Genomic DNA, 51,327 nt, shown 5'->3' with positions numbered 1-51,327 from the left:
ACTTGCAGCGACGGACCTCGGGACGCTCTTACACCACGTCTGCGCGCGCCACCTCGCAGCAATTAGTGAAGGCGTTAATACAAGGCGAAAAATAAAAGGCGAACTTGGTATTACGGACAAGGACTGGTGTATATATAGTCAAGTGCTTAAAAAAGAAGGAAAAATAGAATGCAGCCAGCAGAAATGGTCCATTTGCAGCGGGGAATAAACTGCCAATGGGTCGAACCCGTTGCCCCCTCCGCGGCCATCTCCCGGAGCGTCGCGTCTATAATCTCCTGTAGGTCATCTTGCCTCTCGTTCGCCTCAATGGCCCTCCTAACACCGGTGTGTCGGCACCACTGGAGTAGCGGCGGCGGGGAGGCGCGGCGACCATTGTTCGGTGACCGGGATTGGTCAAAATCGTTTGACTATTAGTGGCTAGATCGCCCGGCGCTAATAGCGCATGCTAGCCTCCAGTCCTGACCATCCCGCAGTCCAACTTTCTATCCGTAGCCCCATCAGAGTCAAACTTCTCAGAGGGAGGTTATTCAGACACCGCAGGGGGGGCTATGTGCAGTTTGCCGTGCCGGACCTAGATATCTATTTGCGAGAGAATGCCGAGGAGATTCTCGAACGGTTTTAGGGCGAAGCATAATTAGGTTTTGATTTTACTTGGGGGCATTATGGTAAAAATACGAGATTCCCGTATCGAATTACTTCGCATTGTCCTTATGTGGACGGTAATGGCTCATCATTTTGTTGTTCACAACGCTGATTCTGTTTCCGTATTTTCTAGCTCGTTTACTAGGTTTTTCTACAATATCTTTTTCTATCCAATTGGAAGAACTGCGGTCGGCTGCTTTGTTGCCATAACAATCTGGTTTGTTGCGGGGAAAGCTGGATACTCCATTAAACAAGCTGTTAAACAGATAGCTTCAATCGAAGGCACGGTTCTCTTTTATAGTATTGTGCTGGGTTTTTTCTTCATGCTTCGCGGCGATATTCAAGTAAGTCCAACCAATTTGATAGATATTTTTGCACCAACTCTTACTGGTTCTAGTTGGTGGTTTGTAACCGTCTATGCTTGGCTTGTTTTTTTGCTGCCCTTTTTAATTCCGGCTTTGCATGTGTTGGACCAGAAACTACATCTTTATCTATCAATCTTTCTGGTCTTCGCCTTTGGATTCCTGCGTTATGTGCCGCTCTTTTGGATTCCCATCGACGGGCTACTAGTTGATTTTATTATAATTTGCGTTCTTGTTTGCTATATTCGCTGGTATGTAGATTTGTCAACAGTGGATGTACGGCGCCTGGTTACTTGTTGTATTGCTTCCTTTGTGGGAGTTGCAATATCGTTTTATGGTCAATTCCATTTTGATGGTTTGCTGGGCTCGACCTTTGCGAATTTGTATAACGGTTTTTTCGGATCACCGGCGTCTATTTTTTCGTTAGTTATAGCAATTTCGGTCTTTTTGATCGATTTAAAGATGCCGCATTTTTCCTCCCGTTTCGTTAACGCTGTAGCGAAACTTTGTTTCGCTACTTATCTTATTTCTGACTATGGGCCTATCCAAAGTTGGCTTTGGAGCTCGCTGTTTCCCTTTACGCGTGTCGGCGTTAGACTGGGAATATTGCAGGTGCTTCTGGTTCCAACGGCTGTTTTCGCGATTTGCTTAATGCTGGAAGGTCTCAGAAAACTCTTAGCCGGCTTCTTCATGCGACTTGTCGGTCCTTGCGATTTGTTAAATAAAGCTATGTCGTAGAACCGAGACTTTCGACATTTTCTACTGCATACGTGATTTGCCGACGATCCCTCTACACAGGTGATGGAACAATTGGGATTCTGAACCAGCGTTCTCTGGTTGTAGCGGATTGGTCGATAATCATCTAGGAAAGCGTGTCGTGGGCACGTAAAGCCTGTGGTAGGCATGGTAACGCCCACGGCTGTTGCAACTAAGACGACTATCATCGAGGTTGCTGTAATCTGGCCGGTTGAGTCGAAGGCCGACATGGTAACCGTTGCGAATTATTTGAGATCGGTGATGATGGCTAGTCTGGTATGTCTCTGGTGCTGTTGCTGTCTAGGGCGCTATTAATTGCTGTAGAGGCTTTGGTTTAAATTAATGAATCGAACCGGTTTCCACATCAATAGAATGCGCTGGCCGCATATGACGTATCGATATGGGCATGGTATTGCGTTTTTTAATTTGCGGCCACAAAGATGCCTTTTGCGAAGCGTGGGGGCTATCTTGCCCGTGCTGTGCGCCCGGGCAACTTCAGTGCCGTGACGGGCGCCTGCCAGATGGTGCGACGCGACGTATTTGAGCAGGTCGGAGGCTATAACGAGGAATTCGCCGTCGGTTTTAACGACGCTGACTTTTGCCTGCGCGTATGGGAGGCGGGCTTCTGCACCATCTTTACGCCCTATGCCGAGCTGTACCACTACGAGTTCACCTCGCGCGGCAGGGAAGAGGCCAACGAGGATAAACAGCGCCGCTGGAAACGCGAACAGGCGCTGTTCATGCAGCGCTGCCCGGAGTTCTTCTTGGATGGTGATTCCTGGCTCGGACCGAACTTATCCTCCGACAGTGAGCACTTCTCGCTTTAGAGAGGAGTGGTGCCAAGGTTCGGTATAAGGTGCTCAAGAGCTGTGGAGGCGTTGGGCTTTGCTACACTGCTGGTGTTTGATTCGTGGAGATCGCGTCTTGCTTTGCCAAAAGCAACTGGCGAGATTATTCTGACGATGAAGCCCCAGCCGCCTCTGATGCAAGCGAAACATTGGGGCATTTTGCTGTATTTCGCGGCCGTGAGCTTAGGCGAATTACGACGAATTGCCTGCTTCAGGAATTTTTCGTGTCACAGGTGCTTGCGTTGTTTGGGGCGCTGCTTATTGATTTAAAAGCTAAAGTTTAACGCTGCGTCAATGGAAGAACGAAATAAAGCCCGCTGAGTACGCCTGCTATCTTTTATAGGAGCAGTCTCCCATCTGCTTTTATAACAATTCTCTTGTATAACTGGACTTCCGATACGGAAGAGATTGTAAGATAATGCAACATTAGTATCATTATTTGTGATGGGGGATACGATATGAAAAAGGCATTGCGTGCCTCAGCAGCGTTTTCTTTAGCTGTTCTTTTGACGATTTCGCCCTTGATGAGTCCTGTAGCCGCTGCTTATGCTGTGAATAGCGTACGATCAGTGAATATTACATCAGATGCGGCGTCCGCAGACGGTGGCGTAGCTTCACGTGACGAGGGCCCTGCCGACGGAGACATGACTGTCGAGCAGTCGTTGCCGGTGGATGTTGACGAGGCGGCTGATGAGGATTTCGGTGTAGATGCTTCTTTGGTTGAACCGCAAGCCGAATCGACTGATTCTTCCTTCCAATATATATATATTGCCTACCCGAACCTTATCAGTGGGGCTGACCAAGTCGTCGCGTTTGCAACTCCTAATGACAGCGATACCATCGCCTCCGCAACGCTAAACTATGTGAGCGCCAACGGAGTTCAGGGAGCTGTTAATGCTTCCGCGCAGGCTGTAAATTCTGCCGCATTTACATTTGGCTCGAAGCTAGATCTCAATACATACTTTCTTACTTCAATAACCTATGTTCTGCAGGGCGACGATGCTGAACATGAGATTGATCTCTCTGACAGGGATTATTCTTTTGCGGTTGTTGAGAGCTCTGCTAATTCCGAGGGCACTTCCGTTTACTATGCAGACGGCGAAGGCAATGCTGTTGAGGCTCAATCCATCAAACAGGCGTTGGAGTGTGCCGATTCACCGGACGGCATTTCTACTTATGCTGCGCGCTCGGCTCGAAAAAACGTACGGGTAATTGCCCTTGATGCTGGCCATGGCGGCACTGATCCCGGTGCGCAAGGAAATGGAAAGAGTGAAGCGGATCTAACTTGGAAGATTGTTGCTGCTTGCAAGAATAAGCTTGAGGCGTATGGTTTTAAAGTCGTTCTTGCGCGCGAGCAAAGCGGTGGCTACTCCGGAAATGATTACCTTTATCGTGTCCAACGATGCGTGAGTCAAGGTGCGCAGGCCTTTGTTAGCTTCCATATTAATTCCGGTTCGCCTGTTGCCCATGGCGCTGAGGTATATGCCCCCACTGCCAATGAATATGATTACACGCAAGTTTCCGTCGAGCTCGCGAATAAAGTTATGAACAACCTCGCTTCTATGGGGCTCAGCTATCGCGGTGTATTCCAGATGGAAGTTGGAGATGAGTTCGCGGTCATCCGTTGTGCCCGCGAACAAGGTATTCCCGGCATCCTAATCGAGCATGGCTTTATTTCTAATGCGGGGGACGTGTTAAATTATTTTAGCGATGAGGGCTGTAGGCGTCTTGGCGAAGCCGATGCCGATGCGATCATTGCGCAATTTCCTAAGTCAACTTGGCTCGACTATTCTTCCGTATTCGATGCTAATTACTATTTGTCGCATTATCCCGACGTTGCCAAAGCTACGGCTGGAAATAGCGATTTAGCTCTAGACCATTTTATTAACTATGGCATGAGCGAAGGTAGGCGCGGCTCTGCCACTTTTGATGTACAGAGTTATTTTAATGAGTATCCAGATTTAAGAGCTTCCTTTGGCTTTGATTTAGTTAAGTACTATGAGCATTACGTTACGGCAGGAAAAGCAGAAGGAAGGCATGGGACCAGATGCTCAAAGATCGAGGGATACGCTACGACTATCAATGGTGTTGATTATTCATCCGTCTATGATCCCTCATTTTATCTATCGAATAACGAAGATATTCGCAACGCTTTTTCTAAACGAAGCCCCGCTGGCGTTGTAATGATTGACGATGCTGCCGTGCTGCGCCATTTCGTCAGCTGCGGCATGGCTGAGGGCCGGCGCGGGAGCGAGTCCTTCGACGTGCTGAGCTATTACAACAGATACCCCGACCTGCGTCGCGCGTTCGGTGCCAACCTCACCGCTCTTTATGGCCATTACCTCAGCAGCGGTCGCGCTGAGGGGAGGATCGCGATCGGATGTGATTCCCTCGCGGGCGCTGTCGTTTCGCAGGGCGGTACCGATTATTCCCCCGTTTACGATTTCCACTTCTATACCTCCAACAACGGTGACGTCCTGAACGCCTTTACAGCCGTCAAGGGCGGTTTGAGGTTCGTTGACGATGCTGCCGTGCTGCGCCATTTCGTCAGCTGCGGCATGGCTGAGGGCCGGCGCGGGAGCGAGTCCTTCGACGTTTACGGCTATCGAAATCGTTATACGGACCTGAGGAAGGCTTTCGGGCTGAACCTGAAGAGCTATTACATTCACTATTTAAATTGCGGCATTAAGGAGGGGCGTAATGGCGCAAGTATGACTGGATATGAAGGCCTTATTATGTCGCCCGCCTATTCAACCTATCTAGATGCTGCCAATCAGTTCACAAAGACTGTGGGTACTAAAGGATTCCCTTCAGCCGTGTATACGGATAGGGGAGCGTCGAACATTAGAGATTTCTGCAGAATTCTATATGAAGAGGCTCAGTCGGAAGGCGTCTCACCTGAGGTTTTATATGGACAGGTGATGAAAGAAACTGGGTATCTAAAGTTTGGCAATTTGGTTCAGCCTGATCAGTGTAATTTTGGAGGCCTTGGTGCCACGGGGGCTGGTAACCCAGGCTATAGCTTCGGATCTGTTCGTGAGGGACTGCGGGCGCAGGTCCAACATCTAAAGGCGTATGGTTCTACGAAGCCCTTGGTCAATCCGTGTATTGACGCTCGCTTTAAATATGTCAGTCGTGGTTGCGCTCCGAGAACCATTGATTTAAATGGTAAATGGGCTGTTCCTGGCGTTGGATATGGTGAAAGCATTGATGCAATCGCTAAAGAGGTAATTGGTTAGGCTATTTAATAAGATCTAAAACCGATTGGGTTAATTTGACTGATAATTTAAAGAAAAACATTACATGGAATACCGTTGGCTCTATTGCATACCTTGCTTGCCAGTGGTTAACGACAGTTGCTGTAGTTCGACTATCGTCGGATTTTACCTATGCTGGTGATTTATCTTTGGCAATGACAATCAGCAATCTATTTGTTCCGATCGGTTTATATAAGATTCGATCCTTTCAAGTATCCGATCTTTCATGTGAGTATTCTTCAGGGGAATACATTGGTTTTCGTTTAAGCACAATAGTGTTGGGATTTGTTTTCGTATTACCTTATGCATTCTTTACCTGTCAGCAGTCTTCCCTTCTCCCCGTGTACCTCTATTGCATATATAAGTCAATTGAAGTTATGGTTGATGTGTTCCATGGCATTGATCAAAAAGCGGGAAATATGTTTTATTGTGGCATGTCGATGCTACTGAGAGGTATTTTGTCTCTTCTGGTGTTTTGCGCCGGAATGTATATCTCACATTCTCTTGTATTGAGTATTGTTCTGATGATCGCGGTGTCTCTCCCCGTGATGATTGTTGATGCACGTTGGGCTTCTAATTTCGACACGATCGTTCCTTCTTTCAGGTTCAAGGCGATGTCTGAACTGTTTTATAAGTGTCTTCCCGCTACGGTTGGGGTTTTTTGTTGTGCTGCGGTTACATCCGTTTCGCGTCAAGAACTTGCTACCGTACTGGGTGCCTCAATGTTGGGCGTTTATTCCTCGGTGTGTTCTCCTGCGGCAATCGTTCAGGCGGGTGCTGCTAATGCCTATGCCCCTTTGCTCGGCGTTTTTGCGAGCGCTAGTGAGTCGGGGGATAATAAAACATTTAATGCTATGTTGATGAAGGTCGTTCTTGGTGCTCTAGTTTTGTCCATTGTTATTCTGTTCGCTTGTTTTATCTGCGGCGACTACTTGTTGGGACTAATTTTTGGTGACCAAATTCATCAGTACTCTTTTTTGCTATACGGTGCGGTTATTAGCTCGCTGCTTACGGCGTTTATCGGCTTCTTTTCCGACCTGACGATTGTTAAGAGAAAGATGGCTGGTAATCTTGTTGGTAATTTAGTTGCTTTAATCGTTGCCGTCCCCCTTTCTAGCTTATTGATTCGGCTATTTGGACCTAACGGAACGAGTGCCGCAATTTCGCTTGCTTATCTTGTCGGATGTGTCGCGATGCTTCCTTGCATTATTCGGAAATAGTGCATCAGAGATTCGTTAAATACTTAGATACAAAAGTGTTTGGCTGAGACTATATATCCACCCGTAATGACTTCTTCAACGCTAATTGGGGGAGTTATCAGTTTTAGCGCAGGTATAAAAGCTTTTTAATTCTAATTTATGTGCAGCAGTCGTCTTTTCGTTTAGGATAAGAAACGTATTAGTAGGTTAAGCATCGACTAAGGTTTTTAAGATTCATTCACCTTTAGTTTATTTAATTGGAGCTTGAAATGTGCGATAGCGTATTCAAGGACAAGACCCTCATGATCACGGGAGGCACCGGCTCGTTCGGCAACACCGTGCTCAAGCACTTCATGAATACCGACCTGGCCGAGATCCGCATCTTCTCCCGCGACGAGAAGAAGCAGGACGACATGCGCCACCGCCTGCAGGAGAAGTCGCCCGAGCTCGCCTCCAAGGTGCGCTTCTTCATCGGCGACGTCCGCAACGCCCAGAGCGTGCGCGATGCCATGCACGGCGTGGACTACATCTTCCACGCCGCCGCCTTGAAGCAGGTGCCCTCCTGCGAGTTCTTCCCCATGGAGGCCGTGCGCACCAACGTCATCGGCACGGACAACGTGCTCCACGCCGCCATCGACGAGGGCGTGGACCGCGTCGTGTGCCTGTCCACCGACAAGGCGGCATACCCCATCAACGCCATGGGCAAGTCCAAGGCCATGATGGAGTCCATCATCTACGCCAACGCCCGCAACGGCGCCGGCCGCACCACCATCTGCTGCACCCGCTACGGCAACGTCATGTGCTCGCGCGGCTCGGTCATCCCGCTGTTCATCGACCGCATCCGCAAGGGCGAGCCGCTCACGGTCACCGACCCCAACATGACCCGCTTCCTCATGAACCTGGACGAGGCGGTCGACCTGGTGCAGTTCGCCTTCGAGCACGCCAACCCCGGCGACCTGTTCATCCAGAAGGCGCCGGCGTCGACCATCGGCGACCTCGCCGAGGCGGTCCAGGAGGTCTTCGGCCGCGTGGGCACCCAGGTGATCGGCACCCGCCACGGCGAGAAGCTCTTCGAGACCCTCATGACCCGCGAGGAGCGCCTGCGCGCCGAGGACATGGGCGGCTACTACCGCGTGGCCTGCGACTCGCGCGACCTGAACTACGACAAGTTCGTCGTCGACGGCGAGGTGGAGACCCAGGCCGACGAGTCCTACACCTCCCACAACACCGAGAGGCTCGACGTGGAGGGCACCATCGCCAAGATCAAGACCGCCGAGTACGTGCAGCTTGCGCTCGAGGGCCGCGAGCACGAGGCGGTGCAGTAGGGTGCGCGTCCTCGTCACCGGCGCGAAGGGCTTCGTCGGGAAGAACCTCTGCTGCGCGCTGAAGAACATCCGCGACGGCAAGGACCGCCGCGAGAAATACGCGGGCCTGCTCCCGCTCGAGGTCATGGAGTACGACGTCGACTCGACGCCCGGGGAGCTGGACGGCTACTGCTCACGAGCCGACTTCGTCTTCAACCTGGCCGGCGTCAACCGCCCCAAGGACCAGTCCGAGTTCATGGAGGGCAACTTCGGGTTCGCCTCCACGCTGCTGGACGCCCTCGAGCGACACGGCAACACGTGCCCCGTCATGCTCTCCAGCTCCGCGCAGGCGAGCCTCTCGGGCCGCTTCGAGGGCTCGGCCTACGGTGAGTCGAAGCTCGCTGGGGAGGGCCTGTTCCGGGAGTACTCGAAGCGCACGGGCGCCCCGGTGCTCATCTACCGCTTCCCCAACCTCTACGGCAAGTGGTGCCGCCCGCGCTACAACTCCGCCGTCGCGACCTTCTGCGACGCCATCGCCAACGGCCGCCCCTACACCGTGAACGACCCCAATGTCGAGCTCGAGCTCCTCTACATCGACGACCTGGTGGACGAGATGCTGGGCGCCCTCCTCGGAAACGAGCATCGCTGCGGCTACGAGGGGCTGGAGCGCGTCGAGGGCGACGGGTTCTGCTACGTCCCGGAAACCGACGTGAGGACCCTGGGCGAGATCGTCTACCTGCTGGGCAGCTTCCGCGACAGCCGCGAGACGCTTTCGGTGCCGGACCTTTCCGAGGGCTCCTTCTCCAAGAAACTCTGGAGCACGTTCCTTTCCTACTACGAGCCGGGCCGCTTCGCCTACGGCCTTAAGCCCAACATGGATGAACGAGGCTCGTTCACCGAGTTCCTGCGCACGCCGGAGCGCGGCCAGGTCTCCATCAACGTCTCGAAGCCCGGCATCACCAAGGGCAACCACTGGCACATGAGCAAGTGGGAGAGGTTCCTGGTGGTCTCCGGCACCGCCTCCATCAAGCTGAGGAAGGTGGGCGAGGATGCCGGCGGCAACCCGCTCCCCGTCGACGAGTACATCGTCTCGGGTTCGGACATGCGCGCCGTGGAGATGGTCCCCGGCTACACGCACTCCATCACCAACCTGTCCGGCACCGAAGACCTCGTGACGGTCATGTGGGCCAACGAGCCCTTCGACCCCGAGGACCCCGACACTTACTACGAGGAAGTCTAGAGGTTTTGACCAGATACGCTCATATTAATAGCGTTCCAAATGGATCCACTGGGCGCATTATGATGAAGGAGCATCTTGCTCTTATTGATCAGGGACACGAATCGCTTGCTTGCTGGGGCAGAAGAAGGCCTGCGAGCAGTGTCAGTGAATACTGTTTTGGGTCACCGGCTAATTTTATACTTGACGTTGGTCTTACTCTCCTTGACGGTAAGGCGGGCTTTCATTCGGTGAGGCAAACCGACGCGTTGATTCATCGTCTTGATGAGTTCGGTCCTGACGTGGTTCACTTGCACAACCTCCATGGTTACTATTTGAATATTGATAAACTGTTTAAATGGTTGATTAGATCTGATTGTCGTGTTGTATGGACTTTGCACGACTGCTGGGCTTTTACCGGCCATTGCCCTTATTTCACCTATTCTTGCTGCAATCAATGGAAAACTGGATGTGGCGCCAAGAGGTGCCCTCAACTTATGGGATATCCTCCAACTATTAATTCTGCATCATGTAAATGGAGCTACGAGGCCAAACGTTCGATTTTCACTTCGCTGCCTTCCAATCGAATGACTATCATTACCCCTTCTAAATGGCTGGCTGGACTGGTCGCTTGTAGCTATTTATCAAAGTATCCGATTGAGGTTGTACACAATACGATTGATCTCAACGTTTTTAAGCCACGATCCAATAGTGAGGTTTTTAGCGTTAAGGAGAAATACGGCCTTGATTCGAGGAAAATTATTTTAGGGGTTGCCTCTCCATGGTCCAAGCGTAAGGGTCTTTCAGACTTTTTTGCCCTTGCGGATAAGCTTGACAAGTCCGAGTATTCTATTGTTTTGGTTGGACTGAGTGCTAAGCAGATGAGGCAACTACCTCCGGGGGTGGTTGGTATTCCGCGAACCGACTCTCAGATAGAGTTGGCCTCACTATATAGTTCTGCCTCCGTTTTATTCAATCCAACATACGAAGATAATTATCCTACGGTCAATCTTGAGGCTGAGGCTTGTGGGGTTCCGGTCGTTTGTTACGATGTCGGTGGATGCTCCGAGACCTTGCATAGGGACGATTCAAAACTTGTTGAATGTGGTGACGTGTTGTCCGCCTCATTATTGTTGGCTAAATACTAGACTCGGCTTTTAGGGAAAACTATGACTTCCAATATTTCTTTTAATAACGACGGCCGCCTAAAGCTGTTGATCATCGTGGGCACCCGCCCCGAGGTCATCCGCCTGTCCGAGGTCATCAAGAAGTGCCGCCGCCACTTCGACTGCCTGCTGGCGCACACCGGGCAGAACTACGACTACACGCTCAACGGCATCTTCTTCCGCGACTTGTCGTTGGAAGACCCCGACGTCTACCTGGACGCCGTGGGCGCCGACTTGGGCGAGACCGTGGGCAACATCATCGCCGCGAGCTATAAGCTCATGGTTGAGGTGAAGCCCGACGCGCTGCTGATCCTGGGCGACACCAACAGCTGCCTGTCGGCAATCGCGGCCAAGAGGCTCCACATCCCCATCTTCCACATGGAGGCGGGCAACCGCTGCAAGGACGAGTGCCTGCCCGAGGAGACCAACCGCCGCATCGTCGACGTGATCTCCGACGTCAACCTGGCCTACTCCGAGCACGCCCGCCGCTACCTCAAGGACACCGGCTGCGCCCCCGAGCGCACCTACGTCACGGGCTCGCCCATGGCGGAGGTTCTGCGCGCAAATCTGGATAAGATCAAGACCTCCGACATCCTCACCGAGCTCGGCCTGGAGCCCAAGCACTACATGCTGCTGTCCGCCCACCGCGAGGAGAACATCGACACCGAGGCGAACTTCGCGAGCCTGTTCACCGCCATCAACGCGCTTGCGGAGAAATACGACATGCCGATCCTGTACTCCTGCCACCCGCGCTCCCGCAAGCGCCTGGAGGCCACCGGCTTCAAGCTGGACCCGCGCGTGCGCATGCACGAGCCCATGGGCTTCCACGACTACAACTGCCTGCAGATGAACGCCTTTGCGGTGGTGTCGGACTCCGGCACCCTGCCCGAGGAGTCCAGCTTCTTCGCGAGCGTCGGCCGCCCGTTCCCGGCGGTGTGCATCCGTACCTCCACCGAGCGCCCCGAGGCGCTGGACAAGGCGTGCTTCACGCTCGCCGGCATCTCCGAGAAGGGTCTTCTGCAGGCCGTCCACACTGCCGTCGAGCTCGATGCGGAGGGGTCGCTGCCCGAGGCGCCCGTTCCCGACTACGCCGACGAGACCGTGTCCACCAAGGTTGTCAAGATCATCCAGAGCTACACCGGCGTCGTGGACAAGATGGTGTGGAGGAAGAGCATTTAATGACTAGCTCATGCGCTGGTAAAAAAATACTTGTCGTAACGCAGCATTTTTATCCGGAGACTTTTCGAGTCAACGACATCGTCGAAGGCTTTATTGAAGACGGTGCAAGCGTTGATGTCCTTTGCGGTATTCCAAATTATCCTTCAGGTGAATGGGCTGAAGGATATGGTTATTGTGGCCATCGTTGCGATGATTACCATGGTGCGTCTGTCTTTCGGTCTGGTGAAATACGCCGAAAGGGTAATACTTCGGCCCGCATTTTCCTGAACTATATTAGCTGGCCGATTACTGCATCTTTCAAGGCGTTAAGGCTCAAAAACAATTACGACGTTGTATTTTGCTATAATACAAGTCCTATTTTGATGATAATTCCAGCAAGGTTTGCTGCATTGCGAAGTAAATGTCCTCTTGTCACCTATGTCTTGGATATTTGGCCTGAAAATTTGTACACCGTTTTAAATGTCCAAAATAGCTTTCTGAGAGCTTTTGCCAAATCGTTTTGCGACAAGCAGTATGCTGCCTGTAATAAGCTGATTGCCTTGAGTGACTCTTTGGCCGACAACTTATTTCATAGGATTAAACCTTTGAATCCGGATGTTTCGATAAGTGTAATACCTCAGCACTGTGAGGAGGTTTACGAACAAAAGAGTATTTCACAGGAGCTGAGATCGCAATTTGGAAGTCAGTGCGTTTTCCTTTTTGCCGGATCAATAACTCCCGCACAGGGTCTTGACACAGTTGTTGAGGCATTCTCGTATGCAATCAATAATAGTTCTGTTGAGATGAAGCTGCTAATTCTTGGCGATGGCATGTCCAGAGCGGAATTGCAGAAGACCGTTGCAAATAAGGGACTAAGCGAGTCCATTTTGTTTATAGGGCGCGTAGATCCTGAAGTTGTGCCCACGTATTCAGATATTGCAACGGCAATGATTGCACCATTTGCTGACAATCCTGAGTTAGAGCTTACTATTCCGGCGAAAATTTCAAGTTGCATGGCGTCTTCGAAACCAATACTTGCTGTAATGCGCGGCGAAGGCGCCAATGCGGTTCGTTCTGCTAGGTGCGGATTCGTCTCCAATCCCTCAGATGCTAGCGCACTTGCTAGCAACATGGTGAAAATTGCTTCAATGAATAAAGACGCCATTGAAGCTTTGGGATCCAATGGCTTCAATTATTATCGTGAGCATTTCTCGAGATTGGTTTGTTTGGATAAAATTAAGCAAGTTCTATTTTCAATATAGGTCCGATGTGGATCGTTGGGGTTTTAATGGATGACATGTTGCGGGTGTTGGTAATCATTCCTGCCTATAATGAGCAAGCCAATATTGTTCAGACTGTTTCGTCGGTTGTTGAAGCTGGTTATGATTATGTTGTTGTAAATGATGGTTCAACCGATAAAACTCTATCTATCTGTCGTCAGCATGGATTTAATGTCCTCGACCTTCCGCAGAATTTAGGCATCGGTGGTGCCGTTCAGGCCGGTCATAAATATGCGCTCAGACATGGCTATGACATTGATGTCCAGGTTGATGGTGACGGTCAGCATGATCCTTCTTATATCGGGAATTTAATCGAGCCGATTATTGATGGTGCCGATTTAACCATCGGTTCCAGATTTGCCGTGCCCACGGAAGGCTTTCAGTCTACATTTTTAAGGAGAGTGGGTATCCGATGGCTTTCTGGTTGGTTGAGGTTATTTACCGGAAAGACGATTAAAGATCCTACTTCTGGATTTCGCGCGTGCGGAAAAAAGGCTATAGACCTGTTCTGTAGGGACTACCCAGACGATTACCCTGAGCCTGAATCTATTGCCGCAGCATTAAAAACTGGTCTTTCAGTGGTTGAGGTTCCCGTACTTATGCGCGAGAGACAGGGCGGAGTGTCATCAATTTCTGGCTTTTCTTCAATTTATTACATGATTAAAGTTTCGCTTGCAATTTCCATGGCCTGTTTTGTTTATAGAAAGGCGGCTCACTAATGAGTATGATAATTCGTGTGGGCGCTGGCGTAATTTTTAGTGGCCTTTTCTTTTATGTCGTCTCCTTAGTCGGCAAAGGAAAGCTACTTTTAAAGTACTCGTTACTATGGCTCTGCCTGTGCGTGGTGGCGCTATTAAGCGTTTGCTTTCCGGAGTTGATTTATCGAATCTCAGGCTGTATCGGGTTTATTAGTCCTTCGAATTTTGCGTTTCTCGTCGCCGTGGTACTTTTATTGATGATTTCTCTATCTCTCAGTATTGCGATCAGCAGACTCGTTACGGCTTGCAAGAACTTAACTCAACGTATTGCGATACTTGAAAATGAGAATGATGTTTTGCGGAATCAGCAGAGTTAATTAAAGACGGAGTTTAGATTAACTGTATGAACAACTATTTAGCAGCGGAAGCTCGAAACCATTGCGTTTGCGGCGGCTTGTATCGCCTTTACCATGTCGGTATTTTTGTCCTGCCGTTATCTTTTGCACTGATATATCTGTCTTTGTTTGTTAATTACATTGATGCTTTCTATGGCACGGTTGGCTTTACAATTGCCAACCCGATGCTTAATGACGATAGGGCAGTTCTATTTGTTGCTGGATTGACTATTATATTTGTCATTTCTGTAATCAAATTGGTTGAGTATAAAAGCGAGTTTTTGTATAAATATCGATGGTTAATCGGTATGACTGTAGCGTTGCTTGCCGTTGCTTTTAAAATCAGCGGTTCATCGCTTGGCATGTGGAGCATTATGCTCCCTGAAAACGCTGATACTCCGTTTTGGGGTATACCGAGGTCCCTTCGAAGTGATGAGTTCTCAGTTGGAACCCTGTTTCAATTATCTCAATCCCATAATGGCTATGCTCCAATTTCGGAAATCCTGAGAGGAGATTTAACGGATGTCCGGATGGTTTATGGCGCTGCCTGCTGGAGCGTAATCACGTTATTTAGACCAGTGCTTTGGGGTTATTTGCTATTTGGTTTTGAATTCGGCCTAGCGTTTGCCTGGTCCGCGAAACTATGTCTAATGGTTCTTGTCTCTTTTGATTGTGCCTTTCTCATTATTAAGTCAAAGCCGCTCAGCTTTCTCTTTTCATGCTTGCTTTGTTTTTCGCCATTAATTCAATGGTGGGGCACGGGCGAGGTGATTCTTTATGGCCAAGCCCTTGTCTTGTTGTTGGATAGGGCGCTCTTTACTCAAAAAAGAAATATCAGGATTATTGCGCTAGCTGCTATAGCATGGCTATGTGGTTGTTACATAATGCTCATGTACCCTGCTTGGATGGTCCCATTTTTCTTCATTTTTGCCTTGATGGGTGTATTTAGAACAACAGAGTATTGTCAAACTTTAAAATCTAACAATCAACATTCAGTTCTTGCATGGTCACTAATTGATACTTTTGTTTTAGTATCCTGCCTGTTGATTTCAGCGGGACTAATATTCCTTTCCTTCTTCCAGTCCTCCGAAGCAATGACATCTGTTATGAATACCGTTTATCCTGGTGCGCGCTTTGAAACAGGTGGAAGCGGACTTCCTGAACTTTTTTCTTATGCAATTTCACTCTTTTACGCCTTTGATTCACCACTGGTTTCAAATGAATGCGAAATTGCAACCATTCTTTGCTTCTTCCCTCTTGGAACGCTTGCATCTCTGCTCTGTTTTATTAAAAGGCGGGATTGGCAGCTATTTTTGCTTACGGCACTTCAATTGTTTTTCCTGGCCTTTGCATTTATTGGTTTTCCGTCATTTCTATCTCGAATGACCTTAATGTATAACGTCCCCGTTCTGCGACTGTTGTTTCCTATTGGTTACCTGGAACTTCTCCTATTTTTGATTTCTGTCGAAAAGGCTAAAGAATCCCAAGGGAATAATAGCTCCATTGGTTATTTGTCAATTATCTTAATAATCGGTCTTATTCTGAGTTCAGCATTCCAGATTTTCATCCTTCTTTCTGCGAAATATCTTGTTGCAAGGATGCTGTATTTGTTGATGTTTATATTGTTCTGTCTTTTTTCGTGCCTTTCGTTTCGCTCCTATATTCTTGGTAAAAAATGTACCGGTTTATTTGTTGCTTTCGCGATTTGCTTCGGCGTAATTCCAGGGCTCTGTATCAATCCAGTTCAAATCGGTGCGGCTCCAATTACAGATACGAATTTAGAGGCTCTCGTTAATCAGTTTGTCGAAGAGAGTGATTATTCAGATAAATGGGTTGTCGATGGTTCTTGGACAGTTGCCAATCTTTGCGCTGCGTATGGAGCGCCTGTAATTAACTCTACCAATGCTTATCCTGATCTGGCGCGTTGGAATTCTATCGATGAAAATAACGAGAACGAGTGCGCATACAACAGGTATGCTCATGTCATTGCTAATGTATTCGCCCCGTCTACGTCATTTAATTCCACTCAGGATGATCTCTTCACAGTGAATTTGACTGAAGATGATTTGAGGCAGCTTAATGTGAAGTACGTTATGTCTAGTAGGGATTTGACGGAGTTTTCATCTGATAAATTACAAATTAGGCAATTAGGTTCAGCAAACGGGTTTGTTCTATATGAATTGACCTATTAGGAAGAAGGGGCTGCTGGTTAAACCGGCAGCCCCTTCTTCTTTTTTACGTGTTTATGATATAAGCATCATAGCGCTTTTAAATTTGATAATACAAATTCCCGCTGATGATGTTGCTGTTTATATACGGATCGCCTTTCACGTAATATTCTGGCCATAGGTAGTTGAGCAATGAGTATTCCCTATGGAACCTCATTTTCTTTTCGTCGCTGATTTCATAGCCTCGCGATAGCGACTCATAATGATACAGCTCGGTGTCGGGTGTATATACAACAAGATAGTTGTGACTTCTCACTTTGAGGCAATAGTCAACATCATTAAAAGCAACAGCCAGCTCTTCTCTAAAGCCACCGACTTCGTCGAATACAGCTCTCTTAGTCATGAGGCATGCTGCAGTTACTGCGCTTAGATCTTGCGTGCGGTCACATAGATTGAAGTAGCCCCAATTACCTCTGGGGTAGTCTTTTCCAAGGTGGCCGGCTCCAATTCCTCCGATACCGACGCCCGCATGTTGCAAAGTATTGTCGCTGTAGAAAAGTCTTGCGCCAACAATGCCAACTTCTTTTCGTGAACAAATGCCCAGCATGTTTTCAATCCAGTTTGGGGTTAGAACTTCTGTATCGTTGTTTAACAAGAGAAGGTAATCGCCCTTTGCTTTGCTAGCGCCAAAGTTCATCAGTTTTGAAAAATTGAATTCTGCACCCCAATATTCGATGCGGATCATATCGGGATAGCATTTTTCTAATTCAGAGTAGTACTCGAATGTTTCTGGGTTCTCGCTGTTGTTTTCAATGATGACGATTTCGTAGTTATCGTACGTCGAGCGTTCAATGATCGACTTAATGCACGTATCGAGAACAGAGGGATGGTCCTTTGTCGGAATAATGATTGATACAAGTGGATGACTATCTGGAACTGCATAGGTAACTTTATAAGTGAAGGGGTCGTTTCCACGGTAAACCTTTGCGGAAACATCAAGTCTGTCCAAATGGGCCTGTACGGCTTTGACGCCAGCATCCCATGCATATAGCTTTGAGTTCGGGTCACCTGCAGTTGAGTTTTCGGTCATTCTCCAGTGGTACAGAATTTTAGCCACGTGTACCACATTTCGTGCGTTTTCTATCGCCTTAAGCGTCAGGTCATGGTCTTGGGCTCCATCGTACTGCTCGTCGCCGTACTCCAGAGAATCGAATAGTGTCTTTCTGATTGCAAGAAAATGGCAAATATAATTAACGCTTCGTAGTAAATCGATGCTTAAATCTGGCTTAAAGAATGGGTCACCATAGCTGCCATTGGCAAACAGTTTGTCTTCGTCGCAGTAAATGAGATCAGTATTGTTTTCAGCATTAATTGCATGCGCATATTCATAAAGCGCCGCGGGCTCAAGAGTATCGTCGTGGTCCAAGAAGCAAATGAAATCTCCATTCGCTTCTTTTGTTCCGGCAAGAGTATTTTTGGAAATGCCGGAATTGCTCGCTAGCTCTATCACCTTAATGCGAGCGTCATTATTCTTAGCGGTTTCGATCATATCCACAAGCGCACTGTTATCTGGGCTTGCATTGACCAGCACAAGCTCCCAGTTCGCATAGCTCTGTTTAAGAACTGATTCCACCATTTCCCTGAACAAATTATCGGGTGTGTTGAATAGGGGAACGACGATGCTAAACAAAGGCATTTTCTTGAAGGTAACCATCGATTGTTTTTCGAGCATCGCCGAGCTTGCCTTGTGTTGTTCGAGCCATTTTGGATATGCAGATGGATCAATCGAAATAGGTTGCATCTTCGATGTGGTTAAAATGCGCAGCCTTTCGAGCTCTTCGTTGTCCACAACAGCGAAGCTGTTAAAGCTCGGGTGATTGTCATCTTCGATTGTGAAGATTAGCCTATTTGTGCTATTTGGGATTCGGACCGAGTATTGAATCTCGCGCCGTTTTTTATTGGGGGCAAACCACAAGGGAATCGTAATGTCATCGGTGGTGATCGGCTCGATCTCAATTCGATTCATCGAAGTATCGAAGCAGCTGATGGCTATTTTGTTGTCGTTGCGCTGAGGAAGTTTTACTGAGCAGCGAAGAATGGCCTCATCTCCATCTTCGATAAACTCGTGAAAACGCATGCTTGCTACATCCAAGTCATGCTTATCGTCATAGTTCCTAATGGAATGGGACAAATCATTCTTAATTTTGTAGTTTAATCTTGACGCCCATTTTGCCGTGCCAAAGCTGATTTTAATGGCATCGTAGGCATATTGCGCATTCAAATCATTAATCTGAATATCGCAATCACCAGTTCCGAGGTCGGGAAGAACTATGACGTATTGATTGTTATTTGACTCGTATGGATAGATTGAGCTTGGTATTGTCGTTCCGTCGCTCTTTGCTGCTGTCACCTGAATATTTGATGCATCTGTCTCAACATTCTTTAGAAGAACGTACACCTTCCCGCTTCCGCGGCAAATGCAATCCATGTTAATTTTCATTTCAATTTACCTTTCCGTTGCACTGAAGATGTCTGTGCTATTTCACTTTGATCTAGGGTTTATTCTTACATTGAATTAGCCCAGTACGGGTAGCCTCTCTATTCTTTCTTGGTATCGGATGCGCGCTGCTGTAATTCGACGTTCATGCCATGTGGCCGTAGTCGAATTGCTTTGCTCGTCTAGCGGATGAATGTTTTCATACCCAATTGGATGCATATACTCTTTAGGATTCGCTATATACATTTGCGTTGCTTCGAGATTTCCACTGCACTTACTTCTTAAATCGGGATTTCCATTCAGAAGAGAGCCAATAGAAAAATGAGGATGCGCAACTCGATGTTCGTTAATGCCGATTGCAATGAAATGTTCCAGCGCTCCATGGGGGTCGTCTTTATATCTATCGAATAGATCCTCGTAATGATTTACATAAAAGGAATAATCAAATACAGATGAATAGTCTGCTCCGTTAAATATTGCATTCGTAGAGCAAGCGCACGTAAGTTGAGGTCTCCTTTGAGGCCACGCGCTTTGATCGATCGTGAGGGCCTCTTTATTTATTGGGTTAAAGATGCGGCATTCATAGCATCTTATGTCTTCCTTTTTAAGGAAGACATTGAATAGTCGTTCTGAGATAAAGCCAGGCATCCTTTGTTGATAGCTATCGCGACCACTTATATAGTCAATTCGCTTATCAAGTTGTTTTTCAATTTTGAAAAGCCACTTACAATATCTGTCCATCAGTTCCTTTTTACAAATAAACATATTGCATGGCGAAAAAGAGCACTCCTCACAAATTGCTTCATCAAAAGCATCCAAGTAGCCAGGGCATTTCGTCCTGATGATTTCCCTTGCCTGTAGCAGATCTGTCGAAGAGTGGATCATTCTATACTGCTCAGCAACAGTGATTAAGTTGCACCCGATTGAGCTTGTGCAGGGTTCTTTGGCTGCAACAATGCAGTCATGCTTGGTAAGAATGTTCTCAATTTCATAGTCTCTGAGCATCTGCTTCGAGTCGTTGGGGGACTCAAATGCCCTTCGATAATGCGTGAGCCCAACTATCGACTCAGGAGAATTCTTCCATATCCAATAGAGGCCGGTAAGCTCACAGTAGTGCTTGTTTTTCTGGGAAATATTATCGCCTTGATCGTCGTACAGCCATCCAGCTTGTCGATTTTTCGTTGGAATGGAGCTTGCCCCGACGAAGAGCGGCTGGTAAGGCGCCTGTGCATCAATGTCAAAGTGCTTATGGGCTGCGATGTAAATCTTCACTGTTCCTGACGCTCTTTCCGTGCCGAGGCAATTAGATGCCCTGTTCAATGGGTATCGCTCATATATTTTTAATTGATATGACCGATAGAGTTTATTATATAAGTCGTAACAAAATGAGTTATATGACACGGAGGACTACATGAAAGGCATCATCCTCGCCGGCGGGTCCGGCACCCGCCTGTACCCGCTCACGCTCGTGACCTCCAAGCAGCTGCTGCCGGTCTACGACAAGCCCATGATCTACTACCCGCTGTCCACCCTCATGCTGGCTGGCATCCGGGACATCCTGGTCATCTCCACGCCGACGGACCTGCCCAACTTCGAGCGCCTGCTCGGGGACGGCTCGCGCTACGGCGTGAACCTGTCCTACGCCGAGCAGCCCTCGCCGGACGGCCTGGCGCAGGCGTTCACCATCGGCGAGGAGTTCATCGCCGGCGAGCCGTGCGCCCTGGTGCTCGGCGACAACATCTTCTACGGCAACGGCCTGTCGCGCCACCTGACGCGCGCCGTACAGAACGCCGAGTCGGGGAGGGCCACGGTCTTCGGCTACCACGTGGACGACCCCGAGCGCTTTGGGGTCGTGGAGTTCGATGCGCAGGGGAGGGCCGTCTCCATCGAGGAGAAGCCCGAGTGCCCCAAGAGCTCCTACGCCGTCACCGGCCTGTACTTCTACCCGGGCGACGTGGCCGCCAAGGCGCACGAGGTCGAGCCCTCCGCCCGTGGCGAGCTGGAGATCACGACGCTCAACCAGATGTACCTGGAGGAGGGGACGCTGTCCGTGGTCACCCTCGGCCGCGGCTACGCGTGGCTCGACACCGGCACCATGGAGAGCCTGCACGAGGCCGCGGAGTTCGTCCGCGCCGTGGAGCACTCCCAGGACCTGCCGGTCTCGGTCCCCGAGGAGATCGCCTGGGAGAACGGCTGGATCACGACCGCCGAGCTGGAGGAGGCGGCCAAGGCCTACGGCAAGTCGGTCTACGGGCAGCACCTGAAGAAGGTCGCCGCCGGCGAGATCGTCAACAGCCCGCGCGAGTACTAGCGCAAGCTTGTTTTCTTTTAGGGGTCACCGTTTATCTGGTGGCCCCTTTCGTTATGATTACGTTGACCATAAAGACAATATGATTGGGAGTGGATGTGTTAAGCGTCTTCTTTGGCGATATGCCAGAAGCGATTTACAACACAGCGACATATTTCAAAAACTCTTACCGGTCTTCTTGGATTACGGATCCCTATGCAGTCTCGATAATTAAAGATGTTGATCGATCGGATGTTGTTTCCGAAAACGTCATCGAAAGCCCTGTGCTTGGATCCATCTCCCCACTCCAGCTTTCTGGTGGCGTGAAAACGCTGCTGCTTATGAGATTTGATCGTAAGCAAATTTATAACGCTTCTACCTGTGGTGACAACTGTGCCAAGTGGATTCTCGACATGGCGAAAGACCGCAAACTTGTTGTGAATCTCTATCATGTGATGGACTTTGGTCGCGAGGATTTTAAAATTAAAGTCGTGAATAGCGGCCGAATCGTTCACAACATGGCCGAATTGATTCACGAGTCGATTCCGTATCTGTAGGTACTGCTTATGAACGGTTCGCATCTCGTTAAGATTTCCCGCCGCAGGGGAACCAAGTACACATTTACCATCAAGCGGAACATCACTATTGTGCGTGGCGATTGCGGCACGGGTAAGACGACACTGTTTGACATGGTCGCAGACTACATGCGAACGGGCGAGCAGTCGGGCGTTTCCTTGCAATGCGATTGTCCCTGTGTCGCCCTGACCGATTATGATTGGCGAAACCAGCTTTCGTCCGTTCATGACTCGATTGTATTTGTCGATGAGGGCTTAAAAGTGATCCATTCTGATGAGTTTGCCCATCATGTGCTGTATTCCTCGAATTATTTCGTGCTGATCTCAAGGGCTGATTTCCCCAATCTTCCGTATAGCGTGGATGAGATTTACAAGATTAAGACGAGCGGAAAATACCATTCTTTCGTCCCTGTTTATCAAGATCGCGGGAATCATCGTTATGCTATTTCCCGGTCGGCGCCAAAACAGGACATTACTTACGTGAAATAACTGGGGATTCGGTTTTTCACTACGACAAAGACTGCATTCCGGAGGCGTTTTGTACAGGAGGTAATTCTGCGAAGGTTATGGCTCTTATCGCATGCCGAAATGTCCGATAGTTTTGTTGAATAGTGTCGCGGCGTCACTTCCTGCGGCATACTAAAGAAGCTATACATGCTTCAGATTGGATTTTCATGTCTGAGATTTTTGAACCCCACAACATCATCGTCACGGGCGGCTGCGGCTTCATCGGCAGCAACTTCGTGCACTACGTGGTCAACAACCACCCCGACGTGCACGTGACCGTCCTGGACAAGCTGACCTACGCCGGCAACCCCGAGAACATCGCCGGTCTGCCCTCCGACCGCGTGGAGCTCGTCGTGGGCGACATCTGCGACGCCGCTCTGCTCGATAGGGTCGTCCCGGGCCACGACGCCATCGTGCACTACGCCGCCGAGAGCCACAACGACAACTCCATCGCCGACCCCGAGCCGTTCCTCCGCACCAACGTCGAGGGCACCTTCCGCCTGCTGGAGGCCGTCCGCAAGCACGGCGTCCGCTACCACCACGTCTCCACCGACGAGGTCTACGGCGACCTGGCACTCGACGACCCGGCCAAGTTCACCGAGGAGACGCCGTACCACCCGAGCAGCCCGTACTCGAGCACCAAGGCCAGCTCCGACATGCTCGTGCGCGCATGGACCCGCACCTACGGCCTACGGACAACGATCTCCAACTGCTCCAACAACTACGGCCCCTACCAGCACGTGGAGAAGTTCATCCCCAGGCAGATCACGAACATCATCGACGGCGTCCGCCCCAAGCTCTACGGCCGCGGCGAGAACGTCCGCGACTGGATCCACACCGAGGACCACTCCTCGGCCGTCTGGGACATCCTGACCAAGGGCCGCACGGGGGAGACCTACCTCATCGGAGCGGACGGCGAGAGGGACAACATCACGGTCCTGCGCATGATCCTGGAGGCCATGGGGCGCGACCCCGAGGACTTCGACTGGGTCGCCGACCGCCCCGGCCACGACCGCCGCTACGCCATCGACAGCACGAAGCTCCAGCGCGAGCTGGGCTGGAGGCCGGCCCACACCGACTTCGCCGAGGGCCTGAAGCAGACCATCGGCTGGTACGTGGAGAACGAGTCCTGGTGGCGACCGGCCAAGGAGACCACCGAGGCCCGTTACAGGGCGCAGGGGCAGTAGGCCCGGATTCCCGGACGTTTACCTTTTCGAGCGCCCCTCGCGGTGCCGCAGGGCATGGGGATGATCCTGCGGCACCGCGAGGGGCGCCCGCAACACGATTGGAATTAACCACATGGCTGACATCGAATTAGAGAAGGACCTGAAGGTCGCGGAGACCGGCATCGAGGGCCTCAAGGTCGTCGACCTGGCCGTCCACGGCGACTCGCGCGGCTGGTTCAAGGAGAACTGGCAGCGCGCCAAGATGTGCGCGCTCGGCATCCCCGATCTCAAGGTCGTCCAGAACAACATCTCCTACAACGACAGCCGCGGCGTCACCCGCGGCATCCACGCGGAGCCCTGGGACAAGTTCATCTCCGTGGCCCGCGGCTCGGTCTTCGGCGCATGGGTCGACCTGCGCGAGGGCAGCGCCACCTACGGGAAGGTGTTCACCTGCACGCTCGACCCGTCCAGGGCCATCTACGTCCCGCGCGGCGTGGGCAACAGCTTCCAGGCGCTCGAGGACGGCACCGCCTACACCTACCTGGTGGACGCCCACTGGTCGCTGGAGCTCAAGAAGACCTACACCTTCGTGAACCTCGCCGACCCCGAGCTCGCCATCGAGTGGCCGATCCCGCTCGATGAGGCCACCGTCTCCGAGGCCGACCTCAACCACCCGATGCTCAAGGACGTCGTCCCGATGGCGCCGAAGCGCACCCTCGTCACCGGCTGCAACGGCCAGCTGGGCCATGCGGTGCGCGCGCTCGCCGAGGAGCGCGGCGTGGCGAAGGACTTCGACTTCTGCGACATCGACACCTTCGACATGTCCGACCCGGACGCCTATTCGCAGTACGACTGGTCGCTCTACGGCACGGTCATCAACTGCGGCGCCTACACGGCAGTCGACAGGGCCGAGACCCCCGAGGGCCGCGTGACCGCCTGGAAGGCCAACGCGACGGGGCCCGCCCTTCTCGCACGCACCTGCGCCGGGTACGGCATCACCCTGGTCCACGTATCCTCCGACTACGTCTTCGACGGCACCGCCGAGGTCCACACGGAGGACGAGCCGTTCTCCCCGCTGTCCGTCTACGGCCAGACCAAGGCCGCCGGCGACATCGCCGTGGCCGGGTGCCCGCACCACTACATCATGCGCTCCAGCTGGGTCATCGGCGAGGGGCACAACTTCGTGAAGACCATGAAGGCACTCTCAGACCGCGTCGCCGACCCGGACGACAAGCTCGAGCAGGTCACCGTGGTCGACGACCAGCTGGGCCGCCTGACCTTCACGCGCGACATGGCCGAGGCCATCTTCCACGTGCTGGGGACGCACGCCCCCTACGGCACCTACGACTGCACCGGATCCGGCGCGGTGAAGTCCTGGGCGGACATCGCACGCGCCGTCTTCGAGGCCGCCAACGGCAACGGCGAGAAGGTCGTGCCGGTATCGACCGCCGACTACTACGCGAGCGCCGAGGGCCCCGTCGCACCGCGCCCGGTCCACTCCGCACTCGACCTGTCCGGGCTCGAGTCGGTCGGGTTCCACATGCCCGACTGGGAGGAAGAGCTGGGGGAGTACCTCAAGATGCTCTAGCCGCTATTAACTTTTCGAGAGTAAAAGCCGCCGCTTGTTAACGGCGGCTTTTCTTATGCCTGGCGTATAGCCCCGCTGCAACAAGGGCGACGGTGGTCGCCAGACTCACTGCAAGCCCCGCAAGGGCACCCGGAGTCTTGTAGGTCATCACGATCCTATTCGCGCCTTTCTGCACGTTCAGGGACGACAGGCCCTTATCGGCGGCGGGCGTTAGTTCTGCGGCGGTTCCGTTTACCGTTACGTTCCAGCCCTCATCGTACGGAACGCTCAGCAGCAGGTTGCCGTCTTCCTTGGCGGTATACTCGCCTTCGATTCTTCCGTCCTCAAAAACTGTCGGAACAAATTCGCTCGTCTTAAGCTCGTTAATAATCTGCTCGAAAACGTCCAGATCGAGGGCGTAAAAGACCGGCTCATTGTCTTGGGGCATGTCTGTATAGCCCTCCGCGACTCCGATTGACACCGTATGCTGGCTCGGGGCGTCCGATGCATCCGCAATCTGGCGGATATTATTGTCGAATCTCCAGGCCTCGTTTTCGATCGTTCGCTGGTCGATGGTAAGGGTGACGGGCCAATAACTGCCGGCAGTCGTATCTTTGTTGATGTAGAGATACCCGATGGAGCTTGCCGGTACAGTAACGCTCCATTGCTTTAAGCTATCGCTATTCTCCGTGCTCGTGGCCTCGATCTTGGTATAGAGCTTGACCTCGCGGCCTAGGATTTTGCTGTAGAGGTCGTTCTGCTTTTCGAAGGGGTTCTCGTTTTTCAGCGTGCTGTTTTGGATATCGCTTGAGGCTGCAACGCCAATGCTGAGCGCATAGGGGTTCTCGTACACCGCGCTTGTGGAGTCGACCTGATTCGTCTTGGTCGAAACGTATCCCGCAGGCGCGTTCTCGGGAATGGCATACTTGACTCCCAGTAGGGCATCGACGGCAAGAATGGGCTCGGCATAACGGGTCGAGAATTCGCCGACGCTGCTGTAACCAAGGGAGTTGAGCAATGTAATTGCCTGCGGGTTATTGGCGGACGAATAAGAAGATAGCTGGTTATACCCTAGTGCCAGGCCTTCGTTTAGAGCGGCACTATCGGCTCGTGTGGTTGTACGATCGATGCGGTAGAACGGAGCTGAATCCCGTTCTGTAGTGGTAGCGATCGTGTTGGTTGCGGTGGCTACATAGGCCCTGTTGGTATTTTCGGAATAGCCCGCGTAGAGCTGGTTCCATACTACATGAGCGTTGGCAAACAGTTCAATAGCGGTGAGCGCCAGGAGTGGCAAGATGACGGCGGGGCGATAGGCTTGGCGCAATTTAGGTTGATCCTTGAGGATCTGCAGGGTATAGCCCGCAGCCCACAGCGCAAAGAAGCTCAGCAAAAAAGCCGTGCGCGAGTAGAAGCCGTTGGGAACGCGCATGCCGCACCAGATGTACTCGAGCGGGCTCAAAACGGAGCTTGCAACCAGGATTATCGTGACGACGAGTGTTGCGATGCGCGTCTTGATTGAAACCGTGCGGTTAACCAGCAGGCTCACCGCAAGCAGCATCATGATGATGCCGCAATAGAACTGAGGTGTGCTTTCGTTGCTTACCCACATGCAGGGAAGAAAGCCCCTGATGAGCGACTTGAGGTTGGTTTTAAGTAGGGGGCCGAGTGCTAGAACGGGACCGCCCTTGGACATGGCAAGGATGGTCGGCAAAAAGGTCCAAGCGGACAGAAGCAGTCCGAGCGCGATAGCCCCGGCGAATCGCAGGGCCCGATCGAGCATGAGCTTCCAGCTAAATCCTTCTTCTGCAACATAATCGACAAATTCAACCAGTACGAAGATGCAGAGGAACAGGATGCTAATGTAGGCCGTATACCAGCAGAACATGACATTGAGCGCCGTTGCGATGACGAGGCGGATCATGCGCTGCTTGCGGATGAGCTCGTGGCATCCGTAGGCGCAGATGGGCAGCAGGATCAGGCAATCGATCCAGAGCGGGTTGCGCAGGTTGCTGATGGTCCAGCTACAAAACGTGAACGAGAGGGAAAGCAGGAATGCTGCGGGCTTGGGTAGGTCAAAGCGCTTTTGCACATACCAAGCGCCGCTGATGTGGATGCAGCCCAGTTTGAGCGCGGAGATAACAAGCACGAAGAGCGTCAGCTTGTCTGCGGGAAACAGCACGCAGAGCAGGTTGAAGGGGCTGCCGAGGTAGTAGCTATAGAGCCCCCATGTGTTCATGCCGAGTCCCTGTGAGAAGGAATAGCGAAGGTTTGCCTCGCCTAAAAGGACGCGGCGAAACCACGCGAAGAAGTCGATGTATTGGTATTTGAGATCGTTGGTGAGAAACGAGTTGTCGCCAAAGGGATAGACATGTCCCGCCGCTGCAAGTGCGACAAAGAGTGCGACGGAAAATGCGAAGCAGGCGGCGTAGAACGCCACATTCTTGAGCGTGCTGTTATTGGGCCGTGTCATCAGATTCCTCGTTGGATTCTCGAATGATATAGATGGGACGTCGCTTGGTTTCCAAGTAGGCTTTTGCCAAGTATTCACCTATGATTCCCAGGCACAGAAGCTGCATGCCGCCAAACAGCGTTATGAGGCAGGCGAGCGACGGCCATCCGCCGACGGGGTCGCCCCAGACAAGCGTCTTTACTAGGATGACGACGAATCCCAGAATAGCGATGAGGCAGAAGACGATACCCGTGAGGGCGGCGAGGGATAGTGGCGCCGTGGAAAACGCGACGATGCCGTCGATGGAATAGAGGAGCAGCGACCAAAAGCTCCATTTGGTCTCACCGGCCACGCGGTTGACGTTTACGTAGGGGAGCCATTTGGTCTTGAAGCCGACCCAGCCGTAGATGCCCTTGGAGAATCGATTGTATTCGCCCATGGAGATGATGGCGTTGACCATAGGTCGCTTCATGAGCCTAAAATCGCGTGCTCCGTCGACGATATCGGCCTTGGAAATGCGGTTGATGATCTTGTAGAACATACGGGCGCAGAACGACCTGATGGGAGGCTCGCCTTCGCGGGTGGTCCTGCGTGTGGCGACGTTATCGTAGTCTTCGGTTTGCAAGATCTCGTACATCTGCGGCAGGAGCGAGGGCGGGTCCTGCATGTCGGCATCCATGGTGGCGACATAGTCGCCCTTTGCGTGCTGGAGTCCGGCGAGTAGTGCCGCCTCCTTGCCAAAGTTGCGCGAGAAAGAGTGCCAGCGGATGGCGTATGGATGCGCCGCCGCAGCTTCTGCCTTCATGACGGCGAGCGTTTTGTCTGCCGAGCCATCGTCGATGAGGACGGCTTCAAAGGAGATGCCGGGGTCTTGCCGGGTCATGATGCGAACGACGCCATCGAGCTCTTTGAGAAAGATCGGAAGTGATTCCTGCTCGTTGTAACACGGCACGACGATGGAGATGAGCGGCATGTGACTTACCTCTCGTTTTTATTTGCGCTGGAGGGAATGCTGCAGCCATATGTGTTATACACGTTGACCTCCCACTGTTTACGCTCAACCTTTGCAACGGAATCAAGGATAAGCCCCGTCGCGAGACTCAGGCCACAAAGGAACATGAAAGATGCGGCGAGCATTGCGGTGGGGAAGCGGGGGACGAGACCGGTCTGGAAATATTCGACGACGATGGGGATGCCCAGGGCGAGGCCGATAATCGCAAACAGAAGCGCGACCAGGCTGAAGAATTTGAGCGGACGGTAGTCCTTGAACAGCGTGCCGATCATCGCAACGACTTTAATGCCGTCGCTCACGGTATTGAGCTTGGACTCGGAGCCTTCCGGACGGTCGCGGTACTCGATGGGCACATCTTTGATGCGCCAGCGGTGGTCGACGGCGTGGATCGAGAGCTCGGTTTCAATCTGGAAACCCTCGGAAAGCACAGGGAAGGTTTTAACGAACGGGCGGCTCATGGCGCGGTAGCCGGTCATGACGTCATCGAAGCTGTAGCCATAGATCCACTTGATCATGGCGCGAACTAGGTTGTTGCCAAAGCCGTGGAAAGCACGCTTGTTTTCCTCGGCGTAGGTGCCGTTGGAAAGGCGGTCGCCTACGGTCATGTCGGCCGCGCCGTTAAGGATGGGCTCGCAGAGGGCTTTGGCCGCCTCGGCGGGATAGGTGTCGTCGCCGTCGACCATCAGGTAGCAATCGGCGTCGATGTCGCGAAACATCTGGCGGCACACGTTGCCCTTTCCCTGGCGGGGCTCAAAGCGGACCGTGGCGCCGTGCTCGGTAGCGATGCGTGAGGTATCGTCCGACGAGTTGTTGTCATAGACATAGACCGTCGCTTGCGGAAGCTCGCGGTGAAAGTCGTCGATGACTTTTCCGATGGTGACTGCCTCGTTGTAACAGGGGATAATAACGGCAATCGTTTGCTCGGCCATGAAGGTTCCTTTGGTCGCGTACAATCGAATCGTTTGTTTCGTGGTTAGGATGGGCGCATTGATTCGAGAGTTCAGGTTATTAGATGTGACACGTGCTGTTTTGCTGTTTGCAGCAAGCATCACTACGGTGACGTATTGTAGTGGTTCCTTCGACCTGTTTCCATCTGTCTTGGCATGTGTTGCGATAATCGCATCATTGGTTAATTTCAATAAGTTTGCGTGCAGGGATTTTGCATTTCCGTCTGTTGTTGGTAGAGCTTGCTGCTTAGTGATTTCCCTTGTATTTTCGTTTGTTCTTGTGCTGGGAGCGCATATTCGCGTGACAGAACCGGTGATTGCCGGCGGGATTTACGAGAACTATATTGAGCCGTATTCCGCGATTGATTTTGTTGCTTTTTGGGTGATGTCGGCGCTGGTCTTTTGGGTCTTGTCGGTGCTTGTTCAGCTGTCTTGTAGTTGCCGCTGCTGTGTTTTCTGCGAAGACTCGCCACGGGCGAATGATGGTGACTCGTCCATTCGATTCCTATCTGTTGCGGTCCGTGCTCTAGTGATATTTCTTTTATATCTGCCGTTCTTCCTGAGGTATTTTCCAGGCCTGTTTTTTGGGGATACCTTCTCGTCGTTTGCTCAGATTATGGGGTGGAACCCTTTGAGCAACCATCATCCGGTTGCATTCACCATGATGATGGCTGCTTGTATCAAAATTGCAGGCCTCATGGGGATGAGCCCTTCGGTGGGCGTTGCCTTGCTAACGGTGCTTCAGATGGCCTGTGTTGCCAGCACGTTTGGCTATCTTTCAATTTGGGTGACTTCTCGTTTGGGGGTCTCCTCTCGCTGGTCTTGGCTGCTCGTAGTCTATTTTGGCTTGTCACGGTATTGCGCTCTATATTCTGTGGCGCTTTGGAAAGACCCGTTGTTTTCCTGCTGTCTTGTCTTGATGGTGACCATGCTTGCCGATGCCGTCACGGGAAAGGATTCCCGGTCGAGCGCGTTGCGTTTGCTCGTTTTTGGTGCCCTGGCGTTGGGCGTTATGCTTCTACGGAATAACGGTTTGTATATTTGCGTCGCGCTATTCGTGGTACTTGCGATAGTTGTTGCTTTGGACCGGCTCGGCTGCGTTGCCCCGATGAAGTCTGCCTCTCGTTTGGCCGTATCTCTTGGATTTGCGCTTGTCACATGCTTGGTTATTACGGGGCCCGTGTACTCGGCTATGGGCGTTGTTCCATCGGAGGATGTTGAGTCAGTGGGTATTCCGCTTGCTCAGATGGCTCGCGTTGCCGCGCTCGATGGCGATATGTCCGAGTCCGACCGTTCTTATATGAACGAGCTGCTTCCGCTTGATCGTTACAAAGAGGTGTATCTTCCCAGCTGTATCGATCCGCTTAAATGGAATGAAGACTTTAATGCGGAGCGTTTAAAGGATGAATTTTGGACCCATTGGGCCTCGATGCTTTCGCGTAGCCCTTCGATATACTTTGAGGCTTGGGAACTGCAGACGTTTGGTTTTTGGGCCCCAAATGTAAAGGGCGCTGACGGTCTGCCTGAAAACTTTCTCATGGGCGTTCCGTATAACCTTGTGGCCGACGCAAAGGCTTCTACGGGAGTAACATTTCGCAACTTGCTTGCACCCCTCGGCGATGGTGTCGATGTGGCGATTGGATTGAGCGCTTGGTCTATTTCTGGCGCCGTTGTCTTTTGGTTGCTTATGTTTTCGGCAGTTCTTTTGGTATCGCGTGGGCGTTCGCGTTTCGCATTGCCGCTTTTGCCTTTTTTGCTGTTGTACGGAACGCTCTTTATTGCGAGTCCTATTTGGTATTGGCCTCGTTATATCGTGGCTGCTCAATTTGGTCTTCCTGCCGTGCTTGTGGTTGTCGCTCGCGGCATGCTGTCTGGTGAAAGACGTTCCGAAAATGATGTTGTGGGATAGTTTTCCAGTTTCGCAACGCCGCCTTATGGCGTTGAGGGCGGGTTTATACTGTTCGCTTGTCAACGATTACGAGTAAAGGAGTTGCATCCGTGTCGGATCAGACAAAGCAACAAGAAACTCGCAGTCTGCCTGCGACGTTTGCTAAGAACGAATTTGAGAAGGATGCGTTTATCCTTCGTCAGCTGGTTACCAAGGATTTTAAGATCAAGTATCGCCGTAGCGTTCTGGGTGTCGCATGGTCGGTGCTCAATCCGTTGCTGATGATGATCGTCATGGCCATCGTGTTCTCGACGATTTTTGGCCAAGGCCGCAATGGCTCAATGACGCCCGAGATGTACCCGCTGTACTTGATCGTGGGTAACATTACCTTTGCCGTCATGTCCGAGTCTACGAACCAGGCCCTGACGTCTATCGTGGGCGCTGCCCCTCTGCTCAAGAAGGTTAAGGTGCACCGCTGGGTCTTCCCGGTGCAAAAGGTGCTCTTCTCGCTGGTCAACTTTGCCTTCTCGCTGGTCGCCGTCGCCATCGTCATGCTGTGGTTCCGCGTTATGCCTTCTTGGCACCTCATTCTGCTGCCGGTTTGCCTGCTGCTGCTTATGTGCTTCTGCATGGGCCTGGGCATGATGCTCTCTGCTCTTACGGTCTTTTTCCGCGACGTTATGCATCTATGGAGCGTCGTCATTACGGCGTGGACTTACATTACGCCCATCTTCTGGACGACTGACTATATTGCGCAAATGCCGCATCTCGTGCGTATCTTGATGTATGCGAACCCCATGTTCAACTACCTGCAGTTTATGCGCGATATCTTTCTGTTTCAGACTACGCCCTCGCTCATGACGTTTGGTATGTGCGTTGCCTGGGCGGTTCTTGCGCTTATTATTGGCTACACCGTGTTCCATAAGTCCGAGCGCAAATTTATCCTCTACATCTAAGGAGTGCTGTGATGACTGAATCTGTTGTTGATTACAGCGAGCAGCCTCTGGCTGTCGAGGTCGACGACGTCACCATGATCTTTAACATGGCGTCTGAGTCGCTGACCAACCTCAAGGAGTACTTCATCAAGCTCGCCAAGCACGAGTTGTTCTTTGAGGAGTTTAGGGCGCTTAAGCATATTTCGTTTGATATTCATCGTGGCGAGGTCGTGGGTCTGGTTGGCACCAATGGCTCCGGCAAGTCTACGATGCTCAAGATTATCGCTGGCGTGCTTGAGCCAAGCGAGGGCAGCGTTAAGGTGCACGGTAACATCGCGCCGCTGATTGAGCTTGGTGCCGGCTTTGATCCCGAGCTGACCGCCCGCGAGAACATCTATCTGAACGGCGCCCTGCTCGGCTATACCAAGGAGTTCATCGACGCCAACTTTGACGGCATTATCGAGTTCGCTGAGCTTCAGAACTTTGTCGACATGCCGCTTAAGAACTTCTCCTCGGGCATGGTTGCGCGTATTGCCTTTGCAATCGCGACGATTACCGAGCCCGATATTCTGATCGTTGACGAGACGCTGTCCGTCGGTGATGTGTTCTTCCAGCAGAAGTGCGAGGCCCGCATCCAGCACTTTATCCAGAGCGGCGACGTGACGGTTCTGTTCGTTTCGCACTCCATGGAGCAGGTTGAACGCATCTGCCAGCGTGCCGTTTGGATTGAGAAGGGTGACCTTCGCATGGACGGCCCGGTCGATGAGGTCTGCAAGGCGTACCGCGAGCAGTTCAACTAGGTTATAATTACTTGCGCCTGACAGGTTTGCGCTTGCTTGGGCGTGCGGTTATTTGCTCCATTAGCTCAGTTGGATAGAGCAGGGGACTTCTAATCCCAAGGTCGACGGTTCGAATCCGCCATGGAGCACCATCATTTATTAAGCCCGGACCGCTTGGTGGTCTGGGCTTTTTTCATCTTGCGTGCTGCGGTTTTGAAGGGTTCGCCATGGGAAGTAAAAGGCTCGACTGGATAGATATTGCAAAGGGGATTGCAATGATTCTGGTCATTGTGGGGCACACCGTCCCAAATCCTTCTCCCTTGCGGCACGCGATCTTCTCGTTTCACATGCCGGTGTTCTTTATTCTTGCCGGGTATACGTTTAGGCCGAAGCCGTGGCGCGAGCTGCTGAGTGGTTCGGTGTCGCGCCTGCTGGTGCCGTATGTGGTTCTTGCACTGGCGTGGCAGGTGCCGACGTTCTTGATGAGCGGTGTTTCTTTGACGAGCGGTACGCTGGTTGCGGGGCTTAAGACGCTTGTGTTTGCCTCAGGCGTTGATGTGCCTCGGCTTGGCGTTGCCGCCGTTGGCATGGCATGGTTTTTGGCGGCGCTGTTTACGTCGCGCCTGTTGTTTAATGCGCTCGTGCGGCTGTTTGATCGCCGCGGGATCGGGGTTGTTTGGCAGGGCGTTGTCTGTGCCGCGATTGCCTTTTGCGGATTGAGCGTGTCTCGATTAATGGGTGTTTACCTGCCGCTCGATATGGATCTGAGCTGCTATATCTTGCTGCTGATGTGGGTTGGCTATACGGCGCGCCAAAAGGGGCTGGAGCCGAGCGTGAGCAAGCCCCTGCTGTTTATTGGAGCCGGTGTCGCTTGGCTTGTCCTTGCCGCGCTGAGTGGGCTTGAGCTTTCGAGCCGCCGCGTGGATGGGTTTGTGGTTGCGACAGTTGCCGCTGTTGCGGGTAGCTACTGCGTCTGTTGGGTTTCGATGGCGTTGGAGAAGTTGAAAGACGTGCCGGTTTTGGGGTCCTTTGAACAAGCCCTCGTGTTCTGCGGACAGGCCAGTCTTGCCATCTTTGCAATCCACGCGGTCGATTGGTTTATTCCTTGGCAGACGATGCCGCTGCTTATGACGCTGCCAACATCGTGGCTCTTTGCATCAATCGTGCGTTGCGCCTGCGATATCGGCCTGGCATACGTGATCAGGAAGGCGTAATTAAAAGTGGGGAGGACCAAGTTGGTCCTCCCCACTGCCATTATGCCTTCAGACACTCGGGCAAGACGCTTGCAACTGCATCCATCGCCTGCGGCTTTAGGTACTGCTCGTTGAGCCGTGCCTTTCTGTAGACGTAGCGAGTGTCTGCCGAGTACTTGATCAATACGTCGGTGAAGAACCGCTCCCAGCTCAGGTAGTCGCGGCTTTCGATATAGCTTGAGGGATCCTCGAGGATTTTTAAGATATCGTTACTGGGAATGAGGCCAGATTGCAGGAGTGTCCACTCGAATGATTCGGGGAGGAACAAGCGTACGTTCTTGTAAACGCGCTGTCCGAGCACCTTTTCGATGTAGGGACCAAATGCTGCTCCGTCTCCAATAGCAAGGATGTTTTGCTCGGGACATTCGTGAATCGTACGTTTTAGATTCGCAACGCCGGTGGCGGAATAGCAGGGGATCCCGAGTCGGTTGCAAAGAGCGTTGTAGAATTGATAGCCAGATTTGCTGTCCTCGACAACTACGGCGTCGGGTATCTCGAATCCAACATTTAGGTCCTGGTAAAGCATGTTTGCTGTGTGGCTGTATATCGGTTTTGTTACCGAGTAGAAGCGTTTATCGCTCTTTCGACCATTGATTGTTTTACTCGTGGTGTTTACCAGCTTTAGGATTTCGTCGACACTGTAGGGGAACTCGCTGGCATCTCGACGAGATATCAGAACAAAATAGTTGGACGACCCGTTAACGGCTTTTGCGAAGTCTTTTGAGTAGATAAATTCGTTGCCCTCATCTAAAAAGATTATTGAGTCCTCGATAATCGAAAGCTCGCGCTTCCAACGTCTGCCGGAAAGCGTTTCGCAGGGCACGTCGCAGCTGAGTGTAACGCCGCTTTCCTGTCCTCGGTCGTTGTAGTCGCGAATCATCGAGATAAGCGTCGTTTTGCCCGTGCCGCTGTTGCCGCGAATGAAGGAAATGTTGCGTTTAAAGGTGAGTGTGTATTTGACCTTTGCACGCTCTACGACAACGGTATGCGTTCCCTTCATTACTCATCAACATCCAAAAAGTCATTCGTGGCGCCAACAAACTCCTGCATGTTTCTGACGATGCGGTTATCGTTTTCAATGCGGATTTCAAAATTCTTCCAGGGGAACTTCATGATGTGGTAAAGGGTCACCAGCACATCCTGCTCTTTGCCGATCTTGAGTAGCCAGCGGGCACAGTTGTCTCCGCAGGTAGATGCGTTGAACACCATATTTGGGAGATTGCGTACTAACAGCAGCGTCTTGACGCCGCCGGACAGTTCGAGTGGGGTGATTGAGCCCAGCTGCTTGCTTACGATGTTGTGGGGGCCGATGAGCTCTGATCCGTCCACGCTTTTAATAATCTGTGCGGCCATAGGATCTTCGAACCATGAGTCCAAGTATGAGTTCCTAAAATAGGTTTCGGTATCGTAGATAGAACCGGGGTAATCCCCCAGATGGATGCTTAACATGCGCGTCTCCAGACGTTGTGTGACTGCAACGATTATATGCTAGTAATAAAGTGCCGCCAGTAGCGAGGTTGCTGCTGGCGGCACTGGCTATATTAGCGTGCGAATCGGCGTTGATGGATTTGCTCGCGAAGCTACTTTTCGAGACGCTCTTTCAGCAGCTCCAACGCGTGGGCATACCCCTGCAGGCCTTCGCCGGTGATGGTGGCGAAGCAGGCCAGGCGGGCGTAGCTTACCTGGCGGAAGTCCTCGCGGGTCTCGACGGCGCTGATGTGGACCTCGACGGCAGGGATGGCGACGGCTTTGAGCGCATCGAGGATCGCCACGCTCGTGTGCGTGTAGGCCGCCGGGTTGATGACGATGCCGTCGACCTTGCCGTAGGCCTCCTGGATCTTGTCGACGATGCTGCCCTCGTGGTTGGATTGGAAGACCTCGACCTCGTTAAAGCCCTGCGTGGCGCCTGCCTCCTGGCAGATCTGGACCAAACGGTCGTAGTTATCGCTTCCGTAGATGCCCGGCTCGCGAATGCCGAGCATGTTGAGGTTGGGGCCGTTGATGACGAGTGCCTTCATGGTTGCTTCCTTTGCAGTTGGTTGGCGTGGCTGGTCTTGCGATCTTCGGCGTTTGCCCAGATAAAACCTGCCAAAATAAACCTGTCCCTTTTTGGCAGGTTAGAGGGTCTCGACGATGGCGGCCGCGGTTTTGGCGGCGCAGTCGCGTGAGTCGATGATGTAGTCGGCCCAGGAGCGGTAGCGCGGCATGCGCTGCTCGGCGAGCTTGTCGATGCCATCGCGCGCCGTGATGGGGCGGCCCTTGTGGGCGAGCTCGTCGAGCTTGCGGTTGAGCATCACGATCTGGCTATTCTGGTGCAGCAGCGGGTAGTTCTCGTCGCGCGTGACCACGCCGCCGCCGGTGGAAAGCACCAGGCCGCTGCGCTTGGAGATGTCGGCCAGCGCCGCCGTCTCCTGTTCGCGGAACGCCGCCTCGCCGCGCTCGACGATAAAGTCGGCGCAGGGCATGCCCAGGCGCTCCTCGAGGGCGCGATCCAGATCGATGTGCTCTCGCCCCGTGAGCAGGGCAATCTGCTCGCCCACACGGGTCTTGCCCGAGCCCGGCATGCCGATCAGCGCGATGTTCTGTTCGCGGCGTGACAGGCGCTCCGTTACGTCCAGAATGCGCTCGCGCGGAGTGACCTGGCCGGTGTAGCGCTCAACGGCTTGCGCCGCCTGGGCCACGAGCATGAGCAGACCGCCGATGCAGGGGATGTCGCGGCGCTCGGCCTCGAGCATGAGTCCCGTGCGAGCGGGGTTGTAGACAATGTCGATAACGCCCTCGAGCGCATTGAGCCCCTCGAGTGTGCAGGGGGCGTCGGGACAGTGGGGGAACATGCCGGCGGGCGTGCAGTTGACGAGCAGTGCGGCGTCGGACTGCTGCGCGATGTTGTCGTAGTTGACTTCGCTCGTGCGGCCGACCGGCACGACGATGGCGCCCAGGTCGCCGAGCACCATGCTGGCAGTGGTGCCGGCGCCACCGGTGGCACCGAGCACGAGGGCCTTCTTGCCGGCGACCTCAACGCCCAGCTCCTCGACTAGGCACTGAAAGCCGAAGTAGTCGGTGTTGTCGCCGCGCAGGCGGCCGTCGGGCAGGCGCGTGATGGTGTTGACGTTTCCCATACGCTCGGCGAGTGGACTCAGCTCGTCCAGGTATTCCATGACGGCGCGCTTGTAGGGGATGGTCACGTTGGTGCCCTCCCATTCGTCACCCGTCATAAAAGCCTGGAGGTCCTCGGGCTCGCGCTCAAATCGTACGTACTCGAGCCCCGCGAGCTCCTTGTAGATGGTCGGGGTGTAGCTGTGGCCCAGCACGCGGCCCAGCACGCCGTAGGGCCGGGTTGCGGCGACATCGGTCATCTAGAGCACCTCCGTGTAACTGCCAAAGAAGGTGAAGCTCTCGCACACGTCGTCGATGGAATCGAGCAGGTCATCGAGGGCCTTGCTGCCAAAGGGGCAGTCCAGGTCAAAGTAGAACATAAACTCAAAGTCGTGCCCGGGGATGGGGCGGCTCTCGAGCTTGATGAGGTTGATATTGAGCGCGTAGAAGCGCTCGAGTACGCGATAGAGTGCGCCCGGCTCGTTGGCCGTGGTAATCATGAGCGAGGTGCGGTTGGCGCCGGGGTAGACGCGTGGCTCGCGGCTGATGACGACAAAGCGCGTGTAGTTGTTGTCCGAGTCCCGGATGTTGGGCTCCAGTACCTCCAAGCCGTAGAGTGCGGCGCAGCTGCGCGATGCGATCGCGGCAACATCGGTGCGTTCGGAGCTGGCGACCATCTCGGCCGACATGGCCGTGTTGGGGTACTTGGTGGCGTGCAGGTCGTGCGCCTCGATAAAGCCGGCGCATTGGGCAATGGCCTGGCCGTGGCTGTAGACCTCGTGCACGTCCGCAAGCTTGGCGCCGGGCTTGACGAGCAAGTTGTGGTCGATTTTGAGGCGAAGCGAGCGCACGATGTGGAAGTCGAACTGGGCGAGCAGGTCGTAGACGGCGTTGACTGAGCCGGCGGTGGAGTTCTCGATGGGCAGCACGCCAAACTCGCAGAAGCCGTCGCGCACGGCGCGCATAACGCCCTCGAAGGTCTCGAAGAACGCAATGTCGGGCACGTCGAAGAGCCTGCACGCGGCAATTTGGCTATAGGCGCCCTCGACGCCCTGGCAGGCGACGCTAGCCGTCTGGGGGAAAGGCGTGTCAAAGGCTGCAGCCGTGGCGTGGGCCTTTTGTGAGACGGTGATGCCCTTGAGCTCGTTGATGTAGCGCTGCTGCTCGGCCTTGCTCATGCTCATGAGGAGACGGAACAGGGTGATGGTCTGCGCCTCGTAGCGCTCGGGCGCGCGGCTGGCGAGGTTGTTGAGCTTGGAGCGCTCACGGGCGGGGTCGAAGACGGCCTTGCCCATCTCGATTTTTGACTTGGCGACCTCGGTGGCAATGTCCATGCGCTCGACAAAGCTGTTGAGGAGCGTGGTGTCGATGCCATCGATGGCCTGGCGGATGTCAGCAAGGTCCATGGAGACCCCTTTCACGTGTCGGGGGATGTTGAGGGGTGGGTAGTTAGCGCTGGGCGGCGTCTTCGAGGAGGGCGTCCCAGATGGCAAGGGCGGCGGCTGCCTCGGCTACGGGGACAGCTCGGGGGACGATGCAGGGATCGTGGCGGCCGTGGACCGAGAGCTCGGCATTTTCCATAGCGTCCATGTCCACCGTCTGCTGCTCGCGGCCAATGGAGGGCGTCGGCTTTACGGCCATGCGCCACATGACGGGCGCGCCGGTCGAAATACCGCCCAGGATGCCGCCGGCGTTGTTGGACTCGACCTCGATCTCGCCGGTCTCGGCATCGATGCGATACGGATCATTGTTCTCGCTGCCGCGCATGGCGGCCACGGCAAAGCCCATGCCAAACTCCACGCCCTTTACGGCGGGAATGCCAAACGCGATTTGCGCGATGCGGTTCTCGATGCCGTCGAAGATGGGGTCGCCGATGCCCGCGGGAAGCCCGTAAATGCCGCACTCCACGATGCCGCCGATGCTGTCGAGTTCGTCGCGCGCGGCTAGGATCTCCTCGCGCATGCGGCCGGCTGCGGCGGCGTCAATGCAAGGAAGATCGTTCGTTAGGATCGCCTTACGGTCGGCCTCGCGATAGACCATGTCGTCCATCGGCAGGTCGGAGATGCCGCCGATCTGCGCGACGTGCGCCATCACGTTAATGCCGCGGGCCTCGAGTGCCTGCAGCGCAATGCCGCCGGCAATGCACAGGGGTGCCGTTAGGCGGCCGGAGAAATGCCCACCGCCGGCGACGTCGTGCATGTTGTGATACTTCACGCGCGCAGGGAAGTCCGCATGTCCCGGACGGGGCTTGCGGCGCAGCTCAGAGTAATCCTTGGAGCGCGTGTTGGTGTTCTCGATAATCGCGGCTATAGGTGCGCCAGTGGTGTGCCCATCGACCACGCCGGCAATGATATGCGCGGCATCGGCCTCGCGGCGCTTGGTCGCGGTCTCGTCGCGGCCGGGGGCGCGACGGTTCAAAAAGGCCTGCAGCTGCTCCTGATCAACGGCAATGCTCGCCGGGACGCCATCGAGCGAGCAACCGATGGCGGGGGAGTGCGACTGGCCGAAGATGCTTAAGTGCAAGACGTTGCCAAAGGTCGAGGACATGCTATTCCTCCTCGAGCGTGACCTTGCCGCCCAGCAGACGGTAGTGGTCGAAGAAATCGGGATAGGACTTGTTGACGGCCTCGGCGCCGTGGATCACGACCTCGCCGGTGGCGCGGCTCGCGGCGATGGTGGCCATCATGGCGATACGGTGGTCGTTGTGCGAATCGACCTCGCCGCCGGTAAAGGCGTCGACTCCCTTGATGATGAGGTCGTCGCCGGCAATGCGTATCTGCGCGCCCAGTGCGGTGAGCTCGCGGGTGGTCGTGGCCAGACGGTCGGATTCCTTGATGCGCAGGCGGGCGCAATCGCGGATGAACGTGCGGCCTTGCGCCAGCGATGCCACGGCAGAGATAACGGGCACGAGGTCGGGGATGTCGTGGGCGCTCATCTCAAAGCCGGCGAGCTTGTCGGACTGCACAGTGGCGGCGTTGGTGGAGCGCACGATGCGGGCGCCGAAGCGCGAGAGCGCGGCAAGCACGTTGCGATCACCCTGGGCCGAGCTAAGCGACACACCCTCGACGGTGATGGGGTCGGAGCCAATGGCGCCGGCGCACAGCCAAAAGGCGGCGTTGGACCAGTCGCCCTCGACAGCCACATTGCCGGGCGTGCGGTACGAGCCGCTGCTCACGCGGAAGTTCGTGACCTCGGGCTGGCCGTCCCTGGCGGGAATACGCTCGACGTTGACCTCGACGCCGAAGGCCTTCATGGCCTGGATCGTCAGGTTGATGTAGGGGCGGCTCTCAATAAGGCCGGTTACCTGCACGCAGGAGGGCTGGGCCAGCAGCGGAGCTGCCAACAGCAGGCCCGAGATGTACTGCGAGCTCACGTTGCCCGGAAGCACAAAGGTGCCCGGGCGCATGCGGCCGCTCGTCTTGAGCGGAAAACCGCCCAGACCCTGTAGGTCGCAGCCGGCGGCGATGATCTCGTCGGAAAGCGGGGAGAGTGGGCGTGCACCCAAGCGTCCCTGACCCACGAAGGTGGCATCCGCACCCAGCGCGCAGGCGACAGGCAGCATAAAGCGCAGCGTGGAGCCACTTTCACCGCAGTCGAGCGTGCCGCCGGCAAGGGCCTTGAGCAGGCCAAACTCAACACTCTTCATGGTGGGGTGGACCTGGAAGCCGTCCTCGACGGTCTCGATGCGGGCGCCCAGGGCCGTAAGGCAACGCACCGTAGCCTCGATGTCGGCGCAGGTGGTGTTGCAGGCGACGTGCGTCTCGCCGTTGGCAAGCGCGGCGCAGATGATGAGGCGGTGCGCCATCGACTTGGACGCGATGGCGGGAACGGTGCCCTTGAGCGGGGACGGGGTGATGCGGGCTAGCATGCGGATGCGTCTCCCTTCTGGCCGAGGCCCTCGGCAATGAGTTCGTGGAAAGTGGAAAGCGGCGTGCGGTCGATGCTGCAGCGGCCAATGCCGTGCGGAATCACCAGGTCGATGGTGTCGCCCGCGCGCTTCTTGTCGTGGAGTGCCTCGGAAAAAACGGCATCGGCATCTAGGTCGCAGCGGGTCTTGAGGCCATGGCGGGCGCAGAGCTCCTCAATACGACCGGGCAGTGCAGCATCGCAGATGCCATGCATCGCCGCGGCGCGCGTGATGATGCCCATGCCGATCGACACGCAGTTGCCATGTCCCAGCTCAAAGTGCTCGCAGGCTTCGACGGCGTGCCCGGCGCTGTGTCCAAAGTTGAGCAGCTTGCGCTGGTTGGTTTCGCGCTCGTCGGCGACGACCACGGCGCGCTTGATGTCGATATTGCGGGCGATGATGAGCGCTACGCGGGCCACATCGCGGTTGAGCAGCTCCAGCGTGAGCGGGGTCTTCTCCAGCTCGGCGAAAAGCTCCGGGTCGGCGATCACGGCGTGCTTGACGACCTCGCCGCAGCCGTCGGCGAACTGCTCGGGCGTGAGGGTGGCAAGGCATCCAACATCGGCGATAACAACACTCGGCTGCCAAAAGGCACCGGCCAGGTTCTTGCCGGCAGCCAGGTCGATGGCCGTCTTGCCGCCGACCGACGAATCCACCATGGCGAGCAGGCTCGTCGGGATCTGCACAAACTTGCAGCCGCGCATGTAAGTGGCCGCCACAAAGCCGGCCACGTCGCCCACAACGCCACCGCCGAGCGCCACGATCACGTCAGAGCGCGAAAGCTCATACTCGGCCACAAACTCCAAAATGGCAACGTAGGTCTCGGCGCGCTTATGGGCCTCGCCGGCCTCGAAGGTGCAGATGCTCACCTCGTAGCCTGACGCCTCCAGGCTCTGCTTAACGGGCATCTGGTAGAGCGGGCCCACGTTGGTGTCCGTCACGATGACGGCGCGGGTGCCGCCGGCGGTGGTGCGGACGAGCGGACCTGCCTGCTCCAGCAAAAACGTGCCCACATGCACCTGGTAGGGGCGTGCGGTGTCGATATCGATGGTAATCGCCATAAGCTTCGGTCCTTTCGACCTGGCGTGATAGGTGGTCTAGTGGGAGGCCTCGTCGTCGAGTGCGCGCTTAATGCGGTCGCCCTCGGCAAGGAGATTCTCCAGATAGCGCTGGTCGCGGTCCTTGAGTGCACGGCTGTAGGCGCCAAGCGACTCGATCAGATGGTCGATCTCGAAGGCGAGCGCGTCGGCGTCGTCGATCATGAGCTCGGACCACATTTGCGGGTTGAGGTGCGCCACGCGGGTGAGATCGCGGTAGCTACCGGCCGAAAAGCCGTGGTGGACCTGGGCAGTGGGGCTCTTGACGTAGGCGTTGGATACCACGTGCGCAAGCTGGCTCGTGAAGGCGATGACGCGGTCGTGCTCGGCTGCGGTGGTCACGCTGAACTTGCCAAAGCCCAAGGGGCGTACCATCTCGCGCACCTGGCCCAAAAGTTCCAGCTTGAGCGCGTCGTCCACCGCGGGCGGCACGAGCACGAGCGGCGCGCCCTGGAACAGGTCGGCGCGGGAGTGCGCATAGCCCGAGTACTGCGTACCCGCCATGGGGTGCGCGCCCACAAAGTAAAAGCCGTGCTCGCGGGCAAGCTCAAAGGCGCGCTCGCACACGATGCCCTTGACGCCCACCGTGTCGATCACCACGGGGCCCATGATGGCCTCGGTGTCGGTGGCGTCGGCGAGCGCCTGGGCGTGCGCCTCGAGCCACTCGATGCAGGCTTCGGGGTAGCAAGCCAGGACGATGATGTCGCATTCGCCGAGCGTCTCGTCGTTGAGCTCTCCGGCGACAGTGCCCATGCTGGCGGCCGTCATGACATCGTCATCGGGGTCCCAGGCCAGCACGCGGACGCCCGCCTGCGCATAGCCGCGGGCAAAGCTGCCGCCGATGAGACCCAGGCCCACAATGCCGGCGCACTTGGGGCCGCCCTGGTTAACGCGCGCGTTTCTCACCGTACCCATGGGCTACTCCATGGTCTCTTGGCAGACGACCTCGCGGATGGCTCGGATGCGGCGCATGGTGTCGTCGAACTGATCGGGGGTGAGGGCCTGAGCGCCGTCTGACCAGGCGCGGCTCGGCTCGTCGTGGACCTCGATCTCCAGCCCGTTGGCACCGCAGGCGGTCGCGGCGAGCGCCATGGGCTCAACGTAGCGGGTGTAACCGGTGGCGTGGCTGGGGTCGGCGACGACGGGCAGGTGCGACAGGTGGTGCAGCACCGGCACGGCGTTGAGGTCGAAGGTGTTGCGGGTGCGGGTCTCGAAGGTGCGGATGCCGCGCTCGCACAGGATGACGTTATCGTTGCCCTCGCTCATGATGTATTCGGCGGCCATGAGCAGCTCATCGATCGTGCCGGACATGCCGCGCTTAAGCAAGATCGGAGTCTTGGTCTTGCCGACCTCTTTGAGCAGAGGGAAGTTCTGGGCGTTGCGGGCGCCGATCTGCATGACGTCGATCTTCTTGTCCAGGAAGACCTGCACGTCGCGCGGGTCCATGATCTCGGTGACGATCGGCATGTCGAGCTCGGCAGACGCCTCGCACAGCAGGTCCAGGCCGGCGGGACCCATGCCCTGGTAGGCGTACGGGGAGGTGCGGGGCTTGTAGGCGCCGCCGCGCAACATCGTGGCGCCGGCGGCCTTCACGCGGCGGGCGATGCGGATGAGGTTCTCGCCCTCGACGGAGCACGGGCCGGCGATGACCTGGAACTGGTCGCCGCCTACATGTACGCCGTGGCCGCAGTCGATGACGGAGTCCTCGGGGTGGAACTTGCGGTTGGCGCGCTTGAACGGCTCGGAGACGCGCTGCACGCGCTCGACGACGTCCATGGACTCGAGCAGGAACGGGTCGATCTTGGTCGTATCGCCCACCAGGCCGATGATCGTCTCGTTCTCGCCGCGCGAGACATCGGTCTTCAGACCCTTTTTCTCAATCCAGCTGACGATATGGCTGACGGCCTCGTCGCTGGCGCTCTGCTTTAAAATTGCAATCATGGTGTGCCTCTCACCTCGATGGATAACCCTTGCAAAAACGGCCCGCATCGCGAGCCGTGTATATGGTGCATGAGAGTTTATACTATCTGATTCGCTTTTGCCTTCTAAAGTGAGCCGTTGCGCCGCGTCTTCCCCGGAATTGCAAAGCTTTTTCTTTTATTTTGATAGCCCGTGGTGCACTTGGGTATAATGCCAACCGTTGGCCCTATTAGCTCAGGGGATTAGAGCGTCTGCCTCCGGAGCAGAAGGCCGTTGGTTCGAATCCAACATGGGGCACCATCGAACGTAAGACCGTCCGAACCTCGCATGGTCCGGGCGGTTTTTCTTATACCGACGCGACGTGATGGGACGTGGTATGGCAGCAACGGATATCGAGCGCGGACTCTCGACCGCCGAGGTCGAGGAGCGCATCGCCGCCGGTAAGATCAACCGCAACATGGAGCTCAAGACCAAGTCGGTCAAAGAGCTCATCATCGAGAACCTCTGCACGCTGTTCAATTTGATCAACGTGATCTTGGCGTTCCTGGTCATTTTGACCGGTTCGTTTAAGAATCTGACGTTCCTGTTCGTGGTGTTCCTCAATACCGCTATTGGCGTCATTCAGTCCATGCGTTCCAAGAAGATGGTCGATAAGCTCACGCTGCTGACCTCCAAGAAGGCCATCGCGGTGCGCGACGGCTCCGAGGTTGAGCTCGACCTGGATCAGATCGTGCTCGACGACATCATCCGCCTGGGGCGTGGCGACCAGATTCCCGCTGACGCCGTGGTGGTTTCGGGCGAGGCGCTCGTGAACGAGAGCCTGCTGACGGGCGAGAGCGACCTTATTAAGAAACAGCCCGGTTCCGAGCTCATGAGCGGCAGCTTTATCGACTCGGGCCTGCTGCGCGCCCGCGTGATCCATGTCGGCGCCGACAACTACGTGGCCAAAATTAATAACGAGGCCAAGTACGTCAAAAAGGTCAATTCCGAGATCATGAACGCGCTTAACGCCATCGTGCGCTTTGCGAGCATCATCATGATCCCGCTCGGTTTGGCGTTGTTTGCCTCGAGTGTGAGCGAGCTGTGGGATGCCGCCGGAACCCCGGGCGATAGCGCGCTTTCGTGGTGTTTCTCCGAGCTGCTGGCCGGTCGTGTGCCTTCGTCGGCGCTGCTGTCCACGGTGGGCGCCCTGCTGGGCATGATCCCGCAAGGCCTGGTGCTTCTGACCTCGTCGGTGCTCGCCATCGCCACGGTGCGCCTGGCCCGCCGCAAGGTGCTGGCGCAGCAGCTTTACTGCATCGAGACGCTCGCTCGCGTCGACGTGCTGTGCCTGGACAAGACGGGCACCATCACGTCGGGTCGCATGGAGGTCGAGGGTACGTATCCGCTGCCGGTCGAGGGTATGGGTGCGGGGGAGGGCGACGCCGCCGTTCCCGTCGATACCACGGTGCTCGATTTTGCTCTGGCTAACGTGGCGCGTGCGACTTCGGCCGATGCCAACGAGACCTGTCAGGCGCTGCTCAACTATTACGCCGACCGTCCGGTCGAGGTGTCCGAGCCGCTGTCGGTCATTCCGTTCTCGTCTTCCAAAAAGTGGAGCGGCGCGTCGTTTGCACAGGGCTCCTATGTGATGGGTGCGGCGCAGTTTGTGCTCTCTGATCGTGCGTTTGCCCAGGTCGAGAACCGTGTCGCCGAGCTTGCCGATACCTGCCGCGTGCTCGTGGTGGCGCGCGTGGACGGCTTTACCCCCGATGGCGATATGGTGGGCGAGGCCGAGCCCGTGGGCTTTGTGACCATCCGCGACGAGATTCGTACCTCGGCGGCCGAGACCATCGGCTACTTTAACGAGCAGGGCGTGACGCTCAACGTGATCAGTGGCGACGACCCGCGTACGGTGTCGTCGATCGCGCGCGTGGTGGGCGTGCCGGGGGCGGACGCTTATGTGGACGCCACGACGCTCGATACGCCGGCCAAGCTCGATGCCGCAGTGGACCGCTACCATGTCTTTGGTCGTGTGACCCCGCAGCAGAAGCGCGAGCTCGTGCAGGCGCTCAAGCGCCGCGAGCACACCGTGGCCATGACAGGCGACGGCGTCAACGACGTGCTGGCGCTCAAGGAGGCCGACTGCTCCGTGGCCATGGCGGCCGGCTCCGATGCCGCGCGTAACGTGGCCGAGATCGTGCTCGTCGACAACGACTTTGCCTCGATGCCCGCCGTGGTGGCCGAGGGCCGTCGCTCCATCAACAACCTGCAGCGTTCGGCTTCGCTGTTCCTGACTAAGACGCTGTTCTCGATGGGCCTGGCGGCGCTGTGCATCGCGCTGCCGCCGTACCCTTTCGAGCCGATTCAGATGACGCTCATCAACTTCTTCTGCATCGGCGCGCCGGGCTTTGTGTTGGGCCTGGAGCCCAACAATGCTCGCGTGAAGGGGTCGTTCCTGACGAACGTGCTCAAGCGGGCACTGCCGGCGTCGATTGCGGTCATTTTGGCCGCGGCGCTCGATATCTTTGTGGCGCGCGTGTTTGGCTTTAGCCAGCTCACGCTGTCTACGATGTGCCTGCTTACGTCGTGCGCGGCGAGCGTCAGCCTGATCTGGCGCATCTCGCAGCCTCTCACGCCCTTACGTGTGGTGCTCTTCGTGTTTGTTGTCGCCGGCATCCTGGTGGGCGTTATCGGATTCCCGGAGCTGCTGTCTATTGCCAACCTGTCGATGGGCCAGATGGTAATCTTGGCTGTCATCGTGGTCTTTACCTGCTCGGTGTTCTTTAAGCTCGCCACGATGATGGATTCGCTCAAGCCGCGTCGTCGTCATGCCGCAACTGGTTTTGGCCGCGGTGTGCGCGTCCACCTGGGTCGCGGTGGCGGCAAGGTGAGCTCGACGGGTTCGACGGCCGAGCGTTTTGCCAAGCGCGTCGCCGCCGACATGGCGCAGCGCCGCGAAGATCGCACCGCTCGCGAGGCCGAGGCCCGCGCACTCGAGGGCGTGGCCCAGGCCCAGCCCAAGAAAAAGAAGGGTAGCGGAGCCAAGCGCTCTCGCGTAACCAAGTCCGCCCAAGGCATCAAAGTCTCGATGCCGAGCAAAAAGAAGAAGTAACTACGCGCCCTGGCGATGTTGAATTGGTGCCTTGCTCCTGTGGGGCCGTGGCGATGTTATGCTCTAACCTCGATTATTTGAATTGCTTCGAAAAGAGGATGCCGTGATCTGCCCGCATTGCCTTAAGACTATCGAGGACGGCGCCTCGTTCTGCCCCTACTGCAACGCCTATGTGGGTCCGGGCGATGGTCCCGAGCACACCGAGTTCGTGTTCTGTGAGGGCTGCGGTGCTCGTCTTTCTCCGCATGATCGTACGTGCCCCAAATGCGGACGCCCCGCTCCGGGTATCCTCTCCGAGGATGCGGCAGCATCCGACCTGGCAGCGGGCCGCACGGCGGGCTTTCCGCGCCTAACGCAAGAGCAGATCGATACCGAGGTGCCGCATGCGCCGGCCTCTGCCGCTGCGGTGCTTTCGGACGCCGCCGACCCCAATGAGACCTGCGTGCTGCCAGCTTTCGATAAGGATTTCGGTATCCCCAAGGTCGATATTCCCACGCCCGTTTCCCTGCATGACGATGCTCAAAAACCCAAGCGCAAGGTGCACCCCGACGAGGACGCCTATCACAAGCATAAGCGTCATATTCCCAAGCCGCTCATTATCATCGCGGTCCTTGCCGTCGTGTGCGGTGGTGCCTATTGGTTCGTGACGACCGATCCCATGGGTGTTATGCCTGGCTTCTACGACCAGTTTGGCCAAGCTGCACAAACCACCTTCCCCACGCGTCAAAAGGGCGAGGCGACTGAGGACGATACCAAGCAGGGCGATTCTGCCGAGGTGGTTCAGGAAGAAACCGTGCTCACCGATGATCAGCTCTATACCAGGCTCGACGGTCTGTATCAGACCATCGTGTCCTACGCTGACGAGGACCAGATCGGCGAGGTCATCGATTCCTTTAACAACGGTTATCTCCGAACGCCGCTGTCCACCCGTCAGGAGCTGTCGCAGAGTGCCTACGCCCTGCGCGACCAGATCAAAAAGACGCAAGATGAGCTCAACAACCTGAAAGTACAGGACGATACGGTCTATGCGGATGACATCGCCCACTTAAAGCAGCTTGTCGAGTGGATGTATGAGCGCGTCGACGTGATCTGCCAGAGCTGGGATATCTCGCTGGCCATTCCCGATGGCGAGTCGATGAGTTCCCACCAAAGCGAGATCCTGGCGCCCATCGCGCAGGGCGGCAACAGCGCGCTGAACCAGTACGATGCCAATGTGGGTTCCTGGAAGCCGCAGCAGCGTTCCTAAAATTAGTTCGCCATAGTCGGCATAACCTACGTGCGCAATTGATGTAAACCCGTGCTTATTGCTACAATTCGTACAAATATGCTTTAAACGCACGAGGAAGGAACCACATGTTTGGTTTTAAGAAAGAGCTCTACACGCCCGAGTATCAGCTTGTCGGCGACGAGTGCGCCGTAATCGAGACGTCGAAGGGTGCCATCAAGGTCAAGTTTGACGGCGAGGGCGCTCCCATTCATGTCGCGAACTTCTGCGAGCTTTCCACGATGGGCTTCTATGATGGCCTTAAGTTCCATCGCTATGTGCCCGGTTTTGTTATCCAGGGCGGCGACCCCAATACCCGCGACATGTCCGGCGCCGACGTCGCTGCCGGTCTTGAAGGCCCCGACGGTATGCCCGGTACCGGTGGCCCCGGCTACTGCATCAAGGGCGAGTTTGCCACCAATCCGCGCAACAGCCATGTCGATGGCGCCCTTGCCATGGCACGCTCCATGGACCCCGATTCCGCGGGTTCGCAGTTCTACTTCTGCCTGGGTGCCCAGCATAACCTCGATTCCGGTTACACCGTCTTTGGTACCACGGTCGAGGGTCTCGATGTGATTTCGCAGCTGCGTGCCGGCGACGAGATCGTCCATGTCGAGATCGTTCACGAGTAAAGGGGACTTCCTTGAATAGCCAGCTGATCCAACAGGGCCGCGCCGCTTACCGCGCGGGTGATTTTTCCGCTGCAGCCCAGATGCTTGGGGCGGCAAAGACTCCCGATGAGATTATGGGCGAGGCCGATCACCTTCGTGGCAACGCCTTGATGCACCTGGGCATGTATGCCGAGGCCGCCGAGGCCTATGCCGCCGCCCTCAACGACGGTACCTACGGCAAGCGCGGCGCGCTGCTCACCAACCGCGGCAAGGCGCTCGCCGCCGTGGGCGACTACACGACGGCCGCTCAGGCTTTCTCTGCCGCTACGCAGGATGCTTCCTATGCCACGCCGTTCAAGGCCTATCTGGGCCTGGGCAATGCGCTGTTCCAGTCGGGCGACTATGCCAACGCGGGAACCGCCTTCCGTCAGGCTGCCATCGACGGCGCCAATCCGGCTCCTGCCGCCGCACTCGGCGAGCTCGGTCGTTGCTTCATTAAGCTCGGCCGTCCGGCGGATGCCGTGGAGACTTACCGCACGGCTATCGACTTTGCCGGCCCCCGCGACGACACGCGTGCGCTCAACGCCGGCATGGGTCAGGCGCTTTCTGCCGCCGGCCGTCCCTCCGACGCACTCGACGCCTTTAATGCCGCTACTGCCGATGGCATCTACCAGCTCACCTCCGAGCAGGCCGATGAGCTTGCCCGCGTGCAGGATTCGCTTGCCGCGCTGTCTGCCCAGACGGCTATGGCCACGGCTCCGGCGCCCGCGATGGACGCTCCTGCCGTCGATCCGCTCGATCCTACGGGCGCGACCGGTCAGTTTATGCCTGATCCCTCGGACACCGGCTTCTTTACGCTGTCCGAGTCCGAGATGGTCCAGCAGGACCGTCAGGATCGTAAGCAGGCCAAGGTCCGTCGTCGCCATCGCCATACGGGTCTCAAAGTCTTCATCGTGCTGCTTCTGCTTATTTTGATCGCCGCGGGCGGTCTGGGCTTTGCCTACACGCGCGGCTTTGGCTTCCCGTCTCAGGAGTCTGTCGTTACCGATCTGTTCCAGGCTGCCGGCGACGGTGACGCCGCAAAGGCCGAGTCTTGCCTGGCCTCGAGCCTGTCCGAGGACGCTAAGTCGATGATCATCTCCTCGATTCCGCAGGGTGCCACCGTGTCCGTCGAGGGCATGGATCAGTCCATGACCGAGACGACCGCCAAGGTGAAGGCATCGCTGTCCAAGGGCGGCGAGCAGGAGTACACCGTCAAATTCGTGCGCTCCGACAACCATATCGGCTGGGCCGTTTCTTCGCTCGATATGGATTTCTCGGCTGCTGACAACCAGTAGTGACCTTATGGGATTTAGCTTTGCCCGGCGCTTCACCGCAAGTGAGGTGCCGGGCTTGCGCTAGTATGATGGGCTAGTAGTTTTCCAGCAATCATCCAACACATCAGGAGTTGCGTTGTTTTCTTTGATGGATATGTTCTTCGGTAGCTATGCGGGCGATCTTGCCATCGACCTCGGCACCGCAAATACGCTTGTCTCCGTGCGCGGCAAGGGCATCGTCATTCGCGAGCCCTCTGTTGTCGCCATCGACAAGAACGACGAGCGCATCTTGGCGGTCGGTATCGAGGCAAAGCGCATGCTCGGCCGTACGCCCGGCAACATCGTGGCCGTTCGTCCCCTGAAGGACGGCGTCATCGCCGACTTCGATGTTACCGAGGCCATGCTTCGCTACTTTATCGACAAGGCGTCCGAGAAGCGCTATCCGTGGACTCCGCGTCCGCGTGTCGTCGTCTGCGTTCCCTCCGGTGTCACGTCGGTCGAGAAGCGCGCTGTCTTTGAGGCCACGATCCAGGCCGGTGCCCGCCAGGCCTATCTGATCGAAGAGCCTATGGCAGCCGCTATCGGCGCCGACCTGCCCGTCGAGGAACCCACCGGCTCCATGGTCATCGACATCGGCGGCGGTACCACCGAGGTTGCCGTTATCGCTATGGGCGGCATCGTCGTCTCGCAGTCCATCCGTATTGCCGGCGA

At 55.2% G+C, this 51,327-nt stretch carries 43 protein-coding genes and 2 tRNA genes (1 of these 45 cut by a window edge); 30 read left to right on the top strand and 15 right to left on the bottom strand.

Going from position 1 to position 51,327, the window contains the following annotated elements:
* The 14 genes from DWX63_RS11455 to DWX63_RS02690 form a co-directional block, all read left to right on the top strand.
* On the top strand, positions 1–208 hold a 208-nt coding region (locus tag DWX63_RS11455; RefSeq protein ID WP_233514442.1), incomplete at its 5' end, for a hypothetical protein.
* Positions 209–662: 454 nt separating this feature from the next.
* Complete coding sequence (locus DWX63_RS02745; RefSeq protein WP_117842740.1) at positions 663–1,742, top strand: acyltransferase family protein; 1,080 nt, start codon at positions 663–665, stop codon at positions 1,740–1,742.
* Positions 1,743–2,200: 458 nt separating this feature from the next.
* Positions 2,201–2,587, top strand: coding sequence for a glycosyltransferase family 2 protein (locus DWX63_RS02740; protein ID WP_117842739.1), 387 nt, complete (start codon positions 2,201–2,203; stop codon positions 2,585–2,587).
* An 83-nt stretch (positions 2,588–2,670) separates the two neighbouring features.
* Positions 2,671–2,892 carry a hypothetical protein gene (locus DWX63_RS11100; RefSeq protein WP_147324135.1) on the top strand — a complete coding sequence of 74 codons (222 nt, stop codon included), beginning with the start codon at positions 2,671–2,673 and terminating at the stop codon, positions 2,890–2,892.
* A 174-nt stretch (positions 2,893–3,066) separates the two neighbouring features.
* Entirely contained in the window at positions 3,067–5,847 is a 2,781-nt protein-coding gene (locus tag DWX63_RS02735) for an N-acetylmuramoyl-L-alanine amidase (RefSeq protein ID WP_117842738.1), read from the top strand.
* Between the two features lie 35 nt (positions 5,848–5,882).
* A complete protein-coding gene (locus tag DWX63_RS02730; RefSeq protein ID WP_147336050.1) occupies positions 5,883–7,085 on the top strand; it encodes a lipopolysaccharide biosynthesis protein in 1,203 nt (400 codons plus the stop codon).
* A 248-nt stretch (positions 7,086–7,333) separates the two neighbouring features.
* The gene (locus DWX63_RS02725) at positions 7,334–8,389 is read left to right on the top strand and encodes a polysaccharide biosynthesis protein (RefSeq protein ID WP_117842736.1); all 1,056 of its coding nucleotides are present in this window, start codon (positions 7,334–7,336) and stop codon (positions 8,387–8,389) included.
* A gap of 1 nt (position 8,390) precedes the next feature.
* Complete coding sequence (locus DWX63_RS02720) at positions 8,391–9,608, top strand: NAD-dependent epimerase/dehydratase family protein (RefSeq protein ID WP_117842735.1); 1,218 nt, start codon at positions 8,391–8,393, stop codon at positions 9,606–9,608.
* A 62-nt stretch (positions 9,609–9,670) separates the two neighbouring features.
* Complete coding sequence (locus DWX63_RS02715) at positions 9,671–10,732, top strand: glycosyltransferase (protein WP_158549091.1); 1,062 nt, start codon at positions 9,671–9,673, stop codon at positions 10,730–10,732.
* 21 nt (positions 10,733–10,753) lie between these two features.
* Positions 10,754–11,929 carry a non-hydrolyzing UDP-N-acetylglucosamine 2-epimerase gene (gene wecB / locus DWX63_RS02710; RefSeq protein WP_117563884.1) on the top strand — a complete coding sequence of 392 codons (1,176 nt, stop codon included), beginning with the start codon at positions 10,754–10,756 and terminating at the stop codon, positions 11,927–11,929.
* On the top strand, positions 11,911–13,170 hold the full coding sequence (locus DWX63_RS02705) for a glycosyltransferase family 4 protein (protein WP_147336049.1): 1,260 nt from the start codon (positions 11,911–11,913) through the stop codon (positions 13,168–13,170). The genes wecB and DWX63_RS02705 overlap by 19 nt, the downstream gene beginning before the upstream one ends.
* Before the next feature lie 26 nt (positions 13,171–13,196).
* Positions 13,197–13,907 carry a glycosyltransferase family 2 protein gene (locus tag DWX63_RS02700; protein ID WP_233502336.1) on the top strand — a complete coding sequence of 237 codons (711 nt, stop codon included), beginning with the start codon at positions 13,197–13,199 and terminating at the stop codon, positions 13,905–13,907.
* Positions 13,907–14,263 carry a DUF2304 domain-containing protein gene (locus DWX63_RS11660; RefSeq protein ID WP_117563882.1) on the top strand — a complete coding sequence of 119 codons (357 nt, stop codon included), beginning with the start codon at positions 13,907–13,909 and terminating at the stop codon, positions 14,261–14,263. Before DWX63_RS02700 ends, DWX63_RS11660 begins: the two co-directional genes overlap by 1 nt.
* Before the next feature lie 26 nt (positions 14,264–14,289).
* Positions 14,290–16,473: a hypothetical protein gene (locus tag DWX63_RS02690; protein WP_117842733.1), complete on the top strand. Its 2,184-nt coding sequence runs from the start codon at positions 14,290–14,292 to the stop codon at positions 16,471–16,473.
* A 76-nt stretch (positions 16,474–16,549) separates the two neighbouring features.
* On the opposite strand, the gene DWX63_RS02685 is transcribed toward DWX63_RS02690, so the two are convergent.
* Together DWX63_RS02685 and DWX63_RS02680 are read right to left on the bottom strand one after the other, a co-directional pair.
* On the bottom strand, positions 16,550–18,949 hold the full coding sequence (locus tag DWX63_RS02685; protein ID WP_117563880.1) for a glycosyltransferase: 2,400 nt from the start codon (positions 18,947–18,949) through the stop codon (positions 16,550–16,552).
* A gap of 75 nt (positions 18,950–19,024) precedes the next feature.
* Positions 19,025–20,218, bottom strand: coding sequence for a DUF4422 domain-containing protein (locus DWX63_RS02680; protein WP_158559596.1), 1,194 nt, complete (start codon positions 20,216–20,218; stop codon positions 19,025–19,027).
* 139 nt (positions 20,219–20,357) lie between these two features.
* On the opposite strand from DWX63_RS02680, the gene rfbA reads away from it, so the two are divergent.
* The 5 genes from rfbA to DWX63_RS02655 all read left to right on the top strand — a co-directional run bounded on the left by rfbA (position 20,358) and on the right by DWX63_RS02655 (position 25,069).
* The gene (rfbA, locus tag DWX63_RS02675) at positions 20,358–21,257 is read left to right on the top strand and encodes a glucose-1-phosphate thymidylyltransferase RfbA (RefSeq protein ID WP_117767276.1); all 900 of its coding nucleotides are present in this window, start codon (positions 20,358–20,360) and stop codon (positions 21,255–21,257) included.
* Positions 21,258–21,352: 95 nt separating this feature from the next.
* Positions 21,353–21,790 carry a DUF4869 domain-containing protein gene (locus tag DWX63_RS02670; RefSeq protein ID WP_117842731.1) on the top strand — a complete coding sequence of 146 codons (438 nt, stop codon included), beginning with the start codon at positions 21,353–21,355 and terminating at the stop codon, positions 21,788–21,790.
* A 9-nt stretch (positions 21,791–21,799) separates the two neighbouring features.
* A complete protein-coding gene (locus tag DWX63_RS02665; protein WP_199411070.1) occupies positions 21,800–22,297 on the top strand; it encodes a hypothetical protein in 498 nt (165 codons plus the stop codon).
* A gap of 185 nt (positions 22,298–22,482) precedes the next feature.
* Positions 22,483–23,502, top strand: coding sequence for a dTDP-glucose 4,6-dehydratase (gene rfbB / locus DWX63_RS02660; protein WP_117842730.1), 1,020 nt, complete (start codon positions 22,483–22,485; stop codon positions 23,500–23,502).
* A 112-nt stretch (positions 23,503–23,614) separates the two neighbouring features.
* Positions 23,615–25,069, top strand: a complete 1,455-nt coding sequence (locus DWX63_RS02655; RefSeq protein ID WP_117842729.1) for a sugar nucleotide-binding protein — start codon at positions 23,615–23,617, stop codon at positions 25,067–25,069.
* Between the two features lie 37 nt (positions 25,070–25,106).
* Here the strand turns inward: DWX63_RS02655 and DWX63_RS02650 are convergent, their stop codons facing one another.
* From DWX63_RS02650 to DWX63_RS02640, 3 genes are read right to left on the bottom strand one after another with little or no spacing between them, the layout of a single operon-like run.
* On the bottom strand, positions 25,107–27,518 hold the full coding sequence (locus DWX63_RS02650) for a YfhO family protein (RefSeq protein WP_117842728.1): 2,412 nt from the start codon (positions 27,516–27,518) through the stop codon (positions 25,107–25,109).
* Complete coding sequence (locus tag DWX63_RS02645) at positions 27,502–28,470, bottom strand: glycosyltransferase family 2 protein (protein WP_117842727.1); 969 nt, start codon at positions 28,468–28,470, stop codon at positions 27,502–27,504. The genes DWX63_RS02650 and DWX63_RS02645 overlap by 17 nt, the downstream gene beginning before the upstream one ends.
* A 5-nt stretch (positions 28,471–28,475) precedes the next feature.
* Complete coding sequence (locus tag DWX63_RS02640; RefSeq protein WP_117842726.1) at positions 28,476–29,438, bottom strand: glycosyltransferase family 2 protein; 963 nt, start codon at positions 29,436–29,438, stop codon at positions 28,476–28,478.
* On the opposite strand from DWX63_RS02640, the gene DWX63_RS02635 reads away from it, so the two are divergent.
* The 5 genes from DWX63_RS02635 to DWX63_RS02615 all read left to right on the top strand — a co-directional run bounded on the left by DWX63_RS02635 (position 29,437) and on the right by DWX63_RS02615 (position 34,272).
* Positions 29,437–31,365: a DUF6020 family protein gene (locus tag DWX63_RS02635; protein ID WP_158559595.1), complete on the top strand. Its 1,929-nt coding sequence runs from the start codon at positions 29,437–29,439 to the stop codon at positions 31,363–31,365. The two genes, DWX63_RS02640 and DWX63_RS02635, sit on opposite strands and share 2 nt — an antisense overlap.
* A gap of 89 nt (positions 31,366–31,454) precedes the next feature.
* The gene (locus tag DWX63_RS02630; protein ID WP_022094778.1) at positions 31,455–32,300 is read left to right on the top strand and encodes an ABC transporter permease; all 846 of its coding nucleotides are present in this window, start codon (positions 31,455–31,457) and stop codon (positions 32,298–32,300) included.
* Between the two features lie 11 nt (positions 32,301–32,311).
* Entirely contained in the window at positions 32,312–33,079 is a 768-nt protein-coding gene (locus DWX63_RS02625; RefSeq protein WP_006236046.1) for an ABC transporter ATP-binding protein, read from the top strand.
* A gap of 54 nt (positions 33,080–33,133) precedes the next feature.
* Positions 33,134–33,210: transfer RNA gene (locus DWX63_RS02620), tRNA-Arg, on the top strand.
* A 75-nt stretch (positions 33,211–33,285) separates the two neighbouring features.
* Entirely contained in the window at positions 33,286–34,272 is a 987-nt protein-coding gene (locus DWX63_RS02615) for an acyltransferase family protein (RefSeq protein WP_117842724.1), read from the top strand.
* A gap of 40 nt (positions 34,273–34,312) precedes the next feature.
* Here DWX63_RS02615 and DWX63_RS02610 read toward each other — a convergent pair whose 3' ends face one another.
* The 10 genes from DWX63_RS02610 to aroF all read right to left on the bottom strand — a co-directional run bounded on the left by DWX63_RS02610 (position 34,313) and on the right by aroF (position 44,352).
* A complete protein-coding gene (locus DWX63_RS02610) occupies positions 34,313–35,311 on the bottom strand; it encodes a translation initiation factor 2 (protein WP_117842723.1) in 999 nt (332 codons plus the stop codon).
* Positions 35,311–35,760, bottom strand: coding sequence for a DUF4869 domain-containing protein (locus DWX63_RS02605; protein WP_117646372.1), 450 nt, complete (start codon positions 35,758–35,760; stop codon positions 35,311–35,313). Before DWX63_RS02605 ends, DWX63_RS02610 begins: the two co-directional genes overlap by 1 nt.
* A 131-nt stretch (positions 35,761–35,891) precedes the next feature.
* Positions 35,892–36,329, bottom strand: a complete 438-nt coding sequence (aroQ, locus tag DWX63_RS02600; RefSeq protein ID WP_117842722.1) for a type II 3-dehydroquinate dehydratase — start codon at positions 36,327–36,329, stop codon at positions 35,892–35,894.
* 99 nt (positions 36,330–36,428) lie between these two features.
* On the bottom strand, positions 36,429–37,667 hold the full coding sequence (locus tag DWX63_RS02595; RefSeq protein ID WP_117842721.1) for a shikimate kinase: 1,239 nt from the start codon (positions 37,665–37,667) through the stop codon (positions 36,429–36,431).
* A complete protein-coding gene (locus DWX63_RS02590) occupies positions 37,668–38,813 on the bottom strand; it encodes a bifunctional chorismate mutase/prephenate dehydratase (RefSeq protein WP_117842720.1) in 1,146 nt (381 codons plus the stop codon).
* 43 nt (positions 38,814–38,856) lie between these two features.
* Positions 38,857–39,954, bottom strand: a complete 1,098-nt coding sequence (gene aroC, locus DWX63_RS02585; protein ID WP_117842719.1) for a chorismate synthase — start codon at positions 39,952–39,954, stop codon at positions 38,857–38,859.
* A 1-nt stretch (position 39,955) separates the two neighbouring features.
* Positions 39,956–41,275: a 3-phosphoshikimate 1-carboxyvinyltransferase gene (aroA, locus tag DWX63_RS02580; protein WP_117842718.1), complete on the bottom strand. Its 1,320-nt coding sequence runs from the start codon at positions 41,273–41,275 to the stop codon at positions 39,956–39,958.
* Entirely contained in the window at positions 41,269–42,375 is a 1,107-nt protein-coding gene (aroB, locus tag DWX63_RS02575; protein ID WP_117842717.1) for a 3-dehydroquinate synthase, read from the bottom strand. The genes aroA and aroB overlap by 7 nt, the downstream gene beginning before the upstream one ends.
* Before the next feature lie 36 nt (positions 42,376–42,411).
* Positions 42,412–43,326, bottom strand: a complete 915-nt coding sequence (locus tag DWX63_RS02570; RefSeq protein WP_117842716.1) for a prephenate dehydrogenase/arogenate dehydrogenase family protein — start codon at positions 43,324–43,326, stop codon at positions 42,412–42,414.
* Between the two features lie 3 nt (positions 43,327–43,329).
* Positions 43,330–44,352, bottom strand: a complete 1,023-nt coding sequence (aroF, locus tag DWX63_RS02565) for a 3-deoxy-7-phosphoheptulonate synthase (protein ID WP_117820547.1) — start codon at positions 44,350–44,352, stop codon at positions 43,330–43,332.
* Between the two features lie 202 nt (positions 44,353–44,554).
* Here aroF and DWX63_RS02560 point away from each other — a divergent pair.
* The 6 genes from DWX63_RS02560 to DWX63_RS02535 form a co-directional block, all read left to right on the top strand.
* A tRNA-Arg gene (locus DWX63_RS02560) sits at positions 44,555–44,631 on the top strand.
* 76 nt (positions 44,632–44,707) lie between these two features.
* Entirely contained in the window at positions 44,708–47,425 is a 2,718-nt protein-coding gene (locus tag DWX63_RS02555; protein WP_117842715.1) for an HAD-IC family P-type ATPase, read from the top strand.
* Positions 47,426–47,528: 103 nt separating this feature from the next.
* On the top strand, positions 47,529–48,671 hold the full coding sequence (locus DWX63_RS02550) for a zinc ribbon domain-containing protein (protein WP_158559593.1): 1,143 nt from the start codon (positions 47,529–47,531) through the stop codon (positions 48,669–48,671).
* A 107-nt stretch (positions 48,672–48,778) separates the two neighbouring features.
* Entirely contained in the window at positions 48,779–49,321 is a 543-nt protein-coding gene (locus DWX63_RS02545) for a peptidylprolyl isomerase (protein ID WP_117842713.1), read from the top strand.
* An 11-nt stretch (positions 49,322–49,332) separates the two neighbouring features.
* On the top strand, positions 49,333–50,637 hold the full coding sequence (locus DWX63_RS02540; protein WP_233502548.1) for a tetratricopeptide repeat protein: 1,305 nt from the start codon (positions 49,333–49,335) through the stop codon (positions 50,635–50,637).
* A gap of 127 nt (positions 50,638–50,764) precedes the next feature.
* Positions 50,765–51,327: the 5' portion of a rod shape-determining protein gene (locus DWX63_RS02535; RefSeq protein ID WP_006236061.1), read on the top strand. The gene runs 469 nt beyond the window's last position; the window shows 563 of its 1,032 coding nt (coding positions 1–563); it begins with the start codon at positions 50,765–50,767; its stop codon lies off the right edge, out of view.

Source organism: Collinsella sp. AF20-14LB (assembly GCF_003459505.1).
GTDB lineage: Bacteria > Actinomycetota > Coriobacteriia > Coriobacteriales > Coriobacteriaceae > Collinsella.
This window is presented reverse-complemented; position numbering and strand designations above follow the sequence as displayed.

What these genes read in the sequence shown, in the direction of transcription:
- DWX63_RS02745 (WP_117842740.1), top strand. Translation starts at nt 663, where the DNA reads ATGGTAAAAATACGAGATTCCCGTATCGAATTACTTCGCATTGTCCTT.
- DWX63_RS02740 (WP_117842739.1), top strand. Translation starts at nt 2,201, where the DNA reads ATGCCTTTTGCGAAGCGTGGGGGCTATCTTGCCCGTGCTGTGCGCCCG.
- DWX63_RS02735 (WP_117842738.1), top strand. Translation starts at nt 3,067, where the DNA reads ATGAAAAAGGCATTGCGTGCCTCAGCAGCGTTTTCTTTAGCTGTTCTT.
- DWX63_RS02725 (WP_117842736.1), top strand. Translation starts at nt 7,334, where the DNA reads ATGTGCGATAGCGTATTCAAGGACAAGACCCTCATGATCACGGGAGGC.
- DWX63_RS02715 (WP_158549091.1), top strand. Translation starts at nt 9,671, where the DNA reads ATGAAGGAGCATCTTGCTCTTATTGATCAGGGACACGAATCGCTTGCT.
- wecB (WP_117563884.1), top strand. Translation starts at nt 10,754, where the DNA reads ATGACTTCCAATATTTCTTTTAATAACGACGGCCGCCTAAAGCTGTTG.
- DWX63_RS02700 (WP_233502336.1), top strand. Translation starts at nt 13,197, where the DNA reads ATGGATGACATGTTGCGGGTGTTGGTAATCATTCCTGCCTATAATGAG.
- DWX63_RS11660 (WP_117563882.1), top strand. Translation starts at nt 13,907, where the DNA reads ATGAGTATGATAATTCGTGTGGGCGCTGGCGTAATTTTTAGTGGCCTT.
- DWX63_RS02690 (WP_117842733.1), top strand. Translation starts at nt 14,290, where the DNA reads ATGAACAACTATTTAGCAGCGGAAGCTCGAAACCATTGCGTTTGCGGC.
- DWX63_RS02685 (WP_117563880.1), bottom strand. Translation starts at nt 18,949, where the DNA reads ATGAAAATTAACATGGATTGCATTTGCCGCGGAAGCGGGAAGGTGTAC.
- rfbA (WP_117767276.1), top strand. Translation starts at nt 20,358, where the DNA reads ATGAAAGGCATCATCCTCGCCGGCGGGTCCGGCACCCGCCTGTACCCG.
- DWX63_RS02665 (WP_199411070.1), top strand. Translation starts at nt 21,800, where the DNA reads ATGAACGGTTCGCATCTCGTTAAGATTTCCCGCCGCAGGGGAACCAAG.
- rfbB (WP_117842730.1), top strand. Translation starts at nt 22,483, where the DNA reads ATGTCTGAGATTTTTGAACCCCACAACATCATCGTCACGGGCGGCTGC.
- DWX63_RS02655 (WP_117842729.1), top strand. Translation starts at nt 23,615, where the DNA reads ATGGCTGACATCGAATTAGAGAAGGACCTGAAGGTCGCGGAGACCGGC.
- DWX63_RS02650 (WP_117842728.1), bottom strand. Translation starts at nt 27,518, where the DNA reads ATGACACGGCCCAATAACAGCACGCTCAAGAATGTGGCGTTCTACGCC.
- DWX63_RS02645 (WP_117842727.1), bottom strand. Translation starts at nt 28,470, where the DNA reads ATGCCGCTCATCTCCATCGTCGTGCCGTGTTACAACGAGCAGGAATCA.
- DWX63_RS02635 (WP_158559595.1), top strand. Translation starts at nt 29,437, where the DNA reads ATGAAGGTTCCTTTGGTCGCGTACAATCGAATCGTTTGTTTCGTGGTT.
- DWX63_RS02640 (WP_117842726.1), bottom strand. Translation starts at nt 29,438, where the DNA reads ATGGCCGAGCAAACGATTGCCGTTATTATCCCCTGTTACAACGAGGCA.
- DWX63_RS02625 (WP_006236046.1), top strand. Translation starts at nt 32,312, where the DNA reads ATGACTGAATCTGTTGTTGATTACAGCGAGCAGCCTCTGGCTGTCGAG.
- DWX63_RS02615 (WP_117842724.1), top strand. Translation starts at nt 33,286, where the DNA reads ATGGGAAGTAAAAGGCTCGACTGGATAGATATTGCAAAGGGGATTGCA.
- DWX63_RS02610 (WP_117842723.1), bottom strand. Translation starts at nt 35,311, where the DNA reads ATGAAGGGAACGCATACCGTTGTCGTAGAGCGTGCAAAGGTCAAATAC.
- DWX63_RS02605 (WP_117646372.1), bottom strand. Translation starts at nt 35,760, where the DNA reads ATGTTAAGCATCCATCTGGGGGATTACCCCGGTTCTATCTACGATACC.
- aroQ (WP_117842722.1), bottom strand. Translation starts at nt 36,329, where the DNA reads ATGAAGGCACTCGTCATCAACGGCCCCAACCTCAACATGCTCGGCATT.
- DWX63_RS02595 (WP_117842721.1), bottom strand. Translation starts at nt 37,667, where the DNA reads ATGACCGATGTCGCCGCAACCCGGCCCTACGGCGTGCTGGGCCGCGTG.
- DWX63_RS02590 (WP_117842720.1), bottom strand. Translation starts at nt 38,813, where the DNA reads ATGGACCTTGCTGACATCCGCCAGGCCATCGATGGCATCGACACCACG.
- aroC (WP_117842719.1), bottom strand. Translation starts at nt 39,954, where the DNA reads ATGTCCTCGACCTTTGGCAACGTCTTGCACTTAAGCATCTTCGGCCAG.
- aroA (WP_117842718.1), bottom strand. Translation starts at nt 41,275, where the DNA reads ATGCTAGCCCGCATCACCCCGTCCCCGCTCAAGGGCACCGTTCCCGCC.
- aroB (WP_117842717.1), bottom strand. Translation starts at nt 42,375, where the DNA reads ATGGCGATTACCATCGATATCGACACCGCACGCCCCTACCAGGTGCAT.
- DWX63_RS02570 (WP_117842716.1), bottom strand. Translation starts at nt 43,326, where the DNA reads ATGGGTACGGTGAGAAACGCGCGCGTTAACCAGGGCGGCCCCAAGTGC.
- aroF (WP_117820547.1), bottom strand. Translation starts at nt 44,352, where the DNA reads ATGATTGCAATTTTAAAGCAGAGCGCCAGCGACGAGGCCGTCAGCCAT.
- DWX63_RS02555 (WP_117842715.1), top strand. Translation starts at nt 44,708, where the DNA reads ATGGCAGCAACGGATATCGAGCGCGGACTCTCGACCGCCGAGGTCGAG.
- DWX63_RS02545 (WP_117842713.1), top strand. Translation starts at nt 48,779, where the DNA reads ATGTTTGGTTTTAAGAAAGAGCTCTACACGCCCGAGTATCAGCTTGTC.